This is a genomic window from Streptomyces sp. NPDC056883 (assembly GCF_042788835.1).
In the GTDB taxonomy this organism is placed as follows: Bacteria; Actinomycetota; Actinomycetes; order Streptomycetales; family Streptomycetaceae; genus Streptomyces; species Streptomyces stoeckheimensis.
The window spans coordinates 176,929-232,606 of sequence record NZ_JBHUBS010000004.1 but is presented as its reverse complement, the minus strand read 5'-3'; the positions used below and the strand labels follow the sequence as shown (position 1 = coordinate 232,606).

Here is a 55,678-nt window from a genome sequence, read left to right as displayed (position 1 = left end):
CACCGCGGCGGCCAGCGGCACGCCGTCCGGGTGCGGGGTGACCAGGTCGGGGTCCTGGGTCGCGCCGAAGCCGCCGACCTCCGCGTACACATGGGCGCCGCGGCGCCGCGCGGACTCCCATTCCTCGAGGACCAGGAAGGCCGAGCCCTCGCCCAGCACCGAGCCACTGCGCTCCCGGTCGTACGGACGGAAGGCGGCCGCGCCCGCCTGGTTACGGGTGGTGAGCACGCCGAGGCCGTCCATCTTGGACATCACCCACCAGGACGCGGCATCGTCGAAGCCGCCGGCGATCACCACATCGGACTCACCGTGGCGGATCGAGCGGAAGCCCCGGGCGAGCGCCGTCACTCCGGCGTCGGCGGTGCCGTGGTAGTAGGAATTGGCGCCCTTGAATCCATGCGCGTGCGAGAGGTGGAAGAGCGAGGCGGACTGCAGGCCCTCCACGAAGTACAGCGGGTAGAAGGCGGACGAGGCGCGCTCGCCGAGCTGCCGCAGATCCGCCCGGCCGTCCTCGCGCCGGCCCGCCAGACTGCCCTCCAGCAGATGCTCCGGATTGGAGATCTCCTTGTTGCCTCCGACGAACACTCCGGCCCGCTGCGGGTCGTACCCGGCCGCCTCGAGGTCGAGCCCGGCGTCCTCGACCGCCAACGCTGCGCCCGCGATGGCGAGCTGGTCGTTGCGCGTGGTCATCCGCAGGGACTTGCGGGGGGCGTACCGGGTGGCCTTGAAGTCCGCCAGCTCGGCGGCGATCCGGGTGGAGAGCGAGGAGGGGTCGTACCCCTGGATCGGCCCGATGCCGCTGTGCCCGTCGAGGAGCGCCTTCCAGTTCTCGCTCCGGCCGTCGCCGAGGGCGGTGAGCACTCCGATGCCGGTGACCGCGACCCGTCTCATGCCGCCACCTCGCTCTTGTCCCGCTTGTCCAGGCGGAGTTCACGGATGGTGGTGATGTCCCGCCCGTCCACGCTGACCGCCGCCTTGAACGTGACGGACGACTCGGTCGCCTCGATCACCTTGACGCTGATCTCCAGCCGGTCACCGGGCCCGGCGAAATGGCGGTAGCGCACCCGCCGCGCCTCGGCCAGCACCCAGCGGGAGCCCCGCGGCGCCTTCGGCGCGGCGAGGCGGGCGGCCCGGACGATGTCGTCCAGGATCAGCACGCCCGGCAGGACGGGGAACCGGGGGAAGTGAGTGGCGAACACGTGCAGTGTGCCGGGGACGTTGCGGACGGCGACGGCCCGCTCGCCCGGCACCACATCGAGAACTTCGTCGAACACTGTCATGCTGCCTTGCCTCCACTCAGTCCTTCGCCCGGTCCCTCGCCCGTCCCTCCGCCCCTCGCGGCCTTGACCACGAAGCAGGCGTTGGTGCCGCCGAACGCGAAGGCGTTGACCAGAGCGGCGCGTACCGGGCGACGTACGGCCTCGTTCGGCACGTAGTCGAGACCGAGCCGGGGATCGGGGCGGTCGATGTTGATGGTCGGTGGCACCAGACCCTCACGGATGGCGCCGAGCGCGGCGATCAGATTGACCCCTGCCGCCGCCGAAGTGAGGTGCCCCGTCATGGACTTGGGCGAACTCACGCACAGCTCCTCGGCGTACTCCCCGAAGACCTCCCGGATGGCAAGGGTCTCGCTGGCGTCATTGCCGGGCGTGGACGTCCCGTGCGCGGCGATGTAGTCGATGCCGTCCGTGCCGAGACCCGATTCCGCCACCGCGTCCCGCATCGCGGAGATCGCGCCGCCGCCGTCCGGCGGCGAGTCGGTGATCCGGTAGGCGTTCAGCGTCGAGCCGTAGCCGACGAGTTCGCCGTGGATCCGGGCGCCGCGTGCCACCGCGCCGTCCCAGTCCTCCAGGGCCACGATGACCGCGCCCTCACCGAGGACGAAGCCGGAGCGGTCGGAGTCGAAGGGGCGGGAAGCCCGCTCGGGTTCGTCGTTCCAGCGGTCGGTGATCGCGCCGAGCAGCGAGAAGCCGAGGACGTCCATCCAGGTCGTCAGCGCGTCGAAGCCGCCGGCGAGCATCGACGCGCACTCGCCTTCCTGGATGCGCCGGTAGGCCTCGCCGATCGCGTGCGCGGCACCGGCGCAGGCGGTGGAGACACTGACCATGGGGCCGCGGCAGTCCCCGGCCCGGGCGATCGCGGCAACCCCGACGTTCTGGTTGCGCAGCAGTACGTCCCCGGGGGCCTGCCGGTACAGATCGCGGAAGTCGCTGGTGCGCAACTGGTGCGACATGTCCACCAGTTCCTGGAGTTCGGGCCTGCCGACCGTGCCGGCCACGGCCACACCCCGGTCGTACGGATCGGTGGCGCCCCATCCCTCGCCCGCGTCCGCCACTGCCTCCTGGGCGGCGGCGAGCGCGAACAGTGCGGCGCGCGAGAGGTGGCGCCGTTGCTTGGCGGGAGCCACGCTCTTCGGGTCGAAGTCCTTGACCTGGCCGGCGATCCGGACGGGGAAGGTGGAGGCGTCGAAGGTCTCCAGGGCGCTCACGCCGCTGCGGCCCTCGGCAAGGCCTTGCCAGGTCTGCGCGGCGGTGTTGCCGAGAGGGGTGACGGCGCCGACCCCGGTGATGGCGACCCGCTTGAGCCCCGCCAAGGAGTCCACCGCCTTCACGGGCCCCGTCGGCTTCATCCGGTTCATCGGCGACCACCGCCGGCCGGTACCCGGGTGAGCCGTTCCAGCATCCGCCGCGTGTCCTCGGGGTCCTCCAGGTCCTCCGCGGGCAGCAGGGCGCACATCACGGCCTCGGCCTTCATCACGGTCCTGCCGTTCACCGACGCGGTGCCGGAGAGGACCGCGGTCTCCTCGCCCATGGACTCGACCGTCCCCTCCAGTACCAGGACGTCCCCGGGACGTACCGGCTCGTGGAAGGAGACCCCGTCCACCGAGAGGAGCGCGGCGCGCTGCCGTACTCCGGTGGTCGCGATGATCAGCCAGGTTCCGGCCTGGCAGAGGGCTTCCAGGATGAGCGGCTCGGGCATCTGGGGGCCGTGGCCCTCGTCCCGCCAGAAGTCCTCCAACCAGGAGGTGAGTTTGCGGGCCCTGATGGTGCGCCCCGCATCCCAGGTGTCGATTCGGTCGATCAGATGGAAACGCATCGTCATCCTTCGTCTAGGAACATCACGGCGTGGGCGATGGCGTACTCCCCGCTGTGGGAGAGCGAGAGCTCCACCGAGGAGGCCCCGGCCTGTGCCGCCCGGTCCCCGGCCCCGCCGGACAGGCGCACCCGGGGCCGTCCGAGCGGGGTGTTGACCACCTCCACATCGGTCCAGCGCGTGCCGGGACCGAGCCCGGTGCCGAGCGCCTTCAGGACGGCTTCCTTGGCGGCGAACCGCGCCGCGAGGTGGGCGAGACGATTGCGTTTCGCGGCGCAGTAGGCGCGCTCGCGCCCGGTGAAGATGTCCTCTTCCGCGGCGGGGTTGTCCGCCAGCAGCCTGCGGACCCGGTCCACTTCGACCAGATCCACTCCGACCGCGATCCGTGTCGTCACGCCAGCATTCCCCCGTCATCCGTTCCGGCACTGCACTGAGAGATCCGGTCCGTGCCCTCGCGGATACACCGGCGTGCGGATGTATCCGGACGCGGTCGTACGGGATCCGAGGCGACGTCAATTCCGGGATGCTGCGCACGGGGGTGCGCGACGCGGACGGCCGCCAGGCAGGCGACGGCACCTCGCAGGGCCCAGTGGGCGAGTCGGCCCGGCTGCGGGCGGAGAACGCACGGCCGGCCAGGGCAGAGAAGGAACGGCACCGGGAGGGGGAGCGGGAGCGGGAGCGGGACAACCTACGCCGGGCAGCAGCCGGCCTCGCCTGCACAAGGGCCACCGCGTGCTCCGGGGCGGGTCCGGGTGTGCCCAGACCTTTCACACCGCTTGCGCGTCCACCGCCGGCCGCGAGGGGCCCATGGCCCGGTCGACGGCCTAGCGGTCCACCGTGGCGGTGATCGACTCGTGGCCCGACCGGGCCTGGATCACGGGCAGCGGAACCTTGCCGGCGATGGGCCCGGACGCCTCGCGAGCCTCTACAGGGTCTCCGGAGACGGGCAACGCCGCACGATCGCTGCACCGATGCGGGGTTTCCACCTCCGCAAGTGAAGCGTCTCCACAGGTCAGGACGTTTCTCCTGACCGCGGTGGTGGGGCGGGTGGGACTCGAACCCACGGCCGACGGATTATGAGTCCGCTGCTCTAACCGGCTGAGCTACCGCCCCTTCACGGCGTGGCGCGTACATGTGTGCGCGCCGTCTGCCGCAGCATAGCCGCTCATACGATCTCCTGCCTCGGATGCCTCGCATGATCGGCTTCGCCTGCCCAGAGAGACCGCGCCGGGCGCTGCCCGGTTGCGTGAGGAGGGCAGAAAAAAGAAAAAAGGACCCACCGGGGGTCCTCATTCCTTCTTGCTCCCCCGACTGGACTCGAACCAGTAACCTGCCGATTAACAGTCGGCTGCTCTGCCAATTGAGCTACAGGGGACCGCGCTCCCCCGACTGGACTCGAACCAGTAACCTGCCGATTAACAGTCGGCTGCTCTGCCAATTGAGCTACAGGGGATTGCTGCGTTGCACCGAACAGCCCACCTCCGGCCTTGGCCAGGGGGCGAGCGCCCGTTGCGAGTCATAGATTAGCGCAAGCAGGGGGGTGCTCCGCCAATCGGTATCGCCAGCGGGCCGGGCACCACACGACGAAGGGTGGCAGGCATGCGGTACAAGGTCACGTTCGCGGTCGGGCTGGCCCTCGGGTACGTGCTCGGAACCCGGGCCGGACGCGAGCGGTATGAACAGTTGAAGAAGTCCGCGCGCGAGTTCGCGCAGAACCCCGCGGTCCGCAACGCCGCCGAGAGCGCCGGTCAGAGCAGCCGGGAGTTCGCCGGCAAGGCCTTCGCCGCGGTGAGCGACAAGGTGGGCGACGCGGTGCCGGACGCCCTGGCCGGACGCGTACGGGGCTTGCGGGCACGGGTCGGCAGCAATGGCGCGGCCGAGGACGACTGGGGCACCAGCAACACCTGACCGGCCCCGGCCGCAGCAGGGGTCCTCACCCGAGGGCCCCTCGCCGGGGTCCCGCGCGGACGCGTCCGGTCCCGCCCGGTCGCCCGCGCGGGGCTCCACATAAGGGACGGCGCCCATCCCGCGCACGCCGGGGCGGTCGAGACCGCCCCCGCGTGCGGCAGAATTCTCCGCATGGGGATAGTCGCCGGGCTGGACAGCTCTTCCGCGTTCACACGCATCGTCGTCTGTGACACCGAGACGGGCGCCGTGCTGCGCCAGGGGTACGCCCCTCATCCGCAGCCCACCGGCGAGGCGGTGCCGCACGAGACCGATCCACAGGCCTGGCTGCTCTCGCTCGGCGAGGCCGCCGGCGGCGGGCTCCTCGAAGGGGTACAGGCCATCGGGGTCTCCGCGCAGCAGCACGGGCTGCTGCCGCTGGACGCGCAGGGCGGCCTCGTCCGCCCGGCCCTGATCGGCAACGACAAGCGCGGCCAGGCCGCCGCCGCCGACCTGATCGAGTCCTTCGGCGGCCGGCAGGCCTGGGCCGAAGCCGTCGGCTCCGTCCCCCACGCCGCACAGCCCATCGCGAAGCTCGCCTGGCTGGCCCGTACCGAGCCGGAGGCGGCCCGGCGGGTGGCCGTCCTGATGTCCCCGCACGACTGGCTGGTGTGGCAGCTGCTGGGCCGCCCGGCGCGGCGCACCACCGACCGCGGCGGCGCCTCCGGTACCGGCTACTGGTCGGCGGCCACCGGCGCCTACCGCCCCGACCTGGTCGAGCTCGCGCTGGGGCACCGGGCGCTGCTGCCCGAGGTGCTCGGCCCGGCCGAAGCCGCCGGGACCACGCCCGAGGGGCTGCTGATCTCCGCGGGCACCGGGGAGACCATGGCGGCCGCGCTCGGGCTGGGCATGGGACCCGGCGACGCCGTGGTCTCGCTGGGCGCGTCCGGATCGGTGATGGCGGTGCACCACGAGGCGCTGTCGGAGCCGGGCGGGCTGATCACCTCCCTCGCCGACGCCACCGGGCGGCACCTGCCGGTGGTGAACACCCTGAACGCCGTACGGGCCCTGCGCGGCACCGCCGAACTGCTGGGCACCGATCTGGAGGGGCTGAGCGAGCTCGCGCTGAAGTCGACCCCGGGCGCGCACGGACTCGTACTCCTGCCGTACCTGGAGGGTGAGCGGACGCCGAACCTGCCGCACACCGCCGGAACCCTGTCGGGGCTGCGCCGGGACTCCATGAAGCCGGAGCACCTCGCGCGGGCCGCCTTCGAGGGCATGCTGTGCGGGCTGGTGGACGCGCTCGACGTGCTGCGCAGCCGCGGGGTGGAGATCCGCCGGGTGTTCCTGCTCGGTGCGGCCGCCGAGCTGCCGGCCGTGCAGGCCTTCGCTCCGGGACTGTTCGGCACGCAGGTCCTCGTACCGGCTCCGGCCGACTACGCGGCCCTGGGCGCGGCCCGGCAGGCCGCCTGGGCGCTCGGCCTGGCGCAGGGCGGCCCGGCCTCGAACACCCCGCCGGTGTGGCCGGCGCCCGCGGCGCAGCTGTTCGAGCCGGACGAGGAGTACCCGGCCTGGCAGGGCGCGCGCCAGCAGTACATCGCGACCCGGGACCAGATCCACCCGGGGGCGTTCCGGGGCTAGGGGTGTCTCGGCCCGGCAGGCGCGGCCTAGGCCCGGCAGCTCCGGCGTTCTACTCCTTTTGACCGGGCTTTGCGAAATCCGGTGGGTTCCGGCCTCCCGTTGGCAGAAGATGGAGTGAACCCCCTCGATCATGCCGACCGGAGCCTGCGCGTGCTCATACGACTTCTGCGGACCCACCTGGGTCCGTACCGGAAACCGATCTCCGTGCTGGTCCTGCTGCAACTGCTGCAGACCAGCGCGAGCCTCTACCTGCCCACGCTGAACGCCGACATCATTGACAACGGTGTCGTCAACGGCGACACCGGCTACATCCTCCGTTTCGGCGCCCTGATGCTCGGCGTCTCGCTGATCCAGCTCGTCTGCAACGTCGGCGCCGTCTACTACGGGGCCCGTACCGCCGCGGCCTTCGGCCGGGACGTCCGGGCCGGCGTCTTCGACCGCGTGCAGAGTTTCTCCGCGCGTGAGCTCGGCCACTTCGGCGCCCCGTCGCTGATCACCCGTACGACGAACGACGTGCAGCAGATCCAGATGCTCGTGCTGATGACCTTCACGCTGATGGTCTCCGCGCCGATCATGTGCGTCGGCGGCATCTTCATGGCGCTCTCGCTGGACGTGAAGCTCTCGGGCGTGCTGCTCGCCGTGGTCCCGATCCTCGGCCTGTCGGTCGGCGCGATCGTGCTGAAGACCCGCCCGCTGTTCCGGCAGATGCAGACGCGTCTGGACACGGTCAACCGGGTCCTGCGCGAGCAGATCACCGGCAACCGGGTGATCCGCGCCTTCATCCGCGACGACTACGAGAAGGAGCGCTTCCGCGAGGCCAACGCCGACCTCACCGGCGTCTCGCTGGCGGCCGGCAAGCTGCTCGCGCTGATGTTCCCGACCGTGATCGTGGTCGTGAACATCTCCAGCGTCGCCGTCATCTGGTTCGGCGCCATGCGCATCGACAGCGGCGGCATGGAGATCGGCCAGCTGACGGCCTTCCTCGCGTACCTGATGCAGATCGTCATGTCCGTGATGATGGCCACCTTCATGTTCATGATGGTGCCGCGCGCCGAGGTCTGCGCCGAGCGCGTCCAGGAGGTCCTGGACACCGAATCCAGCGTGATCCCGCCCACCGACCCGGTCCGCAAGCTGCTCCACCACGGCCGTCTGGAACTGCGCGGCGCCGACTTCCGCTACCCGGGCGCCGAGGCCCCCGTGCTGCGCGGGGTCGACCTCGTGGCCCGCCCCGGCGAGACCACCGCGGTGATCGGCTCGACCGGCAGCGGCAAGTCCACGCTGCTGGGGCTGATCCCCCGGCTCTTCGACGCCACCGGCGGCGACGTGCTCGTCGACGGCGAGGACGTACGGCGCCTCGACCCCGACCTGCTCGCCAGGACGGTCGGCATGGTGCCGCAGAAGCCGTACCTCTTCTCCGGGACGGTCGCCAGCAACCTGCGCTACGGGCGCCCCGACGCCACCGACGAGGAGCTCTGGCACGCGCTGGAGGTCGCGCAGGCCAAGGGCTTCGTGTCCGAGCTGGAGGGCGGGCTCGACGCGCCGATCACCCAGGGCGGAACCAACGTCTCCGGCGGCCAGCGCCAGCGGCTCGCGATCGCGCGCACGCTCGTACAGCGCCCGGAGATCTACCTGTTCGACGACTCCTTCTCGGCCCTGGACTACGCCACGGACGCGGCGCTGCGCTCCGCGCTGGCCCGCGAGACCGAGGAGGCCACCGTGGTCATCGTCGCCCAGCGGGTCTCCACGATCCGCGACGCGGACCGGATCATCGTCCTCGACGAGGGGCAGGTGGTGGGCGAGGGGCGCCACCACGAGCTGATGGCCGGCAATGAGACCTACCGGGAGATCGTGCTCTCCCAGCTGACGGAAGCGGAGGCGGCGTGAGCGGGCCCGGAGGACGGATGATGGGACCGCCGATCACGCGGTCCATGGACTTCAAGGGCTCGGGGAAGCGGCTGCTGAGCGCGCTGGCGCGCGACCGGGCCAAGCTGTGGGGCATGATCCTCGCGGTCGTCGGCAGCGTCGCCGCGTCGGTGACCGGGCCGAAGATCCTCGGCGAGGCCACCGACCTCGTGTTCGCGGGGATCGTCGGCCGGAACATGGAGAAGGGCCTCACCAAGCAGCAGGCACTGGACGGTCTGCGCGCCAGGGGCGAGGGCGGGATGGCGGACATGCTGTCCGGCACCGACTTCACCCCGGGCAAGGGCATCGACTTCGGCGCGGTCGGGGCGGTGGCGCTGTGGGCGCTGGCCGTCTTCACGGCCGCCGGTCTGCTGATGCTCGTCGCCACACGGCTGTCGAACCACATCATGAACGGCACCGTGTACCGGATGCGCGAGGAGCTCCAGGCGAAGCTGTCGCGGCTGCCGCTGTCGTACTTCGACCAGCAGAAGCGCGGCGAGGTACTCAGCCGGGCCACGAACGACATCGACAACATCGGCCAGACGATCCAGCAGACGATGGGTCAGCTGCTCAACTCGCTCCTGACGATCGTCGGCGTGCTGGCGATGATGTTCTGGATCTCGCCGGTGCTGGCGCTGGTCGCACTGGTGACCATCCCGGTGTCGGCGTACGTGGCCGCGAAGATCGGCAAGAAGTCGCAGCCGCAGTTCGTGGCCCAGTGGAAGACCACGGGCGCCCTGAACGCGCACGTCGAGGAGATGTACTCGGGCCACACCCTGGTCAAGGTCTTCGGCCGGCAGAAGGAGTCCGCGGCCCTGTTCGCCGAGCAGAACGAGGCGCTGTACCGGGCCTCCTTCAAGGCGCAGCTGGTCAGCGGGATCATGCAGCCGGTGATGCTGTTCATCTCGAACATCAACTACGTGCTCGTCGCGGTCGTCGGCGGTCTGAAGGTGGCCTCGGGCACCCTGTCGATCGGTGACGTCCAGGCCTTCATCCAGTACACGCGCCAGTTCTCGATGCCGCTGACGCAGGTCGCCTCCATGGCGAACCTGGTGCAGTCCGGCGTCGCTTCCGCGGAGCGGGTCTACGAGCTGCTGGACGCGCCGGAGCAGGAGGCGGACGCGGAGGTCCCCGAGCGTCCGGAGAACCTGCGCGGGCAGGTCACCTTCGACAAGGTCGCCTTCCGCTACGAGCCGGACAAGCCGCTGATCGAGAACCTCTCGCTGAGCGTCGACCCCGGTCAGACGGTCGCGATCGTCGGCCCGACCGGCGCCGGCAAGACCACGCTGGTCAACCTGCTGATGCGGTTCTACGAGGTCACGGGCGGGGAGATCGCCCTCGACGGGGTGGACATCGCCAAGATGACCCGCGAGGAACTGCGCAGCGGCATCGGCATGGTGCTCCAGGACACCTGGCTGTTCGGCGGCACCCTCGCGGAGAACATCGCCTACGGGGCCACGCGCGAGGTCACGCGCGCCGAGGTCGAGGAGGCCGCGCGGGCGGCCCACGCCGACCGGTTCATCCGCACCCTGCCCGAGGGCTACGACACGGTGCTGGACGACGAGGGCGCCGGTGTCAGCGCGGGCGAGAAGCAGCTGATCACCATCGCGCGGGCGTTCCTGTCCGACCCGGTGATCCTGGTGCTCGACGAGGCGACGAGCTCGGTGGACACCCGTACCGAGGTGCTCATCCAGAAGGCGATGGCGCGCCTCGCGCACGGCCGTACGTCCTTCGTGATCGCGCACCGGCTGTCCACGATCCGCGACGCGGACCTCATCCTGGTGATGGAGAGCGGCTCGATCGTGGAACAGGGCACGCACGAGGAGCTGCTGCTCTCGGGCGGCGCGTACGCGCGGCTGTACGCGGCGCAGTTCGCGCAGGCGGTGGCCGAGGTCGACTAGTGGGGCCGACCGGCGGTCCGGCATCGGGAGGGGCGCCCTTCGGGGCGCCCCTTTCCCGTACCCGGTCCCCGTACTCCTCAGTCCAGATAGCCGCGCAGCTGGTCCGCGAAGGCGTGGTCGCGGAGCTTGTTGAGGGTCTTGGACTCGATCTGGCGGATCCGCTCCCGGGTCACCCCGAAGATCCGGCCGATCTCCTCCAGGGTGCGCGGCCGCCCGTCGGCGAGCCCGTAGCGCAGCTGGACCACCTTGCGCTCCCGCTCCCCGAGGGTCGAGAGCACCGCTTCCAGGTGCTCGCGGAGCAGGAAGAACGCGGCCGATTCGACCGGTGAGGCGGCGTCCCCGTCCTCGATGAGGTCGCCGAGGGCGACGTCGTCCTCCTCGCCCACGGGTGCGTGGAGCGAGACCGGTTCCTGCGCCAGGCGCAGCACCTCCAGGACCCGCTCGGGGGTCAGCTCCAGGTGGACGGCGACCTCCTCGGCGGTGGGTTCGTACCCCCGCTCCTGGAGCATCCGGCGCTGGACGCGCACGACGCGGTTGATCAGTTCGACGACGTGGACGGGGACGCGGATGGTCCGGGCCTGGTCGGCGAGGGCGCGGGACATGGCCTGGCGGATCCACCAGGTGGCGTAGGTGGAGAACTTGTAGCCGCGGGCGTAGTCGAACTTCTCGACGGCGCGGATCAGTCCGAGGTTCCCCTCCTGGACCAGGTCGAGCATGGTGAGGCCGCGGCCGACGTAGCGCTTGGCGACGGAGACGACGAGCCGCAGGTTCGACTCGATGAGACGCCGTTTGGCCATGCGGCCCATGACGACCAGCTTGTCGAGGTCGAGCGTGAGCTGCAGATCGAGCGGGACCCCGCTGCCGAGCTTCTCCTCCGCGAACAGGCCCGCTTCCACGCGCCGCGCGAGCTCGACCTCCTCGACGGCGGTGAGCAGCGGGATCCTGCCTATCTCGCGCAGGTACTGCCGGAAGAGGTCGGCGGACGGTCCCGCTCCGCCGGAGCCTTCCGCCGTTCGCTTGCGCGGCGGGGGCACCTTCTCCAGCAGCTCCGGGCCCTCCGATTCCCCGGCCTCCTCCTCGTGCATGGCGTCGGCCTCGGCCTCGGGCTCGGGCTCTTCGGCCGCGGGCACTTCGGCGGGCGGGCTGACGGTGACGGTCAGGCTCTGGGTCTGCACGGGGGCGACCTCCACAGGGCTCCGAGGACGGGTGCACCGCACCTCAGTGTGGGGTACGACACATCGCTGCCACGAGGGGCGTGCGACCACTTTCTGGGTCCGGTGCGTGACCCATGGTTACCCCCGGACCAGAACCCCGATGCGGATCGGACGCATGTCCGAGAGGATCGTGGCCATGTCTGTGTACGAAACGCACGTCACCGTGCGCTGCCCCGGTCCGGTGGAGCTGGCACGGCTCGAATCCTGGGCGGTGGAGCGGGAGTTGAAGGTGACCCACATCGTGCTGGCCCGGGGCCGGATGCCCTCGCAGCCGATGCTGACGCTGCCCGACCGCGACGGGCACGAGGTCCTGGTGCCCCGGCTGCGCGCGGCCGGCTTCGACCCGGTCCGGGTCAAGGTGGAGACGGTCCCGTGGACCACGGAGCCCCCGGGTCCGGGCGGCGGCTACTTCGAGCACCATCTGAAACTGCGGCTCCCCGCCGACTGGGACCGCCCGGCCCTGGAGTCCCTGGCGGTCCGGCACGCGGCGCACGTCTCGTGGAACGCCCGCCGGGTCCTGCCGGGGGCGCGGCAGGAACGTTTCGTGACCCAGCGGTGGCGGGGTACGGCGCAGGAGGCGGGGGCGGCGTGCGATGCGCTGGTCGCGGCGCTGGCCGGGGCCGGGTACGAGATCCGCTCGGAGGAGCGGGAGTTCGTGCTGTACGACAGTGACCTGTCGGTGGACGACGGGTGGATCGAGGAGGGGACGTCCTGATGAGCGGGAACAGCATCGAGAGCGCGGCCAATGCCGACTGGCGGCGCCGGCAGTACGAGTTGCCGCGCACGTCGACCGCCGGGGTGGGCGCCCCGGCAGGGGCGGAGGACCGGGTCTTCGACCCCGCGCTCAAGCACTTCGCCTCCGGCTTCCGGGTGGCGGACACGATCATCGACCCCGCTCTGCGCCCCGGCTGGCAGGCCGCCCGGCGGACGGCGCTCGGCGTTGTGGCGCGCGGGGTGGCCCGGTCCGGGTGGGCGGATTCCCTGGTGGTGCGCGGCAGCATGCTCATGGCGGGCTGGTTCGGCGCCGCCGCGCGGGAGCCGCACGACCTGGACTTCGTGGTCGTCCCGCAAGACTGGAACATCGAGGACCCGCGTACGGAGCGCCTGCTGACGGCCGTCGCGGAAGCGGCCGGGCGGACGGCCGACGAGGAGGGGGGCGAGCTCGTGATCCCCGCCGGGGACGCGGTCGCCGAGGACATCTGGACGTACGAACGCGTCCCCGGGCGGCGCCTCGTACTGCCCTGGTCCGCACCGGGGCTGCCCGGGGGTCAGGTCCAGCTGGACTTCGTCTTCAACGAGCGGCTGCCGCAGGCACCGCAGCCCGCCGATGTCGCGGGGGCACGCCTCCTGGGAGCCACTCCGGAGCTGTCCCTCGCCTGGAAGCTGGTCTGGCTGGCCACCGACATGTACCCGCACGGCAAGGACCTCTACGACGCGGTCCTGCTCGCGGAGCGGTGCGCGCTCCCGTACGGGCTGCTGCACACGGTGTTCCACGAGTCCGGCGAATGGTTCCCCTTGGGGGCCGGGCCGGAGGCCCGCGTCACCCCGGAGGCCTTCGCCCAGATCGAGTACGCCGAGTGGGAGGACTTCCAGACGGAGTACCCGGGGATCCCCGGCTCCGCCGAGTCCTACGCGAACCGCCTGCTGGCGGCGCTGGCGCCCACCTTCACGACGGCCTAGGCCGGTTCCACCCGGACCGCGCAGACCTTGAACTCCGGCATCCGGGACACCGGGTCCAGCGCCGGGTTGGTCAGGGTGTTGGCGCGGCCCTCACCCGGCCAGTGGAAGGGCATGAAGACGGTGTCCGCGCGGATGGTGTCCGTGATGCGGGCCGGGGCGACCGCGCGGCCGCGGCGGGAGGTGACCGCGAGGGGGGCTCCGTCGACCGCGCCGATGCGGGCCGCGAGGCGGGGGTGGAGTTCCACGAAGGGGCCGGGGGCGGCTTCGTTGAGCTCGTCCACCCGGCGGGTCTGCGCGCCCGACTGGTACTGGGCGACGACCCGGCCGGTGGTGAGGAGGAGCGGGTACTCCGTGTCCGGGACCTCGGCGGCGTCCCGGTGGGTGACGGGCACGAAGCGGGCCCGGCCGTCCTCGGTGGCGAAGCGGTCCAGGAAGAGCCGGGGGGTGCCGGGGTGGGGCTCCGGCTCCGCGCCGGGCTCCGCCTGGGCCGCCGGGGCCGGCAGGCTCGGGTCGGGCTCCCGTGCGTCGGGCTCCCCCGTCCGCGGAGCCGCAGGGCAGGGCCAGAAGACGCCCTGTTCCGCTTCGATGCGGGCGTACGTGATGCCCGAGTAGTCCGCCGGGCCGCCCGCCGAGGCGCGGCGCAGCTCGTCGAAGACCTCCTCCGCGGCGGTGGGGAAGCCCTTCTCCACACCCAGTCGGGCCGCCAGGCCGTGCAGGACCTCCAGGTCGGAGCGGACCCCCGGCGGCGGGGTCAGGGCCCGGCGGCGGAGCAGGACGCGGCCCTCGAGGTTGGTGGTGGTGCCGGTCTCCTCCGCCCACTGGGTGACCGGGAGGACCACGTCGGCCAGGGCCGCCGTCTCGGACAGGACCACGTCGGCGACGGCCAGGAAGTCCAGGGAGCGGATGCGTTCCTCGACGTGGGCGGCGCGGGGGGCCGAGACCACCGGGTTGGAGCCCATCAGGAGCAGGGCCTTGACGTCCGAGCCCAGGGCGTCGAGGAGTTCGTACGCGCTGCGGCCGGGCCCGGGGAGGTCGTCGGGGTCGATCCCCCAGACCCCGGCGACGTGGGCCCGGGCCGCCGGGTCGGTCAGTTTGCGGTAGCCGGGGAGCTGGTCGGCCTTCTGGCCGTGCTCGCGGCCGCCCTGGCCGTTGCCCTGGCCGGTGAGGCAGCCGTAGCCGGAGAGCGGGCGGCCGGCCCGGCCGGTGGCGAGGCAGAGGTTGATCCAGGCGCCGACGGTGTCGGTGCCCTTGGACTGCTGCTCGGGGCCGCGTGCGGTGAGCACCATCGCGGATTCGGGCTCGCAGAACAGCCGGACGGCCTCCCGGAGCTTCGGCACCGGCACGCCGGTGATGCGCTCCACGAGCTCCGGCCAGTGCGCCATCGCGCCCGCCCGGGCCTCCTCCCAGCCGGTGGTGCGGGCGGAGATGAACTCCTCGTCCGTGTGGCCGCCGGCGACGACGAGGTGCAGCAGGCCGAGTGCCAGTGCCAGGTCCGTGCCGGGGCGCGGGGCCAAGTGGAGGTCGGCCTGTTCGGCGGTGCGCGTGCGGCGCGGGTCCACCACGATCAGCGTGCCGCCGTTCTCGCGGAGTTCCCGGAAGAAGCGGAGGGCGGGGGGCATGGTGTCGGCGGGGTTGGAGCCGACGAGGATGACGCAGCCGGTCCGGGGGATGTCCTCCAGCGGGAAGGGCAGCCCCCGGTCGAGCCCGAAGGCCCGCTGGTGCGCGGCGGCGGCCGAGGACATGCAGAACCGGCCGTTGTAGTCGATCTGCGAGGTCCGCAGGGCGATGCGGGCGAACTTCCCGAGGGCGTAGGCCTTCTCGTTGGTCAGCCCGCCGCCGCCGAACACCCCGACCGCGTCGGCCCCGTACGACCGCCGCGTGCGGGCGAGGCCCTCGGCGACGGCGTCGAGGGCCTCCTCCCAGGTGGCCGGCTCCAGCCGCCCGGCGTGGGTGCGGACGAGCGGCTCGGTGAGGCGCACCCGGGAGGAGAGCACGGCGGGGGCGGTGCGGCCCTTGCCGCACAGCGCACCCAGGTTCACGGGGAAGTCGGCCCGCTCCTCCACCGTCACGCCCGCGCCGCCGGGCTCGGGGCGGAGGTTCATGCCGCACTGCAGCGCGCAGTACGGACAGTGCGTGGCGGTGGCGGATTCCGAGGTGTGCATGGAGCCCAGCGTGCGTCGGCGGTGTTACACGAGCCGCCGCTCCGCGTTACAAGTCGGCGTGCTCCACCTCAGCGCGCCCCGACGGCTCCGGTGAGGCCCTGCGCATCGGGGGGCGGTCGAGGATCTCCACGTACACGATCCGGCCGTCGACGGCGTCGATGATCAACACGCCCCGCTCGGGGAGGAGGGGCACGCTGCGGTGGCCGGGCCCGTAGGGCGTGCCGGGCGGATGCGGATGGGTGCGGAAGCTCTGGCAGAAGTCGTCGCCGCAGCCGCAGTCCGCGACGATCCGGAGGTCGTGGGCGCAGATCGCGAGTTCGCGCTCGCCCTCCGCATCCAGCAGCTTCACGAGCTCGGAGGCCAGCTCGGGGAAGACCTCGCGCACGAGGGGTGCATCGTGTTCCACGGGCGGACCGTAGACCGGCGGCCCGGCGGTGGGCATCCGAATATCCGCCGGGGCGCCGGGCCCGGGATCACTGGCCCGTCAGGTACTTCACCGTGAGGCCTGCCGTCCAGCCGCCGTCGACCGCGAGCTCGGCGCCCGTCATGTAGCTCGCGGCGTCCGAGAGGAGGAAGGCGACGGCGGCCGCGATCTCCTCGGGGAGGCCCACGCGGCCGAGGGGGGCGCCGGGGTAGTTGCCCTCGCCCGCCTGGATGCCGACCGGGGCCGTCATCGGGGTGAGCGTCATGCCGGGGTGTACGGAGTTCACCCGGATCCGGGATTCCGCGAGCTCGACCGCGCCGATCTTCGACAGTCCGCGCACGCCCCACTTGGAGGCTCCGTAGCCGGCGGTCAGGGCGAGGCCGGTGAGGCCGGCGGCGGAGGAGATGTTGACGATGGAGCCGCCGCCGTTCTCGCGCATCAGCGGGATCGCGGCCTTGATGCCGATGAAGACGCCGACCAGGTTGATCTCGACGACCTTGCGGAAGTGCTCGATGCTCTCGTGCTCCAGGAACGCGCCGGAGGCGATGCCCGCGTTGTTGACCAGGCCGTCGATGCGGCCGAACTCGGCGAGGGCGAAGGCGAAGGCCGCGTCCCAGTCGGATGCGCTGGTCACGTCGTGGCGCAGGAAGCGCGCCGCGTCGCCGAGCTTGGCCGCCGTCTCGGCGCCCTCGGCCTCCAGGACGTCGGTGATCAGCACCTTGCCGCCGCCGTCCACGACGGCCTGCGCGGCCGCCGCGCCGAGGCCCCGGGCTCCACCGGTGATGACGACGACCTTGCCGCTCAGATCCACAACAGCCACGGTTCCACACCCTTACGCCGACACATACGACTGATCGCTATATGACTAATCGGCATAGGCCGATCGCGGCGTCAGTCTGCCAGAGAGGCCAGGGCCCGCGACACCCCCTCTTCCTTCGGTCCCAGGAACCGCGGTTCCGGCTCGAACACCGCGTCCAGAGCCGCCTTGCCCGCCGCGAAGACCTCGCGGGCCCCGCCGTAGTACCAGGTCGCGTCGTGCACGTCGGACACCCCGACCCCGTACGAGTCCACGCCCGCGGCCCGGCACAGCGCGACGGCCCGGCGGATGTGGAAGCCCTGGCTGATCAGCACCGCCCGGTGCACCCCGAAGACCTCCCGGGCCCGGACGCAGGAGTCCCACGAGTCGAAGCCGGCGTAGTCGCTGACGACGCGGGCGTCGGGCACCCCGTGGCCCGTCAGGTACGCGCGCATCGCGTCGGGCTCGTCGTAATCGGTCCGGCTGTTGTCGCCGGTGACCAGGACGACCTTGACCTTCCCCGCGCGGTAGAGCTCGACGGCGGCGTCGAGTCGGCGCGCGAGGTACGGGGTGGGCCGGCCGTTCCACAGCCCGGCGCCGAAGACCACGGCCACCTCGGCGGCGGGCGCGTCCGCGGTGGTCCGGAGCCGGGGTCCGGCGGACGTGTGCGTCCAGGCCGAGGGCAGCAGGGCCAGCGCGCAGCCCGCCATCACCAGCTGCACGGCCCGCCGCCGGGCCCGTACGGTCCGGGGCACCCCGATCCGTACGGCCTTCAGCCGCTCCCGTGCCGCCCCCGGCAGAACGCGTAGCCGACCTCGTAGTCCTGCGCGCCTCAATGCGATCCCCTTGTCGGTGCTGCTGGTGGCCCTGCTGGTGGTCCCGTCGACTACGGACGCGTGTACGGTCCCGGCGGTTTCCCGCCTCCCCTAGGGGAGGCGCCGCACCACGGCGTACGCCGCTCCCCGCCCCAGTGCCGGCAGCAGGAAGGAGACCCACGCCACGGCGCCCACCACCGGGTGCGGGTGTCCGTACAGGGCGGGCAGGTGCAGGGCGAGGGCGAGCAGCAGCGCGGCCGTCCAGCAGAGCCGGGCGCGCCCCGAGCGCGGGAGCCCGCGCAGTTCGTCCGGGTCCATCGCCGCCGTGGCGGCCAGCCCCGCCCCCAGCACGAACAGCGTCAGCAGCGTGGCCAGGAGGACGGCCTTGCGCGCCTCGTCCGCCTGCGGGAACGGATTCCAGGACCCCGGACCCGCCACGGACCGCAGGTCCTTGCGCGCGTCGACCCGGCCTTCCAGGGCGGGCTGCGAGGGCGCGTACAGGAGCAGTACGCGGTCCCCCTCCTTCGGTTCCTCGTAGGTGTAGGCCGACGCCCCGACCGGCTCGGCGCCTTCGGGGACGGCCAGTTCGAGCCGGGAGGTCCACCCCAGCACCCGGCCCTCGCTGGTGTGCGCGTGCACGCCCGAGGGTGCGCGCGCCACGACGGCCGTCACCACCGCCGCCCCGGCCCGCCGCAGTTCGGGCTCCGCCTCCCGGTGGTGCTGCTGGAAGGAGGCCACGAGGAGCGCGGCGGACGCCGGGGCGATGAGCAGCCAGACCGCCGCCTCACGCGCGCGCACGCCGAGCGCCCCGGGAGCGGCGCGGGTCGCGCCCGGCCGGCCCCCGGACTTCGGGCCGGGCGACTCCCGCCCGTCCCCGCCCGGCGCGACGGCCGCCAGGCCCGCGCCGAGGACGGCGGCGCCGGCGGGGATCCAGCCCCAGAGGGCGATCCGGCCGAGCAGGTCACCGGCGCCCCACGCACCGAGCGACAGCACGCAGGCGACCGCGGCCGCACCGCCGGACAGCAACGCGCAGCCGCGGGCCGCCCACTTCAGGAACCCACCCATGTGTCCCCCGCCCCATCCCCACGCGTTCCGGGCACAGGGAAGCACGGACCGACCCCACCCCCGCCGTCCACCCCCTTGTGAGCAGGTGGAAAACACCCGTCACGCCCGCGCAACGCACCGGCAACCTGCTGCGCGCAGGATCGGTTCATGACGGAGCCGGCGCACCCTCCCGAGTCCCTGCCCCATCCCCTGCCCCTCCCGCCCCTCCCGCCGCTTCCGCCCGCGACCACGGCGGAGCTGCTGACCCGGATCACCGCCCAGCTCGGTACGCAGCTCAGCGGTCTGCGCCCCCGACACCACGCAGGAGTCCTCCCATGCAGCAGCCCGCCCTCGTCGCCGTGGCCCACGGCAGCCGCGATCCGCGCGCCCTCCACACCGTCGAAGCCCTGCTCGAACGGGTCCGTGAGCTCCGTCCCCGCCTCGACGTCCGGCTCGGTCACATCGAGCTGAACCACCCGCTGCTGGACGACACCCTCAACGGACCCGTACGGGCCGCCGGAGCCGCCGTCCTGGTGCCGCTGCTGCTCGGCCGCGGGACCCACGTCAAGCGGGACCTCCCGGCCTCCGCCGCCCGCGCCGGGCACCTGCTGACCCGTGTCGCCGCCCCGCTGGGCCCGCATCCGCTGCTCGTCGAGGCACTGTACGAGCGGCTCGTGGAGGCCGGCTGGAGCGCCGGGTCGGCGGTGGTGCTGGCCGCCGCCGGGTCCCGCGACCCCGACTCCGCGACCGATGTGCGGGCCACCGCCGACCTGCTCTCCGAACGCCTCGGCGGGGTGCCCGTGGTGGCCGCCTACGCCTCGGGCACCGCGCCCTCCGTGCCCGCCGCCGTACGGGCCCTGGCCGCGCGGGGCCTCCACCGGGTCGCGGTCGCCTCCTACTTCACCGCCCCGGGCCGCTTCGCCGCCGCGAGCGCCGCCGCGGCGCCGGGCCCGGCCGCCGCCCCGCTGGGCGCGCATCCGGCGCTGGCCCGGCTGGTGCTCCAGCGCTACGACGAAGCCGCCGCCGCGCTCGCAGGACCCGTAGCAGGAGCAGTAGGACGGGAGCGGTCGCGGGAGCAGCCGCTCGAACTGGCCACCGCGTAACGGCCGGATTGGTTCGCAAACGCTCGGATTGCTCCTCTTGACTCGTCTTGTCGGTTCGTGCGGTTACCGTTTGACCATGGAAGGCATGGAAGGCACCACCGCACCTGTCCGACCCGGCCTCGATCTGCCCGGCGAGCCGTACGAACCCGCCGACATCGAGCGCTGGGCCACCGAGCCCGACAAGCGGCCCGGGCGGACCGCCTTCCAGCGCGACCGCGCCCGCGTGCTGCACTCCGCCGCGCTGCGCCGACTCGCCGGGAAGACCCAGGTGGTGACCCCGGGGACGCGTTCCTACGACTGGGACGCCAGTCCTCGTACGCGGCTGACGCACTCCCTCGAATGCGCCCAGGTGGGCCGCGAGCTCGGCGCCGCGCTCGGCTGCGATCCCGATCTGGTCGAAGCCGCCTGCCTGTCGCACGACATGGGGCACCCGCCCTTCGGCCACAACGGCGAGGAAGCCCTCAACGAGTTCGCCAAGGACTGCGGCGGTTTCGAGGGCAACGCCCAGTCGCTGCGCCTGCTGACCCGGCTGGAGCCCAAGCGGTTCGTCCCCGACCCGGCAACCGGCGAGCTCGTCAGCGTCGGGCTCAACCTCACGCGGGCCTGCCTGGACGCAGCCACCAAGTACCCCTGGGCGCGCGGGGACCACCCCACCGACCCGGGCTCGGTGAAGTTCGGCGCCTACGAGGACGACCTGCCGGTCTTCGCGTGGCTGCGCCGCGGCGCGCCCGCGGACCGCAAGTGCTTCGAGGCGCAGGTCATGGACTGGTCGGACGACGTGGCGTACTCCGTCCACGACTTCGAGGACGGCCTGCACGCCGGCCACCTCGACCCGAACCTGCTCTTCGCCGAGCCCGAGCGCACGGAGATCTGGCGGGTGGCCATCGGCCGGTACGTTCCGGCCGACACCGAGCCGGAGGAGCTGCGCGAGGCCCTGGACCGTTTGATGGAGCAGGAGTGGTGGCCACACGGGTACGACGGGTCGGCCGTGGCCCAGGCCCGGCTGAAGGATGCGACCAGCCAGTTGATCGGCCGTTTCTGCCTGGCCGCCGAGGGCGCCACCCGGCAGGCGTACGGGACCGGCCGGCTGACCCGGTACGCGGCGGAGCTGGTGGTGCCGCGCGAGGCACGCAACGAGTGCGCGGTGCTGAAGGCCGTGGCCGACCTCTACGTCATGCAGCGCGACGAGCAGGAGCGGATCCGCGCCGATCAGCGCATCGTCCTGGCCGAGCTGGCGGAGGCCGTCAGCGCCCGCGCGCCCGAGGGTCTGGACCCGCAGTTCCGTGCGATCTTCGACGAGGCCCCGGACGACAGGGCCAGGAAGCGGGCGGTCGTGGACCAGATCGCGGCCCTCACGGACGCCTCCGCGCGCTCCCTGCACGCCCGCCTCACCCAGCGCGCGCGACGCGCCGAAGGGTGAGCCGATCGGGCCACTCCCCCTTCACGCGGCAGGCTCGGTGCGGGACGCTCGCATGTGGTCGCATGTGGCGCAGAGGTTATGAGGAGGCATCAGGTGGTCGACGCACACCGGACGTTCGTCATCGTCGGCGCAGGGCTCGCCGGGGCTAAGGCGGCCGAGACGCTGAGGTCCGAAGGGTTCACGGGGCGGGTGATCCTCATCGGCGACGAGCGCGAGCATCCCTACGAGCGCCCCCCGCTCTCCAAGGGCTACCTGGCGGGCAAGGAGGAGCGCGAGAGCGTCTTCGTCCACGAGCCGTCCTGGTACGCGGCCTCCGACATCGAGCTGCACCTCGGCCAGCCCGCGGTCCACCTCGACCGGGACGCCAAGAAGGTGGTCCTCGGCGACGGCACGGCGCTGCCCTACGACAAGCTGCTGCTCGCCACCGGCGCCGAACCGCGCCGGCTCGACATCCCGGGCACCGAGCTGGTCGGGGTGCACCACCTGCGCCGGCTCTCGCACGCGGAGCGGCTGCGCAAGGCGCTGGCGGGCCTCGGCCGGGACAACGGGCACCTGCTGATCGCGGGCGCCGGCTGGATCGGCCTGGAGGTCGCGGCGGCCGCCCGCGGGTACGGGGCCGAGGTCACCGTGATCGAGCCGGCGCCGACCCCGCTGCACGCGGTGCTCGGTCCGGAGGTCGGCCGGCTCTTCGCCGACCTGCACACCGAGCACGGGGTCCGCTTCCACTTCGGCTCCCACCTGACGGAGATCGTCGGGCACGACGGCATGGTGCTGGCGGCCCGTACGGACGACGGGGAGGAGCACCCGGCGCACGCGGTCCTCGCGGCGATCGGGGCCGCCCCGCGGACCGCGCTGGCGGAGACCTCGGGCCTGGCCCTGGTGGACCGGGAGCACGGCGGCGGGATCGCCGTGGACGCCTCGCTGCGCACCTCCGACCCGGACGTCTTCGCGGTCGGGGACGTGGCGGCCGCGCACCATCCGGTGCTGGGGGCCCGGCTCCGGGTGGAGCACTGGGCGAACGCGCTCAACGGGGGTCCGGCCGCCGCCCGGGCGATGCTGGGGCAGGAGGTCTCGTACGACCGGGTGCCGTACTTCTTCTCCGACCAGTACGACGTGGGCCTGGAGTACTCGGGGTACGCCCCGGCGGGCGGCTACGACCAGGTGCTGATCCGCGGGGACGCGGGCAAACGGGAGTTCATCGCCTTCTGGCTCTCGGACGGCCGGGTGCTGGCCGGGATGAACGTGAACGTGTGGGACGTCACCGAGGACATCCAGGCCCTGATCAGGTCGAAGGCGCCCGTGGACCGGGAGAAGCTGGCGGATCCCTCGATTCCGCTCTCGGCCCTGGTGGCGGCGGAGGGTGCCTGACGGGATTGCCTCCGCCCGGCCGTAGACTGGCGCGCGTGGCAGGACGGATCAACGACGACGACGTGAAGGCGGTACGGGACGCGGTCCCGATCGACGCCGTGGTCTCGGAGTACCTCCAGCTGCGCAACGCGGGCGGCGGCAACCTCAAGGGCCTCTGCCCCTTCCACGACGAGAAGTCCCCGTCCTTCCAGGTCAGCCCCAGCAAGGGCTTCTACCACTGCTTCGGCTGCCAGGCGGGCGGGGACACCCTCGACTTCGTCATGAAGATCGACCACCTCTCCTTCTCGGAGGCGGTGGAGCGGCTCGCCGGCCTGGCCGGCATCACCCTGCGGTACGAAGAGGGCGGCTACACCGCCGGCACCAGCGGCCGCGGCGAGCGCATCCGGCTGGTCGAGGCGCACAAGGCCGCGGCCCAGTTCTACATGGACCAGCTCGGCAGCGCCGAGGCGGAGATCGGCCGCAAGTTCCTGGCCGAGCGCGGCTTCGACCAGGCCGCCGCCCAGCACTTCAGCGTGGGCTACAGCCCGGCCGGCTGGGACCACCTGACGCGCTTCCTGCGCGGCAAGGGCTTCAGCGACAAGGAACTGATCACCTCGGGCCTGTCCCAGGACAGCCGCAGCGGAAAGCCCATCGACCGCTTCCGCGGCCGGCTGATGTGGCCCATCCGCGACATCAGCGGCGAGGTCGTCGGCTTCGGCGCGCGCAAGCTGCGCGACGACGACAACGGGCCCAAGTACCTGAACACCCCCGAGACGGCGATCTACAAGAAGTCCCAGGTGCTGTACGGCATCGACCTGGCCAAGAAGGAGATCGCCAAGACCTCCCGGGCCGTCGTGGTCGAGGGCTACACCGACGTCATGGCCTGCCACATGGCCGGGGTCACCACCGCGATCGCCACCTGCGGCACCGCCTTCGGCGGCGACCACATCAAGATCCTGCGCCGGCTGCTCATGGACAACGCGACCGCTGAGGTGATCTTCACCTTCGACGGGGACGCGGCCGGACAGAAGGCCGCGCTGCGCGCCTTCGAGGACGACCAGAAGTTCGCCGCGGAGACCTCCATCACCATCGCCCCGGGCGGCATGGACCCGTGCGACCTGCGCCTGGCCAAGGGCGATGCGGCCGTCGCGGACCTGGTCGAGGCCCGCACCCCGCTGTTCGAGTTCGCGCTGAAGCACATCGTGGCCCGGCACAACCTGGAGAACCCGGCGGGGCGGGCGGCCGCGCTGGAGGAAGCCGCCCCGATCATCAAGAAGATCAAGAACGTCGCGATCCAGCACGAATCGGCGGTCCAGCTGGCGGGCATGCTCGGCATGCGCGACGAGCAGTTCGTGGTCAAGCGGATCGCCCAGCTCGACCGCTGGGCCCGGGAGCGCGGCAACCAGCCCCAGCAGCAGCGCCGGGGGCAGGCCGACCACGCGTACGAGGACATCCCGGCGCCGGCCGCCACCCCCTCGGGTCCCGCGCTGAACCTGCGCAGCCCCGCCGCCCGTACCGAGCGGGAACTGCTCAAGCTGGCGCTCCAGCGCCCCGCCCTGGTCTCCCCCGCCTTCGACGCGTACGGGATGGACGAGTTCACCGCCCCGCCCTACGCGGCCGTGCGCCAGGCCATCCTGGACGCCGGCGGCGCTTCGCTCGGCACCGAGGACTACCTGACCCGGGTCCGCGACGCCGCTCCGAACGACACCGTCCGCGCGCTGGTCACCGAGCTCGTCGTCGAGGCCATCCACGCGAAGACCGTGGACGAGATCTACGCCGGGGTCCAGTTGGTCCAGGTCAGGCTCCGTGCGGTCGACCGCCGGGTCCAGGAGATCCAGGGCACCCTGGCCCGCCTCGGCCACCAGGACGCCCCGGAGCAGCTGGCGGCGGTCCAGGAAGAGCTGTGGGTGCTTCAGCAGTACGGCCAGCGCCTGCGCAACCGCGGCGCGGAAGGCCTGTAGGACTCCAGCGGCGTTCCGCTATCCGCGTGCGGCCGCCAAGGCCACCGCGGCGATGCGCGGCACGAGGGCCGGAGTCGGCGGCTGGGCCAGGAGGAACACCCAGGCGAAGGCGGTCCCGAGCACTGTGGCGTGAACCAGCGCGGGGTCTGCCCGCGCGGCCAGTTCGCCCCGTACGAAGGCCCGTTCGAGCAGGTCCGCCACCTGCACCCGCTCGCCGGCGATGAAGGTTTCCTGGAAGCGCGCGGCGATGTCGGGCTGCTGCTTCAGGTCCGCGAGCAGGCCGGGGGTCGCGGCGGCGACCACCGGGTCGGAGAAGATCCCCAGAATCAGCTGCGCGAGGGCGGCGAGGTCTCCGGTCAGCGATCCGGTGTCCGGCAGCGGCCGCGTTTCCCGCCCGTGCACGAGCGCGGAGAAGACCAGCTCGCCGCGCGAGGCGTGGCGGCGGTAGATGGCCGCTTTGCCCACGCGCGCTCGGGCGGCCACGGCGTCCACGGTCAGCGCGGCGTATCCCACGTCCAGCACCAACTCGCGTACCGCGTCACGGATCGCGTCGTCCACGCGGCTGTCCCGCGGCCGGCCGGGGGGTTGCTTCGAAGGCTCCACGGGGCCACTATACGGAACTATGAGTATCGGAACTAGCAGTGCCGTAACTACGCCCGCCGCCGGCGCGGCCCGCGCACGCACCCTGACCATCTGGGCGGGGCGCAGCACCGTGTTCATCGGCCTCGGCCACATCGCCTTCTTCGCCGCCCAGACCCGGTCGAGCTGGGGCGACTGGCTCTCCGGCGCACTGCACGGCAGGGCCGCCATGGAGGATCCCGCCAACCTCGACTCGCTCCGCCTGTTCTGGGCCCTGCCCGGCAGCTTCGCGGTACCGCTGATCCTGCTCGGCCTGCTGGTCGTCCGGATGGCCCGCACCGGCCAGGAGATCCCGCGCTACCTGGGCTGGACCCTGGCGGCGTGGGTCCTCCTCTGCGGCTGGATCCTCGAACCCTCCGGCTTCCCCCTCGGCCTCGCCCCGACCGCACTGCTCCTCCTCGCGCACCGCGCGCGCCCGGAGGCCCGCCCCGATCCGGAAGAGACGGCCTAGCGGCGCAGCCAGTCGCCGCCCGGGATGGGGGTGCCGGAGCGGGCGAGGTGGTGGGCCAGGGGCGGGGCGGCCAGGTAGACCCAGGCGCGGACCGGGGTTCCGTCGGGGCGCAGGGCCTCGCGGGCGGTGCGGTCGTAGATGTTGGCGGGGTGTCCGGGGCCCGCGTACTCCTCCAGCAGGTCGAGCGCCGCGAGGAGTTCCCCGTAGGCCCCGGGGGCCGGGGTGATCAGCTCTCCGGCTATCGCGGAGCCGGGGCGGTCCACGGCGTACGGGTATCCGGGGCCCTCGTACAGGGCCGCGTCCGGGAGGCGGGCGGGCTCCTCGGCGGCCGTGCGGCCGCGCAGGAACAGGTCGTGGTTGACCTCTCCGGGGCGCAGGGTCCCGTAGACGAAGAACGGGAGCTCCTCGCCCCGCGGAATCGTTCCTTCGCCCCGGCCTTCCGGCCGATCGGCCGATGTCATGCGGGCCTCCCTCGCTTCAGACTGAGCTGCTGACCGGTCTCCCACCGGCCTCGGGCCGGGCCCAAAGTCCCGACTTCGGCCACGGAAGCCCGCCTACGCACGGCTGTTACACGACCGTCCGGTCCCTGTGACCGACGCCGTCTACCGTCAGTCTGCCTCCCCGCCCGCCGCCCTCCCCCACCACGCCCCCCACCTGACGGTTCTGCCTTCCATGACTCGACCGACCCTCCGCAGCATCGCCGCAGCCGCCCTGCTCTGCACCGGCCTCGGCGGCTGCGCCGCACCCGGGGGCCTCGGGCCCGGCGAGGTCGCGCCGCCCGTGTCCGCCCAGCCCCGGCCGAAGCCGCTCTGGCCCTCCTGGACCGAGTCCCCGAGCACCGGCGGTACGGCGGTGGCCGGCCGAGTGCCGCCGCCGCGGCCGCTCGACGGCGCCCCCGCGGTGGGGCCGGAGGGGATCGAGAAGGTCGACGTGATGGCCGTGGTCCGTGCGGACAAGGCGATGAAGCGTTTCAGCGAGGGGAAGCAGATCCAGGGTCCGGGCAAGGCCGGGCTCCGGCCGGCCCGGTACGCGGACCTGACGGGCGACGGGCACCACGAGCTGATCGTCGCCGCCGACACCCAGACCGGGCGTTCGGTGCTGAGCGTCTACACCGCGGCCGACGGGAAGATCGTTCCGATCCTGTTCACCAGCGGCCGGCGGCTGAGCGCCGAGACCCTCGGCACCGACCTGCTGGTCCGCACCACCGACGACGACGGATCCGCGCACGACATCCGCTACCACTGGGACGGCCAGCGGATGAGCGTGCTCAGCGACGAGCACAAGTTCGGCAACGTCATCTCCGCACCGGGCTCCGGCACGTGCCCGGCCCCGCCGCCGACCGGCCCCGAGGCACCCGCACCCACGGACCGGGACGGCCGGTGAAGCGCTTCCTGCTCCGCAGCCGCCGCCTCCTGCACTCCCTCGGCCTGCGGTGGAAGATCGCCGTCCTGCTCGCCGTCGGCTGCTCGCTCGTCGCGCTCACCATCGGCATCCTGATCCACGAGGCCCGTGCGAACCAGGTGGCCGACGCGGCGCGCAAGAGCGCCCTCGCGCAGCTCGTCCGGGTGCGCCAGGTGTACGAGCTCACGGGCCAGCTCGACTTCGACAAGGTCGGCGAGGCCGACGCGCGCCTCGACTGCCCGACCCTGCCGGAACCCCTGCGGCAGGCCGCCCTTGCCGGGAGGCGCACCACTTACCTCGACCTGCACGGCCCCCACCCGGCGGTGTGGGCGGCCCGGCCGGTCGGCGGCGACCAAGTGCTCTCCGTACGGCAGTCGCTGACGGAGGAGCAGTCGGAACTGTGGGAACTGGACCAGAAGCTGATGGCCTTCGGGGTGGTCGTCGTCACCCTCGCGGCGATCGGCGGGGCGGCGCTGGCCAGCCGGCTGAGCAAGGACCTGCGGTCCGCGGCCGAGACGGCCCGGCGGATCAGCACGGGCGAACTGGACGCGCGGATCGGCCCGTCGGGCGTGCCGGGGACGCGGAACGAGGTGGCCGAACTGTCCGCTGCGGTCGACACGATGGCGGCGAGCCTGCAGCGGCGGCTGGTGGCGGAGCAGCGGTTCACGGCGGACGTGGCGCACGAGCTGCGGACCCCGCTGACCGGTCTGCACACCGCCGCCGAACTGCTCCCTCCGGGGCGGCCCACGGAGCTGGTGCGCGACCGGGTCGCGGCCCTGCGCAGTCTGACGGAGGACCTCCTGGAGGTGGCCCGGCTGGACGGGGACCGGGAGGTGGCCCAGCTGGACGTCCACCCCTTGGGGCCGCTGGTGCAGGCCGTCACCCGGCGTTCGGGGGTGGAGGCGCAGGTCCTGGGCGCCGCCGACGGCACGGCCCGCGTCCGTACGGACGTCCGGAGGCTGGAGCGGATCCTGACGAACCTGCTGGTCAACGCCCGCAGGCACGGCGGGGACCCGATCACCGTGACGGTGGCCGGGAACACGGTGACCGTACGGGACCAGGGCCCGGGCTTCCCGGAGGCGCTGCTGCGGGACGGCCCGCAGCGGTTCCTGACGGGCGCGACGGAACGCGGCCAGGGCACGGGCCTGGGCCTGACCATCGCCCTGGGCCAGGCCCACGTCATCGGCGCCCGCATCACCCTCACGAACCCGGCCCCCACCGGGGCCGCGGCCACCCTCACCCTCCCCCCGGCCTGACCCGGCTCCCCCCACCGCCACCCGGGGGCCATCGCTCCAGCCCGCCCGAGGCGCGGGGTCCGGGGCGGCGCCCCGGGAAACGGTGGAAGGGTGGGGCCGGGACGGCTCCGCGCAGCGGCGGCCCGCACCCGCGAGGCCACCGTCACCCGGACGGGGTGGGGCCCCACAAATGCCCTCTCACCGCACCCCACCTGCGAGAACACCCCGCCACCCCATCCCCCCGACGCCAATCTGACACCACATCAGCAGGCGCCCGCCCAGCCGCCCGGGTTACCTCGGAGACACGACCCCGTGTCCACAGGAGACCCCCCATGCGCCGACGCACCGCCCACGTGCTCACCGCCACCGCGCTGACCGCCGTCGCGTTCGCCGGCCCGGTGGCCGGCGCGGTCGCCGCCGCGGACCTGGGCATGACGGGCTTCGGCATGACGGGCTTCGCGGCCGGCGACTTCGCCCCGCTGGAGATCTGGCCCAAGTCCGCCGCCCCCGGCACCACCGTCACGGTGAACACGAAGGCCTGCGGTCCCGGCAGCCACGCCGAGGGCGACGCCACCACCGTCGGGGGCGGCCGCTTCAAGCTGGCCCCGGGCACCCACAAGGAGGTGGTCGTGGGACAGTTCCAGGTCGCCCGCGGAGCCCACCCCGGCACCCACGCGATCGGCGCCACCTGCGCGAACGGCAAGTTCGCCACCGGCGACCTGATCGTCACCGAGCACGACCGCGCCCCCCAGGGCCACGTGCGCACCGGGGTGGGCGGTGGCACGACCACCACCACCGACCCCGCCAAGATCGCGGCGGGAGTGGCAGTGCTGGCCGCCACCGCCGTCGGCGGTACCTGGTTCCTGCGTCGCCGGGCGAGCGGCACGCGGAACTGACGGACGCCCACCGCGGCTCCGGCCGCGGTCCGACCGGTACCGTCCCCCGTCGCCCGCCCCGCGAGGTCCCCCCCGTTCGCGGGGCCGGGCGACGGCCAGTCACCACGTTCGCGTCACACGTCACCAAGCCGAGGGGGCCGCATGGAGGCAGAGGCACGCCGCGCCCGCGCCCGCGCCGGTGGGCTCGTCGCGCTCGCCACCTGCATCGGCGTCTGGCTCATCGGCAGCGGCTCGAGCGAGCCCGTCCGGCCTCCGCTGCCCTCCCCCGGTGAGGCGCTGAGCGCCCAGGCCCGGTTCCCCGGAGCCATCGCCGCGCTCCCCGGCTCCCCTCCCACCCGGATCCGGATCCCGTCCATCCGGGTGGACGCCCCGCTCACCGGGCTCGGGCTGCAGGCCGACGGCAGTCTCGAAGTACCACCGCCCGCCCGCCGGGACCTGGCGGGCTGGTACCGCGAGGGCACCACCCCGGGCGCCACCGGCACCGCCGTGGTCGCCGGGCACGTGGACAACGCCACCGGCCCCGCGGTCTTCTACCACCTCGGCGCCCTGCGCCGCGGCGCCCTGATCGAGATCGCCCGCGCTGACGGACGTACGGCCGTGTTCACCGTCCACGCGGTGGAGGTCTACGACGCCAAGGCCTTCCCCGACTCCCGCGTGTACGGGTCCGCACCGCGCGCCGAGCTCCGCGTCATCACCTGCGGCGGGGGCTTCTCCCCGCGCACCGGCTACCAGGGCAACGTGGTCGTCTTCGCCCACCTGACGGGCACGTACTAGACGGGCACCGCCCGGGCGGGCGCGGCCTAGCCGGTGCGGACGACGGCCTGGTCGCCGTGGGGGCCGAACAGGTGCAGGATCTCCACCACCTCGCCTTCGGCGGGGCCGAACCAGTGCGGTTCGCCGGTGTCGAACTCGGCGACCTCGCCGGGGCGCAGGGTGAGGCTCCGCTCGCCGATGACGAGGTGGAGCTCGCCGGCGAGCACGTAGAGCCATTCGTAGCCGGCGTGGGTCACCAGTTTCGGCTCCCGGTACGCGAGCACCTGCTTGAAGACCTGGACCCGCCCTGGGTACGTCGTCAGGGGGACCAGGATGCTCCCGTCCCTGCGGCGGGGCTTCAGGTGGACGCGCGCGTCACCGGTGACCGGGGCCGCCACGAGCTGGTCGAGGGCGACGCGGTGGGTTCGCGCGAGCGGGATGAGCAGTTCGAGGGTCGGCCGCCGCTTGCCCGACTCCAGGCGGGAGAGCGTGCTCACGGAGATCCCGGCAGCTTGAGAGAGGGCTTCCAGGGTGAGGCCGCGCTCGCGCCGCAGCGCCCGCAGGCGCGGGCCGATGGCGTCGAGGGTCCGCGTGAGTTCGGCGTGTTCCGCGTCTTCGGCGTGTTCCGCGCGATCGGCGCGTTCGGCGTCCCTGTCCATGGGGTCATTTTGCGGTACCGGCAAATTTCCTGGGCTGCGGCAGCCGCCCGGTCCGAGCATGGGCCGACATCAGAAGCCGGCGGCCGACAGGCCGTCGCGGACCCGAGGCGGACCCATGACCACGACGATCCCGGCCGGGGCGGCCACAGGGCCGGCCCTCGGTGCGCGCCGACGGTGGACGGTACTGGCCGTCTGCGCGCTGAGCATGTTCCTCATCGGAGTGGACACCACCATCGTCAACGTGGGCCTGCCCGCGATCGGACGGGGCCTGGGGACGGACACCCGCGGTCTGGAATGGGTCGTGGACGCCTACACCCTGGTCCTCGCCAGCCTCCTCATCGCCTCCGGCGCCCTCGCGGACCGCTTCGGACGCCGCCGGGTGTTCCGCTGCGGTCTGGCCGTCTTCGGCCTCGCCTCCCTCGCCTGCGCCCTCGCCCCGTCGCTCGGCCTCCTCGTCGCGGCGCGGGCCGTCCAGGGGGTCGGGGCCTCGATGCTGAGCCCGGTGGCCCTGGCGATCGTGGTCAATGCGATGCCCGACCCGCGGGAGCGCGCCCGGGCCATCGGCATATGGGCCTCGGTCTTCGGGCTCAGCATGGCCGCGGGTCCGGTCATCGGCGGGTCCCTCATCGCGGCGTTCGGCTGGCGGTCGGTGTTCTGGATCAACGCCCCGGTGGTCGCCGGCGCGCTCGTCCTGGTGGCGGTGTTCGTGCCGGAGTCCCGCGGACAGCGTGCCCGGCGGCTCGACCTGCCCGGCCAGCTGCTCCTCACGACGGCCCTGTGCGTCTCGGTCGGCGTCCTGATCGAAGGCCCCCGCATCGGCTGGGACTCCCCCGCCGCCCTGGCCGGCTACGCCGTCGCCGCGGCGGCCACGGCCGCCTTCGCCCGGGTCGAGCTCCGCCGGCCCGAGCCCCTGATCGACCTCCGGCTGTTCCGGCGGCCGCCCTTCGCCTCGGCGGTACTGGGCGCGGTGATGGTGTTCGCCGCGCTGAGCGTGAGCCTGCTGCTCACCACCTTGTACCTGCAGGACGCCCGCGGCTGGACCCCGCTCGCGGCCGGTGCCGCGACCCTTCCCCTGGCGCTCGGGGCCACCGTGTGCGCGCCCTGGTCGGGGAGTCTGACGGGGCGCCTCGGGCCGCGGCGGCCGCTCCTCCTCGCGGGCGGGTTCACCGCGGCGGGCGGGCTCTGCATGGTGGCCGCGGGCCCCGACATGAGCGTGCCGATGCTCCTGTCGGCCCACCTGCTCATCGGCATCGGGTTCGGCTTCGCCAACGCCCCGCTGACCCACACCGCGGTCGGCGGACTCCCGCCGTCCCGCGCCGGTGTGGCCGGGGCCGTCACGTCCACCGCACGCCAGGTCGGATCGGCCGTGGGCATCGCCGTCGCGGGGGCCCTGGCCGCGGGCGTCGCTCCGGACGGCCTCGCCCGGGCGTCCCGGCCGGGCTGGCTGCTCGTGACGGCCTGCGGACTGTCCCTCTTCGCGGTGGCCCGGGCCTCCCAGAAGGACCGGGCCTCCCAGAAGGAGCAGACGGCCTAGCGGCAGTCGTCCGGCTGTTTGACGAGGGCCTCGCAGGCCGCGAGGCCCGCTCCGAACCGCATGTCCCCCGATGCGCCGCTCGCGTCGAGCTGCTGCACCGCGGCCCGCATCGCGGACAGCGTCGCGAAGGGGAAGCAGTCCCCGTGCACCAGCACGACGTCGGCCGCCATCCTGACCTTGAAGGGCCGGACCGATTCCTCCGTGCCCGGATCCGACCACTGGCCGAAGAGCTCCTCGGCCGTCTCGCGCACTTCGGCGCAGGACGGCTCCGCCCGGCCGCCGGCCCGGCCACCCGTCCGGTCCCCCACCACGTATCCGCCCCCGGCCAGCACCACGGCGACGGCCGCGGCCAGGGTGATCGTCCACCCTCGTCTCATGGGTGGTCACCCTAGGGGGCGACCGGCGCTTCGCATCAGGTGTGGACCGGTCAGAAAAACCGGCCCCGTACGGCGGTCTAGTACACCGGCGCGTACCAGCGGCGGTGGACGTACGGCTCGACGCACAGGACCGCGGCGCCCGCCACGGCTCCCACCAGGAGCGAGGTCCAGCCGCCCCCGGCGACGAGCGCACCGGCGCATGCGGCGGCCACGACCAGCGGCCGGGCCAGGGTCAGCGGGCCGAGCCCGACGACCACGGCGAGGGTGCTGGCCCGGAACGGCAGCGCGAGGTAGGCGGCGAGGGAGAACAGGACGGCGAGGGCATAGGCCCCGAGCGGGACGAGGAAGCCGACCCCGCCGTCGGCCAGGGCCCCGTACGCCCGGTCCGGGTCCGCGGCGAGCAGCAGGACGGCGCCGGCCGTGAGGGCGGGGGCGAGCAGCAGGACGGCGCCCACCGACAGTCCGCGCAGGGCCGCACGGACGACGGCACGGTGCTTGCGGATCCGGGCGTCCCGGCCGGCGTAGGCGCGGAAGCCGCTGAACGCCGCGTCAACGAGGCCGAGGGCGGCGAGCGCCCAGGCCGGGTTCATCGCGCGGCCCCGGTCCCGGCGGTGGCGGACCAGGCCGCGGGGTCGTGCCCGGGCGGTCCGCCGCGGATCACCTGCTCCGCGCCCACGAGCCGGCGGGAGGCGCGGCCGAGGGCCTGGCGCAGGGGGTCCTCCAGGTAGGGCCGGATGCCCAGGACCGGGCGCAGGGTGGTGCAGAAGGGGTTCGACAGGCCGCGGGGTTCGTAGAGCAGCGGCCGGATGCCCGGTACGGTCGCCGCGCGCAGCAGGGTTTCGTCCGAGTGGGCGCGCCGGGCGGAGGCGACCCCGTCGTGGCGGCCGAGCGGATGGCGCATGCGGGCGCGGTGGAACATCCAGGCGCCCACGGGTGCCAGCCGGGTGGCGGCGATGTCGAAGTGGCAGAAGGCGAGTGCCTGGGAGTCTGCCTGGGCCTCGAAGAACTCCGCGAGCGCGGGGCCGCGGAAGTGGTGCAGCACTCCGGTGGAGACGTAGACGGTGGCGACCTCCGGCAGGTCGAAGGCGTTGCCGTGGACGAACCGGCAGTCGAGCCCTTCTGCGCGGGCCAGCCGGTCGGCCTCGGCGACGAGCGCGGCGTCGAGGTCGACGCCGATCAGCTCGACGTTGGGGCCCAGGGCGCCGGTGGACGCCAGCCAGCGGACGAGGTAGCCGAGCCCGGATCCGATGTCGACGAGGCGGAACCGGCCGCGGCGGCCCGCGATCTCGCGGATGGCCTCGAACAGCGGGTCCAGTACGTCCACCAGCCGTTCCCCGACGCGCAGCTCCTCGCTGAGGCGCTGCAGTTCGGTGTGGACGCCGATCATCAGCCGGTCCACGGCGAGCGGGTCGAGGACGTCGTCCGGGCCGGCCGGCAGTCCGGCGACGATCCGGGCCGCGCGCGGATCCCCGGCCTCGTCGAGCCGACGGACCACATCACCCCGGCGCACCGGCAGTCGCGCCCCGCTGAGCGGATCGGTGACGGTGATCAGGTCGGATATCTCAAGGTGGGGCACGCTCGCAACTTTATCCCCCACGGACCCCCTCAGCCGCAGGTCAGCCCCACTGTTCGAAACCCAGCTTCAGGACCAGGGCGCCGACGACCGTCAGGAGCACTCCGCGGACGAAGCCGCTGCCCTTCCGGAGCGCCATCCGGGCTCCGATCATGGCACCGGCCAGGTTGAACACGGCCATCAGCGCGGCCAGTTGCCACAGCACCATGCCCTGGTAGGCGAACATGGCGAGCGCTCCGGCGTTGGTGCACACGTTGACGATCTTCGCCGTGGCGGAGGCCGTGACCAGGTCGAGGTGGAGGAGGGCCGTCAGCGCGAGGACCAGGAAGGTGCCGGTGCCGGGGCCGATGAGTCCGTCGTAGAAGCCGATGCCGAGGCCGGCCAGCGCGATGGTGAGCAGGACGCGTCGGAGGCCGACCGGGGCGGCTCCGGGAGCGACGCCGAAGGCGGGGCGGAAGAGGACGAACGCCGCGACGACCACCAGGACCGCCATGATCAGCGGGCGCAGCGCGTCCTTGCTGATGCCGCCGGCCAGGGCGGCCCCGCCCATCGAACCGGCGAGCGCGGCCAGACCGATGCGGACGGCGAGCTTCACGTCCACCGGGGTCTTGCGCAGGTACGACACGGCCGCGCCCGAGGTCCCGACGATGGCCACGGCCTTGTTGGTGCCGAGGACGGTGGCGGGGTGGGCGTTCGGCAGGCCGAGGAGCAGGGCGGGCAGGAGCAGCAGCCCACCGCCGCCCACGACGGCGTCGATCCAGCCGGCCGCGGCGGCGGCCACGCACAGCACGATGATCATGGTTGTCGATATGTCAGGCACGGCCCGACCCTATGGAGCAGATGGCTGCACCTGCCATCAATCCCCGGAAACTTGCGCAAAGGTTGAGCTTCGCCCGGCCGGAGCCCGGTCCGGGGCCACGGGAGCCGACGGATCCACCGCCGCCGTCAGCACGCTCGCGGCCAGCACACTGGCCAGCCCGAGCCCGGCCACGAGCCGCCTGGCCGGCGGCACGGACCCCAGCACGACCACCACCGCACGCACCGGCGAACTACGGGGCCTCCGATGCCGCGCCACCGACCCGGGCGCAGCCAATCCCAGCCCCTCCGGCCGCTCCGCAGCCAAACCCAGCCCCTCCGGCGTTTGAGGAGCGGGGTCCGGGGCGGAGCCCCGGCCGGGGGTCCCCCCGGACGGAGTCCGGGGGATGGTGGAAGGGCGGGTAGGGGACGAGCCCCGCGCAGCGGCAAGGGACACGGGCAGGGTGACGTGCAACGGGTGACGCACGGGGCGGCGACCTCTCGGGTGCGGGGGCGGGTGCAGGGGGCAGGGGCGGAATCGGGCCCGGGCTCAGAGTCCGAAGCACTCCGCGTGGATCCGCCCCACCGGCACCCCGGCCCGCACCAGCGCGGCCATCGTGGCGTCCGCCATCCCGGGCGGCCCGCACAGGTACACGTCGTGCTCGGCCAGCTCCGGCACCAGCGCGGCCAGCGCCTGCGGAGCCAGCGGGTCGAAGGCGGCGCCCGACGGCCCGAGCAGGTAGTGCAGCCCGGCCTGCCGTTCGGCGGCGATGGCCTCCAGCTCGGAGCGCAGGACGAGGTGCTCCTCGGCGCCCGCCCGGTAGAGCAGGGTGATGTCGCCCGGCCCGCCGGGCAACGTCTCGAACAGGGCCCGCATCGGGGTGATCCCGACCCCGCCGGCGATCAGCAGCACCTTGGTCCGGGTCCGCCGGGCCGCGGTGAGCGCCCCGAAGGGCCCGGTGGCGAGGACCCGGGTGCCGGGACGCAGTCGGCGGATCCGGCGGGAGTGGCCGCCGAGGGCCTTCACGGTGATGCGCAGGGTGTTCCCGCGGACCGGCGCCGACAGCGAGAACGGCAGCGCGGTGTGCCACAGCCTGCGTTGGAGGAACCGCCAGCGCAGGAACTGCCCCGGCTCCGCGCGCAGCTCCGCGAGGTGTTCCCCGTAGACGAGGACGGAGACCACCCCGGGCCCCTCCACGCGGACCTCGGCGACGCGCAGCGCGTGCCGCAGGGCCTGGCGTACGGGGACCACGGCCCGGTACCAGACCAGCAGGACGGCGACCACCGCGTGGGCGAGGGCCCAGAACCAGGCGACGAGGGCCAGGTCGGGCCCGGCGAGCTGGTGCCCGAACCCGAGGGCGGCGGCGAGGTACACCAGGAGGTGGATCCCCCGCCAGGTTTCGTGGCTGACCCGGCGGCGTACGGCGCGGGCGGAGCTGACGCCGACGGCGGCCAGCAGCACGGTCCCCGCCGCCGCGGCGGCCAGCGCCGGATATCCGAGCAGCTCCCGGACCGCCGAGAGCACGTCGACCCCCTCGTGCACGGCGTAGCCGCAGAGCGCGAAGAGGGCGTGCCCGAAACAGAGCAGCAGGACGTGGCGGCCGCCCAGCGCGTGCCAGCGGGCGAGCCGGGCCGCGCCCACCCCGTGCTCGACGGCGGGGACCCGGGCCATGAGGAAGAGCAGGACGAGCACCCCGTACCCGGCGAGCAGGCCGGACAGGTGCGCGGCGGTCGCGAACAGCGCGTCGAGCCGGGCCGAGGGCCGCACCTGGGCGGCCCACAGCAGGGCGACGGTCCCCGCCCCGCCGAGCATCCCGCCCTTGACCCGAACCACCATGTCTCGCTCTCGCATGCGGCCACGCTACGGGCGCTCAAGCGGCCCTCCAGTGCTCCCGGTGATCTTTAAGGCGGCCTTGAGGAACGCCTCACGGACCCTTAACCCGCACGCTGAGGTCGGCGTTCCGTCGGGGAAACAACCGCGATGCCGTGGGGAAACAGCGGCCGCGCACTCTCGTGTCATGACCTCGGAACAGCAACGCGTGGTGGTGATCGGCGGCGGCCTCGCGGGCCTGCGGCTCGCCGCCCGGCTGGGCGGGGACGTGCGCGTCCTCGGCGAGGAGGAACACGTCCCCTACAACCGGGTCCTCCTCGCGGAGGTCCTGGCCGGCCGGTACGCGCCGGAGGTGACGGCCCTCCCGGCCCCCGGCCCGGCGCTGCGCCGGGGCGTGCGGGCGGTACGGATCGACCGGGCGGAGCAGGTGGTGCACTGCGACGACGGAACGGTCGAGCGGTACGGCACCCTCGTCCTGGCCACGGGGTCGAACCCGGTCCTCCCACCCCTCCGCGGCCTGTTCGAGCCCGAAGGCCGGGAACTCCCCGCCGGGGTGCACGCGTTCCGCACCATGGACGACTGCCTGGCCCTGTCGGCGGCCGTACGTCCCGGCGTGCGCGCGGTGGTGATCGGCGGCGGCCTCCTCGGCGTCTCGGCGGCCCGCGCCCTGGCCGAGCGGGGCGCACAGGTGGTCCTCGCCCAACAGGGCGAGCGCCTGATGGAACGCCAACTGGACACGGAAGCCTCGGAGCTCCTCCACGCACACCTGACCACCCTCGGCGTCGAGATCCACACGGAATGCCGCGTCCGCGGCCTGACGACGACCCCGCACCCCGCCGACGGCATCAGCCACAATCCATCCCCTCCGGCCTTTGAGGAGCAGGTCCGGGCAGAGCCCGGAACGCCCCCCAGGGTCAACGCCTCCGCAGCCGCCCCCCTCCCCGGGGCCACCGGGCCCCGCCAGGTCACCGGCGTGGAGCTCGCCACCGGCTACCGCCTCGACGCCGACCTCGTCGTCCTCGCCTGCGGGGTCCGCCCCCGCACCGGCCTCGCCCAAGCAGCCGGCCTGGACATCCGCACGGGCATCCTCGTCGACGACGAGCTGCGCACCAGCGACCCCCGCATCCACGCCGTCGGCGACTGCGCCGAGCACGCGGGCCGGGTGTACGGCCTGGCCGGCGCCGCCCTCGAACAGGCCGACGCCCTCGCCGGAGTCCTGCTCGGCACCGGCAAGGGGCTTGGCCAGGACCCCGCCTACAACGGGACCCGCGCCTTGACCCGCCTCACCCTCACCGCCGGCGGCGACCGGCCCCTCGACCTCGCCGCCTTCGGCGAGACCACCGCGCTCCCCGGCGACGACGTGGTCCAGCTCACCGACGCCACCCGCCGCACCTACCGCAAGGTCGTCATCCGCGGCGACCGCCTCGTCGGCGGGGTCCTGCTCGGCGAACTCTCCAGCGTGGGCGCCCTCGCCCGCAGCTGGGCGGACGGCGCCCCCCTCACCGACCAGCACGGTCTCACCGACCTGCACCACCTGCTCACCGACGACGGAGGCTCCTGATCATGGCCGCAGCCACGCCCCACCCCGCCCCGGCCACCTCCCAGGCCACCGCCACCACCCCCGGAACCCGGCCCGCCCTCGTGCTCATCGGCCACGGCATGGTCGGCCAGCGCTACCTGGAGGCCCTCGCCGAACACGGCGCCACCTCCACGCACCGGATCACCGTGCTCTGCGAGGAGCCGCGGCCCGCCTACGACCGCGTGCACCTGACCTCGTACTTCTCCGGCAGCACCCCCGAGGACCTCTCCCTCACCCCCGCCTCCTTCATGGAGGAGCACGGGATCGCGCTGCACCTCGACGACCCCGCCGAGAGCATCGACCGCGACGCCCGCACCGTCACGTCCCGCTCGGGGCAGGTGTTCCCGTACGACGTGCTCGTGCTCGCGACCGGCAGCTACCCCTTCGTGCCGCCCGTCCCCGGCAAGGACGCCCCGGGCTGTTTCGTCTACCGCACCATCGAGGACCTCCTCGCGATCGAGGAGTACGCCAAGACCCGGACCTCCGGCGCCGTGGTCGGCGGCGGTCTGCTCGGGCTGGAGGCCGCCGGCGCGCTCAAGGGCCTCGGACTCGCCACCCGCGTCGTGGAGTTCGCGCCCCGGCTGATGCCCGTCCAGGTCGACGAGGGCGGCGGCGCGGCCCTGCTGCGCACCATCGAGAACATGGGACTCACCGTCCACACGGGCGTCGGCACCCAGGAGGTCCTCACCGGCGAGGACGGCTCGGTCACCGGCATGAAGCTGTCCGACGGCTCCAGCGTCGACACCGAGCTGGTCGTCTTCTCCGCCGGTGTCCGCCCCCGCGACCAGCTCGCCCGCGAGAGCGGCCTGACCGTCGGCGAACGCGGCGGCATCTCCGTCGACTCCCGCTGCCGCACCTCCGACCCGCACGTCTACGCCATCGGCGAGTGCGCGCTCGCCTCCGACGGCCGCGTCTACGGCCTGGTCGCGCCCGGCTACGAGATGGCGGAGACGGCCGTGGCCGATCTGCTGGGCCGCGAGAAGGAGTTCACCGGCGCCGACCTCTCCACCAAGCTCAAGCTCCTCGGCGTGGACGTGGCCTCCTTCGGCGACGCCCACGGCGCCACCGCCGACAGCCTCGACGTCGTCTACTCCGACTCCCGCTCCGGCGTCTACAAGAAGGTGGTCGTCTCCGCCGAAGGCGTCCTGCTCGGCGGCGTCCTGGTCGGCGACGCCGACTCCTACGGCCTGCTGCGCCCGCTCACCGGATCCGTACCGCCCGTCGCCCCCGAGCAGCTGGTGCTGCCCGCCGGCGCCGGCGCACCCGTCTCCCTCGGCCCGGCCTCGCTCCCGGACGGCGCGGTGATCTGCTCCTGCCACAACGTCACCAAGAAGGCGATCACCGCCTACACCTCGGTGCCCGAGGTCAAGAAGTGCACCAAGGCGGGCACCGGCTGCGGGAGCTGCCTCAAGGTGATCGGCCAGCTGATGCCGCCGGCCGCCGACAAGGGGCTCTGCGACTGCTTCTCCTTCACCCGCGCCGAGCTCTACGAGATCGTCCGCACCCTGCGCGTGACCTCGTACGAGAAGCTCCTCGACAGCCACGGCCGCGAGGAGGCGCGCGGCGGCGAGGGCTGCGAGGTCTGCAAGCCCACCGTCGGTTCGATCATCGCCTCGCTGGCCCCCACCCTCGGTGCGAGCGGCTACGTCCTGGACGGGGAGCAGGCCGCCCTCCAGGACACCAACGACCACTTCCTCGCCAACATGCAGCGCAACGGCTCGTACTCGGTCGTCCCGCGCATCCCCGGCGGCGAGATCACCCCCGACAAGCTCATCGTGATCGGCGAGGTGGCCCGCGACTTCGGCCTCTACACGAAGATCACCGGCGGGCAGCGCATCGACCTCTTCGGCGCCGCCATCGACCAGCTCCCCCTCATCTGGGCGCGGCTCGTCGAGGCCGGCTTCGAGTCCGGGCACGCGTACGGCAAGTCCCTGCGGACCGTGAAGTCCTGCGTGGGCCAGACCTGGTGCCGCTACGGGGTCCAGGACTCGGTACGGATGGCCATCGACCTGGAGCTGCGCTACCGGGGCCTGCGCGCCCCGCACAAGCTCAAGTCGGCGGTCTCCGGCTGCGCCCGCGAGTGCGCGGAGGCGCAGAGCAAGGACTTCGGGATCATCGCGACGGCGAGCGGCTGGAACCTCTACGTCGGCGGCAACGGCGGGGCCACCCCGCGCCACGCGGACCTGCTGGCGCAGGACCTGTCCGACGCCGAACTGGTCCGGCTCATCGACCGGTTCCTGATGTTCTACATCCGCACCGCCGACCGGCTGGAGCGGACCTCCACCTGGCTGGACCGGCTGGAGGGCGGCCTCGACCACCTGCGGGACGTGATCGTGCACGACTCGCTCGGGCTGTGCGCGGAGCTGGAGTCGCTGATGGCCGACCACGTGGCGCACTACCGCGACGAATGGGCCGAGACCCTGGACGACCCGGAGCGGCTGCGCCGGTTCGTGTCCTTCGTCAACGCCCCCGGCGCGCCCGACCCGAGCGTGAAGTTCGTCCCCGAGCGCGGTCAGGTCAAGCCCGACCTGACCGTTCTGACCCTGGAGCCCCTGGGAGGCACCCGATGACCGTGGAACTGCAGGTGGCGGAGGGATGGCTCACCGTGTGCGAGCTGTCGGCGCTGATCCCCGGCCGCGGGGTGGCGGCGCTGCTGCCCGACGGGAGCCAGGCCGCCGTGTTCGTCGACCGCGCGGGACGCCCGTACGCCATCGGGAACCGGGACCCCTTCACCGGGGCGCAGGTCCTCGCGCGCGGGCTGGTCGGCTCGGCCGCGGGACGGCTCTTCGTGGCCTCGCCGCTGCTCAAGCAGCGCTTCGACCTGGAGTCGGGGCACTGCCTGGACGACGAGGAGGTGGCGGTCCGGACGTACCCGGTGCGGACCGCCGCGACCTCCGGCTGATCCCCTGATCAGCCCTGGACCATCGACGGGTCCATCCACATGATCTCCCAGGTGTGCCCGTCGAGGTCGTCGAAGGCACGGCCGTACATGACCCCGTGGTCCTGGGCCGGGCGGGGCTCGGTGGCCCCGGCCGCCAGGGCCCCGTCGACGAGCTCGTCGACCGCGTCGCGGCTCTCGGCGCTCAGACACAGCAGCACCTCGGAGGTTTTGGTCGCGTCCGCGATGGCCTTGTGGGTGAAGTCCTTGTACCGGGCCTCGGTCAGGAACATCGCCACGATCGAGTCGGTGATGGGCATCGAGGCACAGTTCTCGTCGGTGAACTGGGCGTTGTAGCTGTAACCGAGCTTGCTCCAGAAGGTCTTGGTGGCCTCAAGGTCCTTGACCGGCAGGTTGACGAAGATCATGGTGGAGGACATCGGGGTCTCTCTTCTCTCGGCGCGTTCCGTTGCTGTCGAGAGGTAGACCGGGGTGCCTCGGGAAACTCATCGCTGCCGGCGAAGTTTTTTCGGATTTTCTTCGAAGCGCTACGAACCTGCAGGTCAGGACGTCGTCGAGCGCAGCTCCAGGGCCGCCAGCGGTACGAAGCCCAGCCCGTCGGCACTCTCCAGGGAGGCCTCGGCGCCGGCCAGCCGCTTGTGCAGGGTCAGCGCGATCCGCTCGCCCTGGGCCTTGGCCCGCTCCGCGTTCGGCCCCCGGTGCAGTCCGTCGATCGTGGCCCGCCACAGCTGCACCCAGCGGCCGAAGTCCTCGGCGGTCATCTCGCGGGCCGACTGGAGGGCCGCGTGCGGGGCGAAGGCGTTGCGCCGGTAGTCGGCGCTGCGGAAGAGGGCCCGCTCCCAGAAGTCGGTGATCCGGGGCAGGTGCACGTCGAGGTCGGTGCCGGCGATCTCCGTGAAGAAGGGCCCGATCCGCGGATCGGCGAAGGCCGCCGTGTAGAAGCGGCGCAGCACGACGTCGAGGTCGGCGCGACCGGTGATGTCGGCGGCGGCAGGGGCGGCGGCGGTGTGGTCCATCACTCCACCATCCTCCCGCACCCGCCCCCTCCCCAGGGCAGAAAGTCCTGCATTAAGCCGTCCCGAGCCGCTTCGATACCGCCGATACGGCTCTTCGACGGAGCTTCTACTGCCCTCCGACAGTCCTTCGACGTCCCTTGGACGTCCCTTCGATTTCCGGGAAAACCCCCCGGGCGGATTGACCTCGTTCCGGTCGCTCCCGCGTCATATGGAATTGACGTCACGTCAACTCGACGGTCCTAAGTTCCTCGACGCGTGCGTGACTCCCCGCCCGACCGGGCGCGGAGCCTCTCCTCCCACAGGAGTGACCGTGGAACGTCGTACCTTCCTTCGCGGGGCCGTCATCGGCTCCTCCGCCGCCGCCTTCGGCGGCACGCTGATGCACGGCGCGGCCTACGCGGCCCCCGCCCAGCCCGGCGCCGGACCCTACGGGGCCCTCGGCGCCGCCGACGCCAACGGCATCATGCTGCCCGCCGGCTTCAGCAGCCGGGTGATCGCACGCTCCGGCCAGACCGTCGGCAGCACCTCGTACACCTGGCACAGCGCCCCCGACGGCGGCGCCTGTTTCGCCGACGGCACGGGCTGGATCTACGTGTCGAACTCGGAGATCAACCCCTCCGGCGGTGCGAGCGCGGTGAAGTTCAACTCCTCCGGCACCATCACCGGCGCCTACCGGATCCTGTCCAACACCCGACAGAACTGCGCGGGCGGCAAGACCCCGTGGAACACCTGGCTGTCCTGCGAGGAGGTCAGCCTCGGCTACGTCTACGAGACCGACCCCTACGGCGTGAACGCGGCCGTGCAGCGGCCCGCGATGGGCCGCTTCAAGCACGAGGCGGCCGCCGCCGACCCGGTGCGCCAGGTCATCTACCTGACCGAGGACGAGACCAGCGGCTGCTTCTACCGCTTCATCCCCACCACCTGGGGCAACCTCTCCTCCGGCACCCTCCAGGTCCTGAAGGCCGGCACGGCCACCTCCGGCTCCTTCACCTGGGCCAACGTCCCGGACCCGGACGGCTCGCCGACCACCACGCGGACCCAGGTCTCGGGCTCGAAGAAGTTCAACGGCGGCGAGGGCTGCCACTACGCCAACGACACCGTGTGGTTCACGACCAAGGGCGACAACCGGGTCTGGCAGCTCAACCTCGCGAACAGCACCTACGAGCTGGCCTACGACGACTCCCTGGTGCCCGGCGGCAACGCCCCCCTGACGGGCGTCGACAACGTCACGGGTTCCTCGTACGGCGACCTGTACGTCGCCGAGGACGGCGGCAACCTGGAGATCTGCGTGATCACCCCGGACGACGTGGTCGCCCCCTTCCTCCGGGTCACCGGCCAGTCCTCCTCGGAGATCACCGGCCCCGCCTTCTCCCCCGCCGGCAACCGCCTCTACTTCAGCAGCCAGCGCGGCACGAGCGGCAGCTCGACGGGTGGCATCACCTACGAGGTCACGGGCCCGTTCCGCACCTGACACCCGCCGGGACCCATCCAGCCCCGCCCGGGGCCCGTCCAGCCCCGCCCGGGGCCCATCCAGCCCCGCCGGCGTTTGAGGCGCTGGGTCCGGGGCGGCGCCCCGGGAACGGCGCCGCACGACACCACCGGCGGCGCCCAAATCCAGCCCCGCCGGCGTTTGAGGCGCGGGGGTCCGGGGGCAGAGCCCCTGGCGAACGGCGCCGCACGGCACCACCGGCCGCACCCCGACGGGTCACGAACCCGCCGGGGTGCGGCCCGTCACGACACCACGGCCCCACCCTTGAGCAGCGCAGCGCCAAGCGGCGTCACCGTGTGCAGCACGGCATTGCCCCGCCGCAGCGTGGTGACCAGCCCGGCCTCCCGCATCACCCCCGCGTGCTGGCTCGCGGAGGCCAGCGAGACCCCGGCCCGGCGCGCCAGCTCGCTCGTGGTGGCCCCGTCTCCGATCGCCTGGAGCACCACCGACCGGGTGTGCCCGACGAGCTTGCCCAGGGTGTGCTGGCGGTGTCGGCGCCGCTCCTCCGCCGGCCGGGCCGCCTCGCCGCCGGCCTGCGCCGAGGAGGACTCGGCCGCCGCCGGATACACCAGCACGGGCGCCAGCTCCGGATCGTGCAGGGTCACCGCCGTGCGCCGGCAGAAGAAGGAGGGCTGGAGCAGCAGCCCCCGCCCCCGTAGCCGTACGTCCCGGTCCACGGGGTAGTCGCACTCCAGCACCGGGGCCCGCCACCGCAGCATCGGCGGCAGCGAGGCCAGCAGCTCGTCCGCTCCCCCGTCGAGCAGCGCACGCCCCCGCGCGGCCCGCTCGGCCTCGATCTGCGCCTGGATGTGGCTCCAGTACGGCTCCACGGCCGCCCGGTGGTACCCCCGCAGCTCCCCCAGCAGCCGGGGCAGGTGCGCGGTGTCCCCCTCCATGAAGTCCCGCAGCCGCCTGGGGACCAGGGTCTCGGGGCCGCGGTACGCGCTCCCGCCGGCCGCCACCGGCATCCCGAAGGCCGCGGCCATGCCGGAGCCGGCTTCCACGCCCCGGCCGAGCAGGACGAGCTCGCGGCGCAGCCGCTCGGGGCGGATCCCGCGGAGGGCGTCGAGGCCCACGTCCCACCCGTACTGCCCCTCCGTGGGGGTCAGGAAATCGGGGAAATACCCCCGGCTCGGTATCAGCGCACCGAGAAGTCGTGTTTCACCATTCAACCTGGTGCGTGTTTCCGCACGCCAATCGCCGAAGAGCCGGGTATCCCGCCGGTCCCGTAAACGGTGAAAACTCAGAATCGTTTCCCACAACGCATCCGGACGCCCTGCCATCCTTACGCGCGCGAGGTCCACTCCAGTGAAATGGATACGCAGCACCCGAACCCCCACCTGTGCAACCGCAATCCCCCCGCCCCTCGAGTATGCACGCCGTCACACGTGGTCACCATGGCCTTTCAGCCACAGTTGAAACCCCTTTCGGCGAAGGTGTGACAACCGAAATCCTGTACTCCGCCGGGCACACTCCGGCGCGACCGAAACGCTCCGCGAAGGCCGTGGGGGGCTTTGCGGGGCCTGGCGGTCGGTCGCACCGGGAAGCGCCGACGTGTCCGGCGGATTGGCGACAGGCGGTGGACGGGTGGGGATCCGTCCACCGCCTGTTGCCGTTAAGGCATCTGGAACAACATTGAACCAATTCTGAGCCCCGGGAACGGCGGGGAACGCCGTCCGGGAACACCGGGGAACGCCCTCGAAGGCCGGGGAACGCCGGGGAAATAGAGCGCGCCTGCCACCGGACGTCAGGGAACCCGGGGGCAGGCGCGGTCATGGGGGCCCCTGCAGCGGGGCCGTGGAGGGGTCAGCGGCTGTCGCTGCCCTTCGCCTCGGCGGCGGCGCGGCCGGCCTCCAGGCGCGCGACCGGGATCCGGAACGGCGAGCAGGAGACGTAGTCCAGACCGACCTCGTGGAAGAAGTGGACGGACTCGGGGTCACCGCCGTGCTCTCCGCAGACGCCGAGCTTGAGGTCGGGGCGGGTGGCCCGGCCGGCCTCGACGGCGCTGCGGACCAGCGTGCCGACGCCGTCCCGGTCGATGGTCTCGAAGGGCGAGACCCCGAAGATGCCCTTCTCCAGGTAGGCGGTGAAGAAGCTGGCCTCGACGTCGTCGCGGGAGAAGCCCCACACGGTCTGGGTCAGGTCGTTCGTGCCGAAGGAGAAGAACTGCGCGGCCTCGGCGATCTGGCCGGCCGTGAGGGCGGCGCGCGGCAGCTCGATCATGGTGCCGATGGTCAGCCGCAGGTCGGTGCCGGTGGCGGCCTCGACCTCGGCGATGACCGCGTCGGCCTCCTCGCGGACGATCTCCAGCTCCTGGACGGTGCCCACGAGCGGGACCATGATCTCGGCGCGCGGGTCGCCCTTGGCGTTCTTGCGCTCGGCCGCGGCCTCGGCGATCGCCCGGACCTGCATCTTGAACAGGCCGGGGATGACCAGGCCGAGGCGGACGCCGCGCAGACCCAGCATCGGGTTCTGCTCGTGCAGCTTGTGCACGGCCTGGAGCAGGCGCAGGTCGTTCTCGTTGGCGTCCTTGCGGGACTCGGCGAGGGCGACGCGCACCGACAGCTCGGTGATGTCGGGCAGGAACTCGTGCAGCGGCGGGTCGAGCAGGCGGACGGTGACGGGCAGCCCGTCCATCGCCTCGAACAGCTCGACGAAGTCCTTCTTCTGCAGCGGCAGGAGGGCACTGAGTGCCTCCTCGCGCTCGTCGTCGGTGTCCGCGAGGATCAGTCGCTCCACCAGTTCGCGGCGCTCGCCGAGGAACATGTGCTCGGTGCGGCACAGGCCGATGCCCTGGGCGCCGAAGCGGCGGGCGCGCAGTGCGTCCTCGGCGTTGTCGGCGTTGGCGCGCACGCGCAGGCGGCGGACGCGGTCCGCGTAGGCCATGATCCGGTGCACGGCGGCGACGAGCTCGTCGGCGTCGTCGGCGCCGGCGTGCATGCGGCCCTCGAAGTACTCGACGACCGGGGACGGTACGACGGGTACCTCACCGAGGTAGACCTTGCCGGTGGAGCCGTCGATGGAGACGACGTCGCCCTCTTCGACGACCGTTCCGCCGACCGTCATGCGGCGGCGCTTGGTGTCGACCTCGAGGTCCTCGGCGCCGCAGACGCAGGTCTTGCCCATGCCGCGGGCGACGACGGCCGCGTGCGAGGTCTTGCCGCCGCGCGAGGTCAGGATGCCCTCGGAGGCGATCATGCCGTCGAGGTCGTCGGGGTTGGTCTCGCGGCGGATCAGGATGACCTTCTCGCCGGAGCGGGACCACTTGACGGCCGTGTAGGAGTCGAAGACGGCCTTGCCGACGGCCGCGCCCGGGGAGGCGGCGATGCCGCGGCCCAGCAGCGTGGTCTTGGCGCCCTCGTCGAAGCGCGGGAACATCAGCTGCGCGAGCTGGGCGCCGTTGACGCGCTGGAGGGCCTCGGCCTCGTCGATCAGGCCCTGGTCCACGAGCTGCGTGGCGATGCGGAAGGCGGCGCCCGCGGTGCGCTTGCCGACGCGGGTCTGGAGCATCCACAGCTGGCCGCGCTCGATGGTGAACTCGATGTCGCAGAGATCCTTGTAGTGGGTCTCCAGCGTCGTCATGATCGTCATGAGCTGGTCGTACGAGACCTTGTCGATGGCCTCCAGGTCCGCGAGCGGCACGGTGTTGCGGATGCCCGCGACCACGTCCTCGCCCTGGGCGTCCTGGAGGTAGTCGCCGTAGACGCCCGCGTGGCCGGTGGCCGGGTCGCGGGTGAAGGCGACGCCGGTGCCCGATTCGGGGCCGAGGTTGCCGAAGACCATGGAGCAGATGTTGACCGCGGTGCCCAGGTCGCTCGGGATGCGCTCCTGGCGGCGGTAGAGCTTGGCGCGGTCGGTGTTCCACGAGTTGAAGACCGCTTCGACGGCGAGGTCGAGCTGCTCGCGGGCGTCCTGCGGGAACTCGCGGCCGGCCTGCTTGGCGACGATCTTCTTGAAGCGGGTGACCAGCTTCTTGAGGTCGGCGGCGTCGAGGTCGGTGTCGACCGTGACCTTCTTGGCGGCCTTGGCCTCGTCGAGGGCTTCCTCGAAGAGCTCGCCGTCCACGTCCAGGACGGTCTTGCCGAACATCTGGATCAGGCGGCGGTACGAGTCCCACGCGAAGCGCTCGTTGCCGGCCTGGGTGGCGAGACCGGCGACGGACTCGTCGGAGAGGCCGATGTTGAGGACCGTGTCCATCATGCCCGGCATGGAGAACTTGGCGCCGGAGCGCACGGAGACCAGCAGCGGGTCGTCCGACTGGCCGAGCTTCTTGCCCATCTTCGCCTCGAGGGCGGCAAGGTGCGCGCTGACCTCTTCGCGCAGCTCGGCCGGGGCCTCGCCGCTGTCGAGGTAGACCTTGCAGGCCTCGGTGGTGATGGTGAAGCCGGGAGGGACCGGCAGACCCAGGTTGGTCATCTCGGCGAGGTTGGCACCCTTGCCGCCGAGAAGGTCCTTGAGGTCGCGGTTGCCCTCCGTGAAGTCGTAGACGAACTTCTGATCTTTGTTTTCCGACACGGGTCTCGACTCCTCGAGGCTCGGTGGCTGCCCTGACGGCCAGGAACATACCCAGATCGAAGGCTTATGGGTACGTCCACTTGGCGGTCATGTGGCCGTAACCACCTGGGTGCCAGCCAATCGAATGTAACTGGCGAGTAGCCAGAACATACGAAGAGCCTTCAGATCCCGAAGGATGAGGTGCTCACCAAGGCCTGTTTCCGCCCCGATGAGCGATCATCGATACATTTGCGTTCAATACTTGAACGAACAAAGGGTGGCACCCAGTGCCACCCTTTGAAAGTCTTACCCGTGACCATTGCGCTCATCTGAGCGAAACCTCACCCATGCGTGGTGTATGTCACGCCACAGGTGGCACGTTTTGCCACCCGATTCTCAGCCTCCGGACGTGTCCAGTTCGGCATCCTCGCTCACGCCCGCACAGTCGTACGGATCCTTCAACCAGCCCTCGGGCAGGACAACCCGGTTGTTTCCGGACGTACGACCCCGCGGGCCGTCCGCGCTGTCCGGCCAGGGCTGGTCCAAGTCCAGCTCGCTCAGATGAGCGTCCAGCTCGGCCAGGGAGGAGGTGACGGCGAGCTTCTGCCGCATCTCCGATCCCACCGAGAAGCCCTTGGTGTACCAGGCCACGTGCTTACGGAAGTCGATCACCCCGCGCGCCTCGTCGCCGATCCACTCCCCCAGCAGCTGGGCGTGGCGGAGCATGGTCTGCCCGACCTCCCGCAGCGTCGGCTTGTGGAAGTCCTCCGGGCGCCCCTCGAAGGCCGCGACCAGGTCGTTGAACAGCCACGGCCGCCCCAGGCAGCCGCGTCCCACGACCACCCCGTCGCAGCCGGTCTCGCGGACCATCCGCAGCGCGTCCTCGGCACACCAGATGTCGCCGTTGCCGAGCACCGGGATCTCCGGCACGTGCTCCTTGAGCCGCGCGATGGCCTCCCAGTCGGCGGTGCCGCCGTAGTGCTGGGCGGTGGTGCGGCCGTGCAGGGCTATGGCGGTGATGCCCTCCTCGACGGCGATCCGGCCGGCGTCGAGGTAGGTGAGGTGGTCGTCGTTGATGCCCTTGCGCATCTTCATCGTCACCGGCAGGTCACCGGCGCCCGCGACGGCCTCGCGCAGGATCGCGCGCAGCAGGTTGCGCTTGTACGGCAGGGCCGAGCCGCCACCCTTGCGGGTGACCTTGGGCACCGGGCAGCCGAAGTTGAGGTCGATGTGGTCGGCGCGGTCCTCTTCGACGATCATGCGGACCGCCTTGCCGACCGTCGCGGGGTCGACTCCGTACAGCTGGATCGAGCGAGGCTTCTCGGTCTCGTCGAAGTGGATCAGCTGCATGGTCTTCTCGTTGCGCTCGACCAGGGCCCGGGTCGTGATCATCTCGCTCACGAACAGCCCCTTGCCGCCCGAGAACTCACGGCACAGCGTACGGAACGGAGCATTGGTGATGCCGGCCATCGGCGCGAGCACCACCGGGGGCTGCACGGTGTGCGGGCCGATCGCGAGAGGCGGGGGGAGCGTGGTCATCCCCCCATTGTGGCTCAGCCGTGCCGTTGATCGCATGTCGTTAGTTAGACGTACTATCGGCATCGTGGACGAATTGACCCATCGGCGGCGCCTGCTGATCCTGACGATCTGCTGCATGAGCCTGCTCATCGTCAGCCTCGACAACACCGTCCTGAACGTCGCCCTCCCCGCCATGCGCCGCGATCTGGACGCCTCCGTGGCCGGCATGCAGTGGACGATCGACGCGTACACGCTGGTCCTGGCCTCGCTCCTGATGCTGGCGGGCTCCACCGCGGACCGGATCGGCCGCCGCAAGGTCTTCATCGCCGGTGTCGTGCTCTTCACCGCCGGCTCGGTGCTCTGCTCGCTCGCGCCGAGCCTGGGCTGGCTGATCGCCTTCCGGATGATCCAGGCCGTCGGCGGCTCGATGCTCAACCCGGTCGCCATGTCGATCATCACCAACACCTTCACCGAACCGCGCGAGCGCGCCCGCGCCATCGGCGTCTGGGGGGCGGTCGTCGGCATCTCCATGGCCGCCGGCCCGCTGATCGGCGGCCTGCTCGTGGACTCGGTCGGCTGGCGGTCGATCTTCTGGATCAACCTCCCCGTCGGCATCGTCGCCCTCGTACTGACCCTTCGTCACATCCCGGAGTCCCGGGCCGACCACCCCCGCCACCCGGACCCGGTCGGGCAGCTGCTGATCATGGGACTGCTCGGCTCGGTCACGTTCGGGATCATCGAGGCACCCTCCGCCGGACTGCGCTCCCCGCTGATCCTGGGGTGCGCGCTCGTCGCCGTCCTGTCCCTGGCCGGGCTGCTGGTCTACGAGTCGCGGCGGGCGGAGCCGCTGATCGACCCGCGGTTCTTCCGCAGTGCCCCCTTCAGCGGGGCCACGGTGATCGCGGTCAGCGCCTTCGCCGCGCTGTCCGGGTTCCTGTTCCTGAACACCCTGTACCTCCAGGACGTACGGGGCCTCGACGCCCTGGACGCCGGCCTGTACATGCTGCCGATGGCGGCCTTCGCCTTCCTGTGCGCCCCCGTGTCGGGGCGGCTCGTCGCCACCCGGGGACCGCGGCTTCCGCTGCTGGTCGCGGGTGTGACCATGGGGGCGAGCGGGCTGCTGTTCGCGGCGTTCTCGGCCGAGAGCTCGACGCCGATGCTGTTCTGCGGGTACGTGCTCTTCGGCATCGGGTTCGGTCTGGTCAACACGCCGATCACCACGGCCGCCGTCTCCGGGATGCCCCGCGCCCAGGCCGGCGTGGCCGCCGCGGTGGCCTCCACCAGCCGGCAGACCGGCGGGGCGCTGGGCGTGGCGATCGTGGGCGCGGTCCTGGCCGCCGGGATGGCCGGCGGATCCGGTTCCGCCGCCGCGTTCGTGGCCGCCGCCCGGCCCGCCTGGTGGATCATCACGGTGTGCGGCCTGCTCGTCCTGTGCGTCGGCTTCGTCACCAGCGGCGGCTGGGCCCGGGAGACGGCCCTGCGCACGGCCCGCGCCCTGGAGCCGCAGTCCGGGCCCGCGCCTACGGACGCCGCACCGCGACGCTGAGGCGGGGCGCTGAGGCGGGGCGCCTGCCCCTCCTCGGCCGCGCCCCCTCGCCCGCGTGCTACTCGCCGCAGGCGAAGTCGTCGCCGTGCGAGTCGATCCGGTCGAGGAGGCCGCGCAGCGCTTCCTGGTCCCGGTCCGAGAGCCGGGCGAACAGCCCCAGTTCCACCGCGTCGAGGGCCGCGTTCGTCTTCGCGAGGGCCGTGGTGCCGGCCTCGGTGATGGCCACGTTGTGGCGGCGGCGGTCGGCCGGGTCCCGGCGGCGCTCGACGAGTCCGCCGCCCTCGAGGTCGTTGAGGATCCCGACGAGCACGCTCGGGTCCACCTCCAGCCGCTCCGCCAGCGCGCGCTGGCCGATGGGCCCGCCGTCCAGGTGCGTCAGGGTCATCGCGTGGCGCGGGGTGAGTCCGGCGGCGCTGAGCGCCTTCTTCATGCGGGTCTGGGTGACCGATCCGTGCCAGGCCAGCAGCATGCCCAGCCGCTGCGGCGGGTGCGTGGGGTCCTGAGGCGCCGTCATGTCCACATCGTAACAACCGGGAAATGATTGCGGTCTGTCGATCGTTGATGGTATTCAATGATTCCACATCGCCGATCGTTTGCCGGAGCTCACCATGTTCATCGCCTATGCCGTCGTCGCCGCACTGCTCGCGCTCACGCTCGCCGCGTCCGCGACCTTGACGTTCCAGCGCAACCCCGCGATCACCGAGAGCATGGGGAAGGTCGGCGTGCCCGATTCCTGGCTCCCCCGGCTGGCCACCCTCAAGGCGGCCGGCGCGATAGGCCTGGTCGCGGGCCTGTGGCTGACCCCGCTGGGCATCGCCGCCGCCATCGGCGTGACCCTCTACTTCCTCGGCGCGATCCTCGCCCACCTGCGCGCGAAGGACTACGACTTCGCCCCCGCGGCCGTCCTCGCCCTGGTCGCGGTCGCGGCCCTGGTCCTGCGCGCGGCAGCCTGACGCACCCTGCGCCGCGGCCCCCGCCCCGACCTCCTGGACATTTACTCTTCGCGCAGATAGTCTGCGCGAAGAACATCTACCAGGAGGCCCCCATGTGGGAGTACGAGCACGGCATCGAGACCACCGCCGCACCCGAGGCGATCTGGGCCCTGTGGGCCGACGTCGAGAGCTGGGGCACCTGGAACGCCGACATCGAGAAGATCGAGCTCCGGGGCCCCTTCGCGGCGGGCGCGCGGATCACCATGGCCCCAGCCGGCCAAGACCCGGTGGAACTGCTCGTCGCCGAGGCCGTCGAGGGCGAGATGTTCATCGACGAGGCGCGCTTCGCCGGCCTGGTCCTGCGGACCACCCATCGGATCGAGCGGCTCGACCCGTCGCTCAGCCGGGTGGTGTACCGGATGGAGATCAGCGGCGAGGGCGCCGCCGAGGCGGGCCCGGAGATCGGGCCCGCCATCACGGCCGACTGGCCCGACACCATGGCCGCGCTGGTCCGGACGGCCCAGGACCGATGACCCTGACCCCCGGCGAGAGTCCCGGCTTCCTCCTCTGGCACGCCACCCTGCGCTGGCAGCGGGGCATCGCCGCAGCGCTGGGCCCCCTGGGTCTGACCCATGTGCAGTTCGTCCTCCTCGCCTGCGCCTGGTGGCTCAACGAACAGGGCGAGCAGCCCAACCAGCAGGCGCTGGCGCGCCAGGCGGGCACCGACGTCAAAATGACCTCCCAGGTGGTGCGCACCCTGGAACAGAAGGGGCTCCTCGCCCGCGAGGTCGATCCGGCGGACACCCGCGCCAAGCGGCTGCGGGTCACCGCAGCCGGGGCCGAGCTGGCGCCGCGGGCGATCGCCGCCGTCGAGGGGGTCGACGAGGAGTTCTTCCGGCCGGTCGCCCGCGGGGACGCCATCACCCTGCTGAGCCGCCTGGCCCGCCCCGAATCCTGACGCCACCCCCTCCCCCCTCCCGACCCAGCCCCGTCCGCCTTGCGGGCGGGGCTTCCTCGCACGAACGAGTGACAGATATTGAAATCTGTCAGCCGTCATGTCATTCTCGTTCCATGACGACGAACCAGAGCACCTCAAGGACCGGCACCTCAAGGACCGGCACCGCACAGGCCGGCACCCGCACCCTCGGCAGCACCGGGCCCGGCGTCTTCCCGCTGGGGCTGGGCTGCATGGGGATGTCCGCCCTCTACGGCGAAGCCGACCGGGCGGAGTCCCTCGCCACCATCCACGCCGCCCTCGACGCCGGGGTCACCCTCCTGGACACCGGCGACTTCTACGGCATGGGGCACAACGAGCTCCTCATCAGCGAAGCCCTGCGCACCGCCCCCGCCGCGGCCCGCGACAAGGCGCTGACCAGCGTGAAGTTCGGCGCCCTGCGCACGGTCGAGGGCGGCTTCACCGGGTACGACGGGCGGCCGGAGGCCGTCAAGAACTTCCTGGCCTATTCGCTCCAGCGGCTCGGCCGGGACCACATCGACGTCTACCGCATCGCCCGGGTGGACCCCGACGTGCCGATCGAGGAGACCGTCGGTGCGATCGCCGAGGCGGTCGCCGCCGGGCACGTCCGGCACATCGGGCTCTCCGAGGTCGGTGCGGACACGCTGCGCCGGGCCGCCGCCGTGGCTCCGATCGCCGACCTCCAGATCGAGTACTCCCTCATCTCGCGCGGCATCGAGGAGGAGATCCTGCCGACCGCCCGCGAGCTCGGCATCGGCGTCACGGCGTACGGCGTGCTGTCCCGCGGCCTGATCAGCGGCCACTTCACCCGCGACCGGGCACTGGCTCCGGGCGACTTCCGCGGGATGAGCCCGCGCTTCCAGGGCGGCAACCTCGACCGGAACCTCGACCTGGTCGACGCCCTGCGCAAGGTCGCCGACGAGAAGGGCGTCACCGTCGCCCAGACGGCCATCGCCTGGGTGCTCTCCCGGGGCGAGGACATCGTGCCCCTGGTCGGCGCCCGTACCCGTGACCGGCTCGGCGAGGCGCTGGGCGCCCTTCAGGTCACCCTGACCCCCGCCGATCTGGCCGCCATCGAGGACGCGGTCCCGGCCGGTGCGGCCGCCGGCGAGCGGTACCCGGCGGCACAGATGGCCCACCTGGACAGCGAGCACTGATCCGGCTGTACGGTCGTACTCATGCCACCCGCAGCCGCCGAGCCCCTCACACCCGAGCGCATCCTCGAAACCACCGAGGAGGTGCTGCGCCGCTTCGGCCCGACCAAGGCGACCGTGGTGGACGTGGCGCGCGCCCTGGGCGTCAGCCACGGCAGCGTGTACCGGCACTTCCCGTCGAAGGCCGCGCTGCGCGAGGCCGTCACGGACCGCTGGCTCGCCAAGAGCGTGGTCATGCTGGAGGAGATCGCCTCGGCCCCGGCCGAGCCCGCCCCCTCCAAGCTGGAGTCGTGGCTGGAGGCGCTGTTCGAGGCCAAGCGCCACAAGGCGGGTGACGACCCGGAGCTGTTCGCGACGTACATCGTGCTGCTCGGCGAGAGCAGCGGCGTCGTGGAGCACCACATCACCGAACTGATCGAGCAGCTCTCCCGGATCATCGGTGAGGGTGTCGCGGCGGGCTCCCTCAGCGCGCCCGACGTACCGGCCGCCGCGCGTGCGGTGTTCGACGCCACCGGCCGCTTCCACGATCCGCAGTACGCGGCGGAATGGCTGGGGCCGACCATCACCGCCGAGTTCGAGGCGGTCACCGCCCTGGTCATCCGGGGCCTGCGCGCCTGACCCCGGAAGCAGCCGCTCCGGACAGCTTGATCATCTTTTGGGGTGGCAGGCCCTTGCCGCGCACCCGCCGTGTTCCTACGTTCCCCCTTACCGCACACCATCAGGTCTGTTCCAGGGGGAACCTTGTCCACTCAGCAAGAACCGGCAGCACCGTCCGGGCCGCCGGCCCGATCCGGAGGCGCCGCCGCGATCGGCTGGATCCTGACCATCGGGTTCAACGTGGTCGCGCCGATCCTCACGTACAACATGCTCACCGACCGGGGCTGGAGCGAGTTCGCCGCGCTCCTGGTCAGCGGTATCTGGCCGGTGGTCGACTCCCTCGTCCACCTCGCCTGGCGCCGCAAGGTCGACGAGTTCGCCGTGGTCACCCTGGTCTTCCTGGTGATCACCGCTCTCGTCGCGCTGATCGGTACGCACTCGGCGCGCGCCCTGCTCATCAAGGACTCGGGGGTGACGGGTCTGTTCGGCGCGCTCTGCGTCGCCACCCTGTTCACGCCCCGGCCGCTGATGTTCTACTTCGGCCGCAAGTTCGGGACCGACGGGACCAAGGAGGGCGTGGCGTACTTCAACGGGCTCTGGCAGTACCCCGACTTCCGCAAGGCGATGCGGCGGATGACCACCGTCTGGGGCGTCGCGTACCTGGTGGAGGCCGCGCTGCGGGTGGTGCTGGCGTACACGCTGAGCGTCGACACGATGGTCTGGGTCAGCCCCGTCCTGATCTACGGATTCCTGCTCTCGCTGATCTTCTGGACCATCCGCTTCTCGAAGCGCAGCCAGGCCGAGGGCGAGGCCAGGGCCGCGGCCCTGGCGGCCGCCGCGGCCGATAGCCCGGCGCCCGCGTAACCGGCCGGCCCGCCATCCCCGCATCGGGGGAGGGGAGAGCAGCGGGGGAAGGGCCTGCCCGCCCCGCGACCATACCCCCCCCC

At 72.5% G+C, this 55,678-nt stretch carries 52 protein-coding genes, 3 tRNA genes and 1 pseudogene (1 of these 56 cut by a window edge); 27 read left to right on the top strand and 29 right to left on the bottom strand.

All coding sequences use genetic code 11. The features are described from left to right. From ACFRU2_RS12935 to ACFRU2_RS12895, 9 genes are all read right to left on the bottom strand, one after another. A protein-coding gene (locus ACFRU2_RS12935; protein WP_382971329.1) for a beta-ketoacyl-[acyl-carrier-protein] synthase family protein crosses the window boundary here: on the bottom strand, window positions 1-891 show its 5' portion. Its footprint begins 411 nt before the window's first position; 891 of the gene's 1,302 nt are visible here — the first part of the coding sequence; the start codon lies at window positions 889-891; its stop codon lies off the left edge, out of view. Beyond that, the gene (locus ACFRU2_RS12930; RefSeq protein WP_382971326.1) at window positions 888-1,280 is read right to left on the bottom strand and encodes a 3-hydroxyacyl-ACP dehydratase FabZ family protein; all 393 of its coding nucleotides are present in this window, start codon (window positions 1,278-1,280) and stop codon (window positions 888-890) included. Before ACFRU2_RS12930 ends, ACFRU2_RS12935 begins: the two co-directional genes overlap by 4 nt. Further along, window positions 1,277-2,638, bottom strand: coding sequence for a beta-ketoacyl-[acyl-carrier-protein] synthase family protein (locus ACFRU2_RS12925; protein WP_382971323.1), 1,362 nt, complete (start codon window positions 2,636-2,638; stop codon window positions 1,277-1,279). The genes ACFRU2_RS12930 and ACFRU2_RS12925 overlap by 4 nt, the downstream gene beginning before the upstream one ends. Beyond that, window positions 2,635-3,096, bottom strand: coding sequence for a hotdog domain-containing protein (locus tag ACFRU2_RS12920; protein WP_382971320.1), 462 nt, complete (start codon window positions 3,094-3,096; stop codon window positions 2,635-2,637). The genes ACFRU2_RS12925 and ACFRU2_RS12920 overlap by 4 nt, the downstream gene beginning before the upstream one ends. A 2-nt stretch (window positions 3,097-3,098) precedes the next feature. Then, window positions 3,099-3,488 carry a holo-ACP synthase gene (gene acpS, locus ACFRU2_RS12915; RefSeq protein ID WP_382971318.1) on the bottom strand — a complete coding sequence of 130 codons (390 nt, stop codon included), beginning with the start codon at window positions 3,486-3,488 and terminating at the stop codon, window positions 3,099-3,101. A 429-nt stretch (window positions 3,489-3,917) separates the two neighbouring features. After that, the gene (locus ACFRU2_RS12910; RefSeq protein WP_382971316.1) at window positions 3,918-4,043 is read right to left on the bottom strand and encodes a hypothetical protein; all 126 of its coding nucleotides are present in this window, start codon (window positions 4,041-4,043) and stop codon (window positions 3,918-3,920) included. Between the two features lie 86 nt (window positions 4,044-4,129). Then, window positions 4,130-4,206, bottom strand: a tRNA-Ile gene (locus ACFRU2_RS12905). Between the two features lie 189 nt (window positions 4,207-4,395). Beyond that, a tRNA-Asn gene (locus ACFRU2_RS12900) sits at window positions 4,396-4,468 on the bottom strand. 5 nt (window positions 4,469-4,473) lie between these two features. Beyond that, window positions 4,474-4,546: transfer RNA gene (locus ACFRU2_RS12895), tRNA-Asn, on the bottom strand. A gap of 146 nt (window positions 4,547-4,692) precedes the next feature. Between ACFRU2_RS12895 and ACFRU2_RS12890 the strand changes: the two genes are divergently transcribed. From ACFRU2_RS12890 to ACFRU2_RS12875, 4 genes are all read left to right on the top strand, one after another. Beyond that, window positions 4,693-5,001 (top strand): YtxH domain-containing protein, encoded by a 309-nt coding sequence (locus ACFRU2_RS12890; RefSeq protein ID WP_382971313.1) that lies wholly within the window; start codon window positions 4,693-4,695, stop codon window positions 4,999-5,001. Window positions 5,002-5,172: 171 nt separating this feature from the next. After that, window positions 5,173-6,618 (top strand): FGGY family carbohydrate kinase, encoded by a 1,446-nt coding sequence (locus ACFRU2_RS12885; RefSeq protein ID WP_382971310.1) that lies wholly within the window; start codon window positions 5,173-5,175, stop codon window positions 6,616-6,618. Window positions 6,619-6,768: 150 nt separating this feature from the next. Next, complete coding sequence (locus ACFRU2_RS12880; RefSeq protein ID WP_382971307.1) at window positions 6,769-8,502, top strand: ABC transporter ATP-binding protein; 1,734 nt, start codon at window positions 6,769-6,771, stop codon at window positions 8,500-8,502. After that, window positions 8,499-10,421: an ABC transporter ATP-binding protein gene (locus tag ACFRU2_RS12875; RefSeq protein ID WP_382971304.1), complete on the top strand. Its 1,923-nt coding sequence runs from the start codon at window positions 8,499-8,501 to the stop codon at window positions 10,419-10,421. The genes ACFRU2_RS12880 and ACFRU2_RS12875 overlap by 4 nt, the downstream gene beginning before the upstream one ends. 77 nt (window positions 10,422-10,498) lie before the next feature. On the opposite strand, the gene ACFRU2_RS12870 is transcribed toward ACFRU2_RS12875, so the two are convergent. Then, entirely contained in the window at window positions 10,499-11,686 is a 1,188-nt protein-coding gene (locus ACFRU2_RS12870; protein WP_382971302.1) for an RNA polymerase sigma factor, read from the bottom strand. 85 nt (window positions 11,687-11,771) lie between these two features. Here ACFRU2_RS12870 and ACFRU2_RS12865 point away from each other — a divergent pair, with 85 nt between their 5' ends. Next, window positions 11,772-12,350, top strand: a complete 579-nt coding sequence (locus tag ACFRU2_RS12865; protein ID WP_382971299.1) for a hypothetical protein — start codon at window positions 11,772-11,774, stop codon at window positions 12,348-12,350. Beyond that, entirely contained in the window at window positions 12,350-13,315 is a 966-nt protein-coding gene (locus tag ACFRU2_RS12860) for a nucleotidyl transferase AbiEii/AbiGii toxin family protein (RefSeq protein WP_382971296.1), read from the top strand. The genes ACFRU2_RS12865 and ACFRU2_RS12860 overlap by 1 nt, the downstream gene beginning before the upstream one ends. On the opposite strand, the gene ACFRU2_RS12855 is transcribed toward ACFRU2_RS12860, so the two are convergent. The 5 genes from ACFRU2_RS12855 to ACFRU2_RS12835 all read right to left on the bottom strand — a co-directional run bounded on the left by ACFRU2_RS12855 (window position 13,312) and on the right by ACFRU2_RS12835 (window position 18,577). Further along, the gene (locus ACFRU2_RS12855) at window positions 13,312-15,477 is read right to left on the bottom strand and encodes a molybdopterin oxidoreductase family protein (protein ID WP_382971294.1); all 2,166 of its coding nucleotides are present in this window, start codon (window positions 15,475-15,477) and stop codon (window positions 13,312-13,314) included. The two genes, ACFRU2_RS12860 and ACFRU2_RS12855, sit on opposite strands and share 4 nt — an antisense overlap. Before the next feature lie 46 nt (window positions 15,478-15,523). Then, window positions 15,524-15,883, bottom strand: a complete 360-nt coding sequence (locus ACFRU2_RS12850) for a hypothetical protein (protein ID WP_382971291.1) — start codon at window positions 15,881-15,883, stop codon at window positions 15,524-15,526. A 67-nt stretch (window positions 15,884-15,950) separates the two neighbouring features. Continuing rightward, complete coding sequence (locus tag ACFRU2_RS12845) at window positions 15,951-16,721, bottom strand: glucose 1-dehydrogenase (protein ID WP_382971288.1); 771 nt, start codon at window positions 16,719-16,721, stop codon at window positions 15,951-15,953. Between the two features lie 71 nt (window positions 16,722-16,792). After that, entirely contained in the window at window positions 16,793-17,407 is a 615-nt protein-coding gene (locus ACFRU2_RS12840; RefSeq protein WP_382971888.1) for a vancomycin high temperature exclusion protein, read from the bottom strand. A gap of 216 nt (window positions 17,408-17,623) precedes the next feature. Beyond that, window positions 17,624-18,577 carry a hypothetical protein gene (locus ACFRU2_RS12835; protein ID WP_382971286.1) on the bottom strand — a complete coding sequence of 318 codons (954 nt, stop codon included), beginning with the start codon at window positions 18,575-18,577 and terminating at the stop codon, window positions 17,624-17,626. A gap of 147 nt (window positions 18,578-18,724) precedes the next feature. Between ACFRU2_RS12835 and ACFRU2_RS12830 the strand changes: the two are divergent. The 4 genes and pseudogenes from ACFRU2_RS12830 (at window position 18,725) to dnaG (ending at window position 24,387) form a co-directional block, all read left to right on the top strand. Beyond that, a pseudogene (locus ACFRU2_RS12830) lies at window positions 18,725-19,659 on the top strand (sirohydrochlorin chelatase). A gap of 76 nt (window positions 19,660-19,735) precedes the next feature. Continuing rightward, window positions 19,736-21,079 carry a deoxyguanosinetriphosphate triphosphohydrolase gene (locus ACFRU2_RS12825; protein WP_382971283.1) on the top strand — a complete coding sequence of 448 codons (1,344 nt, stop codon included), beginning with the start codon at window positions 19,736-19,738 and terminating at the stop codon, window positions 21,077-21,079. Between the two features lie 93 nt (window positions 21,080-21,172). Then, window positions 21,173-22,447, top strand: coding sequence for an NAD(P)/FAD-dependent oxidoreductase (locus tag ACFRU2_RS12820; protein ID WP_382971280.1), 1,275 nt, complete (start codon window positions 21,173-21,175; stop codon window positions 22,445-22,447). A gap of 35 nt (window positions 22,448-22,482) precedes the next feature. Continuing rightward, window positions 22,483-24,387: a DNA primase gene (dnaG, locus tag ACFRU2_RS12815; RefSeq protein WP_382971277.1), complete on the top strand. Its 1,905-nt coding sequence runs from the start codon at window positions 22,483-22,485 to the stop codon at window positions 24,385-24,387. A gap of 18 nt (window positions 24,388-24,405) precedes the next feature. Here the strand turns inward: dnaG and ACFRU2_RS12810 are convergent, their stop codons facing one another. Then, window positions 24,406-24,990: a TetR/AcrR family transcriptional regulator gene (locus tag ACFRU2_RS12810; protein WP_382971274.1), complete on the bottom strand. Its 585-nt coding sequence runs from the start codon at window positions 24,988-24,990 to the stop codon at window positions 24,406-24,408. Between the two features lie 19 nt (window positions 24,991-25,009). Between ACFRU2_RS12810 and ACFRU2_RS12805 the strand changes: the two genes are divergently transcribed. Next, window positions 25,010-25,477 carry a DUF6463 family protein gene (locus ACFRU2_RS12805; protein WP_382971273.1) on the top strand — a complete coding sequence of 156 codons (468 nt, stop codon included), beginning with the start codon at window positions 25,010-25,012 and terminating at the stop codon, window positions 25,475-25,477. On the opposite strand, the gene ACFRU2_RS12800 is transcribed toward ACFRU2_RS12805, so the two are convergent. Next, the gene (locus tag ACFRU2_RS12800) at window positions 25,474-25,938 is read right to left on the bottom strand and encodes a gamma-glutamylcyclotransferase family protein (RefSeq protein ID WP_382971270.1); all 465 of its coding nucleotides are present in this window, start codon (window positions 25,936-25,938) and stop codon (window positions 25,474-25,476) included. The genes ACFRU2_RS12805 and ACFRU2_RS12800 overlap by 4 nt on opposite strands. A gap of 211 nt (window positions 25,939-26,149) precedes the next feature. On the opposite strand from ACFRU2_RS12800, the gene ACFRU2_RS12795 reads away from it, so the two are divergent. From ACFRU2_RS12795 to ACFRU2_RS12780, 4 genes are all read left to right on the top strand, one after another. After that, the gene (locus ACFRU2_RS12795; protein ID WP_382971267.1) at window positions 26,150-26,860 is read left to right on the top strand and encodes a hypothetical protein; all 711 of its coding nucleotides are present in this window, start codon (window positions 26,150-26,152) and stop codon (window positions 26,858-26,860) included. After that, window positions 26,857-28,134 carry an ATP-binding protein gene (locus ACFRU2_RS12790; protein ID WP_382971264.1) on the top strand — a complete coding sequence of 426 codons (1,278 nt, stop codon included), beginning with the start codon at window positions 26,857-26,859 and terminating at the stop codon, window positions 28,132-28,134. Before ACFRU2_RS12795 ends, ACFRU2_RS12790 begins: the two co-directional genes overlap by 4 nt. Before the next feature lie 311 nt (window positions 28,135-28,445). Next, window positions 28,446-29,009, top strand: coding sequence for a hypothetical protein (locus ACFRU2_RS12785; RefSeq protein WP_382971261.1), 564 nt, complete (start codon window positions 28,446-28,448; stop codon window positions 29,007-29,009). A 141-nt stretch (window positions 29,010-29,150) separates the two neighbouring features. Beyond that, on the top strand, window positions 29,151-29,783 hold the full coding sequence (locus ACFRU2_RS12780) for a class F sortase (protein WP_382971259.1): 633 nt from the start codon (window positions 29,151-29,153) through the stop codon (window positions 29,781-29,783). Window positions 29,784-29,809: 26 nt separating this feature from the next. Here ACFRU2_RS12780 and ACFRU2_RS12775 read toward each other — a convergent pair whose 3' ends face one another. Beyond that, window positions 29,810-30,421 carry a helix-turn-helix domain-containing protein gene (locus ACFRU2_RS12775; RefSeq protein ID WP_382971257.1) on the bottom strand — a complete coding sequence of 204 codons (612 nt, stop codon included), beginning with the start codon at window positions 30,419-30,421 and terminating at the stop codon, window positions 29,810-29,812. A 115-nt stretch (window positions 30,422-30,536) separates the two neighbouring features. On the opposite strand from ACFRU2_RS12775, the gene ACFRU2_RS12770 reads away from it, so the two are divergent. Then, window positions 30,537-31,955 (top strand): MFS transporter, encoded by a 1,419-nt coding sequence (locus ACFRU2_RS12770; protein WP_382971254.1) that lies wholly within the window; start codon window positions 30,537-30,539, stop codon window positions 31,953-31,955. On the opposite strand, the gene ACFRU2_RS12765 is transcribed toward ACFRU2_RS12770, so the two are convergent. The 5 genes from ACFRU2_RS12765 to ACFRU2_RS12745 all read right to left on the bottom strand — a co-directional run bounded on the left by ACFRU2_RS12765 (window position 31,952) and on the right by ACFRU2_RS12745 (window position 36,552). Next, window positions 31,952-32,332: a hypothetical protein gene (locus ACFRU2_RS12765; RefSeq protein WP_382971252.1), complete on the bottom strand. Its 381-nt coding sequence runs from the start codon at window positions 32,330-32,332 to the stop codon at window positions 31,952-31,954. The two genes, ACFRU2_RS12770 and ACFRU2_RS12765, sit on opposite strands and share 4 nt — an antisense overlap. A gap of 77 nt (window positions 32,333-32,409) precedes the next feature. Next, complete coding sequence (locus ACFRU2_RS12760; RefSeq protein WP_382971250.1) at window positions 32,410-32,922, bottom strand: hypothetical protein; 513 nt, start codon at window positions 32,920-32,922, stop codon at window positions 32,410-32,412. After that, window positions 32,919-33,908 carry a class I SAM-dependent methyltransferase gene (locus ACFRU2_RS12755; protein WP_382971247.1) on the bottom strand — a complete coding sequence of 330 codons (990 nt, stop codon included), beginning with the start codon at window positions 33,906-33,908 and terminating at the stop codon, window positions 32,919-32,921. The genes ACFRU2_RS12760 and ACFRU2_RS12755 overlap by 4 nt, the downstream gene beginning before the upstream one ends. A 40-nt stretch (window positions 33,909-33,948) precedes the next feature. Next, a complete protein-coding gene (locus ACFRU2_RS12750) occupies window positions 33,949-34,725 on the bottom strand; it encodes a sulfite exporter TauE/SafE family protein (RefSeq protein WP_382971244.1) in 777 nt (258 codons plus the stop codon). A gap of 525 nt (window positions 34,726-35,250) precedes the next feature. After that, window positions 35,251-36,552, bottom strand: coding sequence for a ferric reductase-like transmembrane domain-containing protein (locus ACFRU2_RS12745; RefSeq protein ID WP_382971242.1), 1,302 nt, complete (start codon window positions 36,550-36,552; stop codon window positions 35,251-35,253). Window positions 36,553-36,718: 166 nt separating this feature from the next. Here ACFRU2_RS12745 and ACFRU2_RS12740 point away from each other — a divergent pair, with 166 nt between their 5' ends. From ACFRU2_RS12740 to nirD, 3 genes are read left to right on the top strand one after another with little or no spacing between them, the layout of a single operon-like run. Then, window positions 36,719-38,092: an NAD(P)/FAD-dependent oxidoreductase gene (locus ACFRU2_RS12740; protein ID WP_382971239.1), complete on the top strand. Its 1,374-nt coding sequence runs from the start codon at window positions 36,719-36,721 to the stop codon at window positions 38,090-38,092. A 2-nt stretch (window positions 38,093-38,094) separates the two neighbouring features. Then, entirely contained in the window at window positions 38,095-40,680 is a 2,586-nt protein-coding gene (gene nirB, locus ACFRU2_RS12735; protein WP_382971236.1) for a nitrite reductase large subunit NirB, read from the top strand. Continuing rightward, entirely contained in the window at window positions 40,677-41,012 is a 336-nt protein-coding gene (nirD, locus tag ACFRU2_RS12730) for a nitrite reductase small subunit NirD (RefSeq protein WP_382971233.1), read from the top strand. Before nirB ends, nirD begins: the two co-directional genes overlap by 4 nt. An 8-nt stretch (window positions 41,013-41,020) precedes the next feature. On the opposite strand, the gene ACFRU2_RS12725 is transcribed toward nirD, so the two are convergent. Together ACFRU2_RS12725 and ACFRU2_RS12720 are read right to left on the bottom strand one after the other, a co-directional pair. Then, window positions 41,021-41,428, bottom strand: coding sequence for a VOC family protein (locus ACFRU2_RS12725; RefSeq protein WP_382971231.1), 408 nt, complete (start codon window positions 41,426-41,428; stop codon window positions 41,021-41,023). Between the two features lie 123 nt (window positions 41,429-41,551). Further along, on the bottom strand, window positions 41,552-42,025 hold the full coding sequence (locus tag ACFRU2_RS12720) for a group III truncated hemoglobin (RefSeq protein ID WP_382971228.1): 474 nt from the start codon (window positions 42,023-42,025) through the stop codon (window positions 41,552-41,554). A 310-nt stretch (window positions 42,026-42,335) separates the two neighbouring features. On the opposite strand from ACFRU2_RS12720, the gene ACFRU2_RS12715 reads away from it, so the two are divergent. Next, on the top strand, window positions 42,336-43,496 hold the full coding sequence (locus tag ACFRU2_RS12715; protein ID WP_382971225.1) for an alkaline phosphatase PhoX: 1,161 nt from the start codon (window positions 42,336-42,338) through the stop codon (window positions 43,494-43,496). Between the two features lie 260 nt (window positions 43,497-43,756). Here ACFRU2_RS12715 and ACFRU2_RS12710 read toward each other — a convergent pair whose 3' ends face one another. From ACFRU2_RS12710 to dusB, 3 genes are all read right to left on the bottom strand, one after another. Then, a complete protein-coding gene (locus tag ACFRU2_RS12710; protein ID WP_382971222.1) occupies window positions 43,757-44,842 on the bottom strand; it encodes an ArsR/SmtB family transcription factor in 1,086 nt (361 codons plus the stop codon). Between the two features lie 478 nt (window positions 44,843-45,320). Next, the gene (gene ppdK, locus ACFRU2_RS12705) at window positions 45,321-48,029 is read right to left on the bottom strand and encodes a pyruvate, phosphate dikinase (protein ID WP_382971219.1); all 2,709 of its coding nucleotides are present in this window, start codon (window positions 48,027-48,029) and stop codon (window positions 45,321-45,323) included. Window positions 48,030-48,404: 375 nt separating this feature from the next. Further along, complete coding sequence (dusB, locus tag ACFRU2_RS12700; protein ID WP_382971217.1) at window positions 48,405-49,547, bottom strand: tRNA dihydrouridine synthase DusB; 1,143 nt, start codon at window positions 49,545-49,547, stop codon at window positions 48,405-48,407. Between the two features lie 64 nt (window positions 49,548-49,611). Between dusB and ACFRU2_RS12695 the strand changes: the two genes are divergently transcribed. Continuing rightward, a complete protein-coding gene (locus ACFRU2_RS12695; protein WP_382971214.1) occupies window positions 49,612-51,072 on the top strand; it encodes an MFS transporter in 1,461 nt (486 codons plus the stop codon). A gap of 58 nt (window positions 51,073-51,130) precedes the next feature. Here the strand turns inward: ACFRU2_RS12695 and ACFRU2_RS12690 are convergent, their stop codons facing one another. Further along, window positions 51,131-51,586 (bottom strand): MarR family winged helix-turn-helix transcriptional regulator, encoded by a 456-nt coding sequence (locus ACFRU2_RS12690; RefSeq protein ID WP_382971212.1) that lies wholly within the window; start codon window positions 51,584-51,586, stop codon window positions 51,131-51,133. A 94-nt stretch (window positions 51,587-51,680) separates the two neighbouring features. Here ACFRU2_RS12690 and ACFRU2_RS12685 point away from each other — a divergent pair, with 94 nt between their 5' ends. From ACFRU2_RS12685 to ACFRU2_RS12660, 6 genes are all read left to right on the top strand, one after another. Continuing rightward, window positions 51,681-52,025, top strand: a complete 345-nt coding sequence (locus ACFRU2_RS12685; RefSeq protein ID WP_382971209.1) for a DoxX family protein — start codon at window positions 51,681-51,683, stop codon at window positions 52,023-52,025. Window positions 52,026-52,117: 92 nt separating this feature from the next. After that, a complete protein-coding gene (locus ACFRU2_RS12680; RefSeq protein ID WP_382971206.1) occupies window positions 52,118-52,537 on the top strand; it encodes a polyketide cyclase in 420 nt (139 codons plus the stop codon). Continuing rightward, on the top strand, window positions 52,534-52,962 hold the full coding sequence (locus ACFRU2_RS12675; protein ID WP_382971203.1) for a MarR family winged helix-turn-helix transcriptional regulator: 429 nt from the start codon (window positions 52,534-52,536) through the stop codon (window positions 52,960-52,962). Before ACFRU2_RS12680 ends, ACFRU2_RS12675 begins: the two co-directional genes overlap by 4 nt. Before the next feature lie 113 nt (window positions 52,963-53,075). After that, window positions 53,076-54,137 carry an aldo/keto reductase gene (locus ACFRU2_RS12670; protein WP_382971199.1) on the top strand — a complete coding sequence of 354 codons (1,062 nt, stop codon included), beginning with the start codon at window positions 53,076-53,078 and terminating at the stop codon, window positions 54,135-54,137. 21 nt (window positions 54,138-54,158) lie between these two features. Further along, window positions 54,159-54,752 (top strand): TetR family transcriptional regulator, encoded by a 594-nt coding sequence (locus ACFRU2_RS12665; RefSeq protein ID WP_382971196.1) that lies wholly within the window; start codon window positions 54,159-54,161, stop codon window positions 54,750-54,752. A gap of 123 nt (window positions 54,753-54,875) precedes the next feature. After that, window positions 54,876-55,595, top strand: coding sequence for a VC0807 family protein (locus tag ACFRU2_RS12660; protein ID WP_382971193.1), 720 nt, complete (start codon window positions 54,876-54,878; stop codon window positions 55,593-55,595). Window positions 55,596-55,678 lie beyond the last annotated feature (83 nt).

Excerpts from the sequence above, each read along its gene's own strand:
- ACFRU2_RS12930 (WP_382971326.1), bottom strand. The coding sequence starts at position 1,280 with ATGACAGTGTTCGACGAAGTTCTCGATGTGGTGCCGGGCGAGCGGGCC.
- ACFRU2_RS12925 (WP_382971323.1), bottom strand. The coding sequence starts at position 2,638 with ATGAACCGGATGAAGCCGACGGGGCCCGTGAAGGCGGTGGACTCCTTG.
- ACFRU2_RS12920 (WP_382971320.1), bottom strand. The coding sequence starts at position 3,096 with ATGCGTTTCCATCTGATCGACCGAATCGACACCTGGGATGCGGGGCGC.
- ACFRU2_RS12890 (WP_382971313.1), top strand. The coding sequence starts at position 4,693 with ATGCGGTACAAGGTCACGTTCGCGGTCGGGCTGGCCCTCGGGTACGTG.
- ACFRU2_RS12885 (WP_382971310.1), top strand. The coding sequence starts at position 5,173 with ATGGGGATAGTCGCCGGGCTGGACAGCTCTTCCGCGTTCACACGCATC.
- ACFRU2_RS12865 (WP_382971299.1), top strand. The coding sequence starts at position 11,772 with ATGTCTGTGTACGAAACGCACGTCACCGTGCGCTGCCCCGGTCCGGTG.
- ACFRU2_RS12860 (WP_382971296.1), top strand. The coding sequence starts at position 12,350 with ATGAGCGGGAACAGCATCGAGAGCGCGGCCAATGCCGACTGGCGGCGC.
- ACFRU2_RS12855 (WP_382971294.1), bottom strand. The coding sequence starts at position 15,477 with ATGCACACCTCGGAATCCGCCACCGCCACGCACTGTCCGTACTGCGCG.
- ACFRU2_RS12840 (WP_382971888.1), bottom strand. The coding sequence starts at position 17,407 with ATGGCGGGCTGCGCGCTGGCCCTGCTGCCCTCGGCCTGGACGCACACG.
- ACFRU2_RS12835 (WP_382971286.1), bottom strand. The coding sequence starts at position 18,577 with ATGGGTGGGTTCCTGAAGTGGGCGGCCCGCGGCTGCGCGTTGCTGTCC.
- ACFRU2_RS12825 (WP_382971283.1), top strand. The coding sequence starts at position 19,736 with ATGGAAGGCATGGAAGGCACCACCGCACCTGTCCGACCCGGCCTCGAT.
- ACFRU2_RS12805 (WP_382971273.1), top strand. The coding sequence starts at position 25,010 with ATGAGTATCGGAACTAGCAGTGCCGTAACTACGCCCGCCGCCGGCGCG.
- ACFRU2_RS12800 (WP_382971270.1), bottom strand. The coding sequence starts at position 25,938 with ATGACATCGGCCGATCGGCCGGAAGGCCGGGGCGAAGGAACGATTCCG.
- ACFRU2_RS12795 (WP_382971267.1), top strand. The coding sequence starts at position 26,150 with ATGACTCGACCGACCCTCCGCAGCATCGCCGCAGCCGCCCTGCTCTGC.
- ACFRU2_RS12785 (WP_382971261.1), top strand. The coding sequence starts at position 28,446 with ATGCGCCGACGCACCGCCCACGTGCTCACCGCCACCGCGCTGACCGCC.
- ACFRU2_RS12780 (WP_382971259.1), top strand. The coding sequence starts at position 29,151 with ATGGAGGCAGAGGCACGCCGCGCCCGCGCCCGCGCCGGTGGGCTCGTC.
- ACFRU2_RS12775 (WP_382971257.1), bottom strand. The coding sequence starts at position 30,421 with ATGGACAGGGACGCCGAACGCGCCGATCGCGCGGAACACGCCGAAGAC.
- ACFRU2_RS12770 (WP_382971254.1), top strand. The coding sequence starts at position 30,537 with ATGACCACGACGATCCCGGCCGGGGCGGCCACAGGGCCGGCCCTCGGT.
- ACFRU2_RS12765 (WP_382971252.1), bottom strand. The coding sequence starts at position 32,332 with ATGAGACGAGGGTGGACGATCACCCTGGCCGCGGCCGTCGCCGTGGTG.
- ACFRU2_RS12760 (WP_382971250.1), bottom strand. The coding sequence starts at position 32,922 with ATGAACCCGGCCTGGGCGCTCGCCGCCCTCGGCCTCGTTGACGCGGCG.
- ACFRU2_RS12745 (WP_382971242.1), bottom strand. The coding sequence starts at position 36,552 with ATGCGAGAGCGAGACATGGTGGTTCGGGTCAAGGGCGGGATGCTCGGC.
- ACFRU2_RS12740 (WP_382971239.1), top strand. The coding sequence starts at position 36,719 with ATGACCTCGGAACAGCAACGCGTGGTGGTGATCGGCGGCGGCCTCGCG.
- nirB (WP_382971236.1), top strand. The coding sequence starts at position 38,095 with ATGGCCGCAGCCACGCCCCACCCCGCCCCGGCCACCTCCCAGGCCACC.
- nirD (WP_382971233.1), top strand. The coding sequence starts at position 40,677 with ATGACCGTGGAACTGCAGGTGGCGGAGGGATGGCTCACCGTGTGCGAG.
- ACFRU2_RS12725 (WP_382971231.1), bottom strand. The coding sequence starts at position 41,428 with ATGTCCTCCACCATGATCTTCGTCAACCTGCCGGTCAAGGACCTTGAG.
- ACFRU2_RS12720 (WP_382971228.1), bottom strand. The coding sequence starts at position 42,025 with ATGGACCACACCGCCGCCGCCCCTGCCGCCGCCGACATCACCGGTCGC.
- dusB (WP_382971217.1), bottom strand. The coding sequence starts at position 49,547 with ATGACCACGCTCCCCCCGCCTCTCGCGATCGGCCCGCACACCGTGCAG.
- ACFRU2_RS12690 (WP_382971212.1), bottom strand. The coding sequence starts at position 51,586 with ATGACGGCGCCTCAGGACCCCACGCACCCGCCGCAGCGGCTGGGCATG.
- ACFRU2_RS12685 (WP_382971209.1), top strand. The coding sequence starts at position 51,681 with ATGTTCATCGCCTATGCCGTCGTCGCCGCACTGCTCGCGCTCACGCTC.
- ACFRU2_RS12680 (WP_382971206.1), top strand. The coding sequence starts at position 52,118 with ATGTGGGAGTACGAGCACGGCATCGAGACCACCGCCGCACCCGAGGCG.
- ACFRU2_RS12675 (WP_382971203.1), top strand. The coding sequence starts at position 52,534 with ATGACCCTGACCCCCGGCGAGAGTCCCGGCTTCCTCCTCTGGCACGCC.
- ACFRU2_RS12670 (WP_382971199.1), top strand. The coding sequence starts at position 53,076 with ATGACGACGAACCAGAGCACCTCAAGGACCGGCACCTCAAGGACCGGC.
- ACFRU2_RS12665 (WP_382971196.1), top strand. The coding sequence starts at position 54,159 with ATGCCACCCGCAGCCGCCGAGCCCCTCACACCCGAGCGCATCCTCGAA.